Raw genomic sequence first — 56,685 nt, forward strand, 5'->3', positions numbered from 1 at the left:
ATGGAGAGGGGGTACGACGCGACCAGCGTCGACGAGGTCGCGACCCGCATCGGGGCCACCAAGGGCGCGGTCTACTACAGCTACCGCTCCAAGCTCGACCTGTTCCTGGCCGTCTACGAGCGCGGCATGCTGCTGCTGGCCGACCGGGTGCAGGAGGCCCTGGCCGCGACCGACGGCGCCCCGGCCGCCGAGCGGCTGCGCGCCGTCAGCGTCGCCCACGCGCGCAACATCCTGGACGCCTTCACCTACCACGTGGTGATCCAGAACGGGGTGGAGCACCGGCGGCAGATGGCGCTCAAGGACGCCGACCGGCGGCGCCTGGCCGAGCTGGACGAGCTGCGCTCCGCCCACGAGGAGCTGGTGCACACCCTCGTGCTCGCCGGACAGCAGGACCGGTCGCTGCGCCCCCTCCCCACCCGCCTGGCCACCCGCACCCTCATCGGCGGCGTCGTCGGGATCGCCATCTGGTACCGGCCGCGCCCCGACCAGGACGACGCCGCGCGCGCGGAGCTGGCCGAGCAGGTGGTCGCGGTGCTCCTGGGCGGCCTGCTGGCCTGACCGCCCGCCCGGGTGCTTGACGGCGCTCGACCCCGGGAGCCATGCTTTGACCCGACGGTCAAAAAATCGACCGCATGACTTGCATGGAGCCCGTCGATGTCGCCGAAGCCCATCCCCTACTACTGGTCCAGCGTCGACTGGCCCCGGTTCGTCGCCGACTACCCCCCGCCGCCGCTGTTCGACCAGCAGATGGCGCGGACCTCCGACGACGAGCTGCACGAGCTGCAGGAGGCCCGCTTCCTGCAGCGGATGACCGAGGCCTGGGCCGTGCCCTTCTACCGGGACCGGTGGACGGCGGCGGGGATGGAGCCCGGCGACGTCCGCGGGCTGGACGACCTGGCCGCCATCCCGACCTTCACCAGCGAGGACCTCAAGCGCAGCGCCGAGGCCCTGCCGCCCTTCGGCACCCACCAGACCTTCGCCCTGGACGCCATGGCCACCCCGCTGAAGATCCAGTCCAGCGGCGGCACCTCCGGCCTGCCCCGGCCCACCCTCTTCGACCCGGTCGCCTGGGAGGTGCAGGCCGTCCAGTTCGCCCGTGCCTTCGTGGCCCAGGGCGGGGAGGTCGGCGACGTCCTGCAGATCACGCTGACCAACAGCCTGGCCAACACGGCCTGGTGCGCCTCGACCGCCGCGATGCACTGGAGCGGCATGGTGCCCCTGACCACGGGCTCGGGCGCGGTCACCAGCTCGGTGCGCCAGCTCGAGCTGGCCCGGGAGTGGGGCACCGCGGGCTGGGTGGCGTTCGGCGAGTACCTCAAGATCCTGGCCGAGACCGCGGAGAGCAACGGCATCGACCTGCGCCGCGACCTGCGCACCCGGTTCATCCACACCTACCTGGGCGTGGACACCGACGGCCACCTGCGCCGGCTGCTGGAGGAGGCCTGGGGCGTCCCGGTCTACGACAACTACGGGACCCACGAGGTGGGCCTGATCGGCTACGAGTGCCGCGCCCAGGACGGCCTGCACGTCAACGACGACACCGCCGTCCTGCAGATCGTGGACCGCGAGGGCGGCCGACCGCTGGCCGACGGCCAGGCGGGCAACATCGTGGTGACCAGCCTGCACCGGTCGGTGCCCCCGATCATCCGGTACGACCTCAAGGACCTCATGCACCGCTCGTCGCGGGCGGAGTGCGGCTGCGGGGCCCGCACCACCAAGCTGTCGGGGTTCCTCGGCCGCAGCGACGAGATGGTCAAGCTGCGCGCGACCAGCGTCTACCCGCGCGCCGCACAGGACACCGTGCAGGGCGACCCCCGATCGACCGGCGAGTTCCTCTGCGTCGTCGACCAGGTCGGCGAGGGCATCAGCGCCCGCGAGCGGATGACCGTGCGGGTGGAGGCCAAGCCCGGCGCCGACGGCACGGCCCTGCACGCGGACATGGTCACCCGGCTGAAGGTGCTGTTCGGGGTGGCCGTCGACGTCGAGGTCGTGCCCTCGGGCGCGCTCGCCCCGCTCACCGGCCTCGGCGGCGAGGGCAAGGTCAAGCGCCTGCTGGACCGGCGGTGAGCCCCGACCTCGCCGACTGGTTCTCCCTCGAGGGCCGGGTCACCGTGGTCACCGGCGCCTCGGCCGGCCTCGGGGTCGCCTTCGCCGAGACCTTCGCCCGCGCCGGCTCCGACGTGGTCGTCGCCGCGCGCCGGGCCGACCGGCTCGAGGGCACCGCCGAGGCGGTGCGGTCCCGTGGCCGCCGGGCCCTCGCCGTCCCCACGGACGTGGCCCGTCCCGAGGACTGCCAGCGCCTGGTGGACGCCGCGATGGCCGAGTTCGGGCGGGTCGACGTCCTGGTCAACAACGCCGGCACCGCCTCCGCCGTGCCGGCCACCCGGGAGACCCCCGAGCAGTTCCGCTCGGTCGTGGACGTCAACCTGCACGGCTCCTACTGGACGGCGCAGGCCTGCGCGCGGGTGATGGCCCCCGGCAGCGCGGTCATCAACATCTCCAGCGTCCTGGCGTTCACCACCGCCGGGCTCCCGCAGGCCGCCTACGCGGCCAGCAAGGCAGCCCTCGTCGGGCTCACCCGCGACCTCGCCCAGCAGTGGGGACGCCGCAAGGGCATCCGGGTGAACGCCCTGGCCCCGGGCTTCTTCGCCAGCGAGATGACCGGGTCCTACACCCCGGAGTACGTCGACGAGGTCCTCCGCCCCCGCATCCTGCTCGACCGCCCCGGTGCCGCCGAGGAGCTGGCGGCCACCGCCGTCTGGCTCGCCTCCCCGGCCGCCGGCTACGTGACCGGCCAGACCCTGCTCGTCGACGGCGGCCTGTCCGCCACCTGACCGCTGCCCGACGACACCGCCCCTCCCACCGAGATGAGACCCGCCATGCCCCTCGACCACGTCAACGGCATCAACATCGCCGTCCGCGACCTCCCCCGCTGGACCCGCCGCTACGAGCAGGTGCTCGGCGTCGACAGCACCCCCGTGGACGCCGACGGGTTCGCCTTCCCCGGGATGGAGGGCTCGTCCTTCGACCTGGGCGGGTTCTTCCTCAACCTGATCACCAGCGCCGACCCGACGACCTCGGTGGGCCGGTTCCTCGAGCGCAACGGGGACGGGTTCTTCCTGCTCTCCCTGGGGGTGGACGACGTGGACGCCGCCGGGCAGCGCCTCACCGACCAGGGCCTCAAGCCGCTGCTGGAGCACGCCAAGGAGGGCCCCGGCCACCCGCCGGTGAACTTCCTGCACCCCAAGGAGATGGCCGGCATCCAGATCGAGCTGATCCAGGTCGAGCGCGAGACCGCGCGGTAGGGTCCGATCCCGATGGCCAGGGGCGCGATGGTGCGGGACGAGGTCGTCCGCTCCGCCACCAGGCTGTTCAAGGAGCGCGGCATCCGCGGGGTGTCCCTGCAGGACATCGCCGACGAGGTCGGGCTCACCAAGGGCGCGCTGTACCACTACTTCAGCAACCGCGACGACCTGCTCCGGCAGGTCTTCGGCGACTGGATCACCCAGGAGTTCGAGAGCCTGCGCGAGCACACCTCCGGCTCGGGGGGCCCGACGGCCCAGCTGCGCGACTACGTGCGCTACCACGTCTCGTCGGTCACCCAGAACATCGACCTCTACAGCCTGTCCTTCTCCTCCGAGGCCGAGCTGCCCCCCGACGTCCGGGCCGAGTTCCGCCAGCTCAAGCGGCGCAGCGACTCGGTGCTCAAAGCCATCCTGCGCGAGGGCGTGGCCGCCGGGGACTTCGAGCCGCGCGACGAGAAGGTGATGGCCTTCGCCATCGACGGCATGTGCAACTGGCTGAGCCAGTGGTACGCCCCGGACGGCCCGAAGACGGCGGCGCAGATCGCCGACGACTTCGTCGAGCTCCTGCTGCGCGGCCTGGTGCGCCACGACGACGGCCCGACCGACTCCGGTCCCGCGCACGGCGCCGTGGCCACCGCCGAGTACCACGCCCGGGCGATCCGCTTCCACAGCGAGCGGCTCGAGCAGCTGCTGCCCACCCTGGCCGACCGGGGCGGCGCGGGGGCCTGACCGGCCCGCGTCAGAGCAGGGCGGGGTCCAGGTCCCGGCAGAGCAGCTCGCCCGCCGCGACCGGCGCCAGCCAGGCCGCCACCCGGGGCAACTCGTAGGCGAAGAAGTAGGCCGCCGCGGCTGTCCGCCCCCCGGCCTCGGGGTGGTCGGAGCCGGCCGCGGCCACCGCGAGGTCCAGGTGCACCCAGGCCAGCACGACGTGCCCGAACGCCTGCAGGTAGGGCGTGGCGTTGGCCAGCGCGGCCGAGGCGTCGTCGTCCCGCCAGACCGCGTCCGTCGCCGACAGCACGTCGCCCCACGACCGCTCCAGGTCCGCCGCCCACTCGCCCAGGCCCGCGCTCCGCGCCCGGGTCGCCGTGGCCGACAGCACCGCACCCAGTTCCCGCAGGCAGGCGCCGTCCCGCAGCCGCACCTTGCGGCCGAGCAGGTCCATCGCCTGGATGCCGTGCGTGCCCTCGTGGATCATGTTCAGCCGCTGGTCCCGCCAGAACTGCTCGACCGGGAAGTCGCGGGTGTAGCCGGCGCCCCCGAGCACCTGGATGGCCAGGCTGTTGCCCTCCAGGCACCACTCGCTCGGCCAGCTCTTCAGCACCGGGGTGAGCACCTCGAGCAGGGTGGCCGCCCGGGCGCGGGCCCCGTCGTCCCCGGTGCGCTGGTCGTCGAGCAGCCGGCCGACGTACAGGGCGAGCGCCAGCGCGCCCTCGGCGTAGGACTTCTGCGCCAGCAGCATCCGCACGACGTCGGTGTGCGCCACCAGCGGCACCTGCTCGCCGTCCCGCACGCCGCGCGGGCGGCCCTGGCGGCGGGTGCGGGCGTAGTCCAGGGAGACCGCGAACCCGGCGTAGCCCAGCGCCGCGGCCAGCAGCCCGATCTCGGCGCGCGCGGCGTTCATCATGTGGAACATCTGGGCCAGGCCCTGCCCGGGCGCCCCGACCAGGTGGCCCACGGCGGCGTCGAAGGACAGCGCGGTGTTCGGGATGCCGCGCATGCCCAGCTTGTGGTTGAGGCCGACGAGGTGGACGCCGTTGCGCTCCCCCAGCTCGCCGTCCGGCCCGACCCGCACCTTCGGGACGACGAACAGCGACAGCGCCCCGGTGCCGGTGGGCACCGTGCCGTCGTCGTCCGGGACCTTGGCGAGCACCAGGTGGACGATGTTGTCCGTCAGCGGGTGCTCGGCGCCGCTGATCCACATCTTGTCGCCGGTGATCCGGTACCGCGGCCCGAGCGGGTCGTCCGCGGAGCCGGTTCCGTCGGGCACGGCGCGGGTGGCGACGTCGGCCAGCGACGACCCGGCCTGGGACTCCGACAGCGCCATGGTCCCGGTCCAGCGGCCCTCGACCTGGGGGACGGCGAAGGCCCGGCGCTGGGCCGGGGAGCCGTGCTCGGCCAGCAGCGCGGCGTTGCCCTCGGTCAGCAGCATCGGCACCAGGTTCGGCCCGGCCGCCGAGAGCACGGCGCGCACCGCCATGTCCACCGTGCGGGGCAGCTGCAGGCCGCCGTCCGCGTGGTCGTGGCCGGCCCCGGCGATCCCCGCGGACCGGAAGGCCTCCCAGGCCCGGTGGGTGGCCGCGGGGAGCACGACCCCGCCGTCCGGGCCGATCCGCGGTTCCTCGGTGTCGCTGACCCGGTTGGCCGGCTCGAAGACCTCCTCGGCGAGCTGCGAGGCCATGGCGAGCAGCTCCCCGCAGGTCTCCACCGAGTGGTCGGCGAAGCGGGGCCGCTGCAGCAGCGACCCCAGCTCCAGCCACTCCACCAGCAGGAAGTCCAGCGTCCGGAGCAACCCGCGCTGCACCGCGGAGCCGCTCACGCCGGCGCGAAGCGGTAGCCCCCGCCGTCGCGGACGACCCGACCGGCGCTGCTGCCCGCGAAGTGCGTGCCCAGCACCAGCAGGTCGGTGTCGGCGGCGGACTCGACGAACTCGACCCGGCGGGCTGCGCTCTGGGCCCGGTCGAAGTCGCCGTGGCTGCTCCAGGTCGGCTCGGCGATCTGCACCGGGTGGTGGATGAAGTCGCCGGTGATGAACGCCCGCTCCCCCAGGGACTCCACCACGACGCTGTGGTGGGACTTCGTGTGCCCCGGGGTCGACACGTACCGGACCCCCTCGGTCACCACGGAGTCGGCCGGGACCAGGTCCAGCAGACCGGCGTCGACGACGGGCTGGATGGACTCGGCGAACACCAGCCGCGTCTGGTTGTGGATGTCGGGGTTCGCCCCCTCGTAGACGACCGCGCCGGCCAGGTCCTCGGAGATGTCGGCCTCCTCGGCGATGCCCCGGTGGTAGGCGAACTCGTCGGCGACGTAGACGTAGCGGGCGTTCGGGAACGTGGGCACCCAGCGCCCGCCCTCGTCGACGGTGTTCCACCCCACGTGGTCCAGGTGCATGTGCGTGCACAGGACGACGTCGACCTGCTCGCGGGTGTACCCGGCCTCCGCCAGCCGCTCGAGGAAGGGGTTGTCGAGCTTCCCCCAGGCCGGGATGAGCGGTGCGGACTTGCCGTTGCCGCAGCCGGTGTCGACCACGACGACGGCCGAGCCGGTGTCCACGACGTAGGAGTGCAGGCTCCAGATGGTCTGGCCGCCGGCGGTGGCGTAGTCCGGGTGCAGCCAGCCGATGCCCTGGACGACCTCCGGGGTGGCCTCGGCGATCAGCCCGTCGAGCACCCCGACCTCGACCGGCATCTCCAGCACCTGGGTGATCCGGATGTCGCCGACCGCCCAGCTGCGCATCGTGGTCTCCTCGGTGGTGGCGGCGTCAGACGGCACGGCCGGCCATCTCGCCCTCGTAGATCGCCTGGTCCACCTGGCGGGGGGCCGAGCAGTCACCGATCTGGCTGACCTCGAAGTGCTCGCGCAGGCCGGCGGCCAGGGAGGTCTCGGGGTCGCGCAGCATCACGGTGACGATCGAGTCGACGGGCAGCACCCGGTTCTGGAAGTCCCACACCCGGGTCAGCACGGCGCCGTCCTCGGTGACCGCGCCGACGATGTGCTGCGGGGTGAGGGTGACGCCCAGGGCGTGCAGCCGGGGGTAGAGGTGGCCGACGTCCAGGGTGAGCAGGATCTTCTCCCCCAGGTACATGCCGGCGGTGATGACCTCCACCTTCTTGCCCGCCTCCGCCAGGGTCTCGGCCAGGCCCAGCGCGGTGTACTCCCCGGTGTCGTCGACGACGAGCACCCGCTCGCCGCACAGCTCGGGGTTCGCCAGGGCCTGGATCGGGTCGAGCACCCGCACGTGCTCCAGGCCGGGGATGCCCGGGCGGAAGGCGGTCTTCGCGCTGAACCCGTCGGTCCGCCAGGTCGACCCGGTGGCGAGCACCACGTGGTCGGGCTCGAGTGCGCGGACGTCGTCCACGGTGGCGTCGGTGCCGAGCCGGACGTCGACGCCGTGCAGGGCGAGCTGGCGCTCCATGTCCTTGACCATGACGTTCCAGCGGCCCCGGGTGGCGATCTGCGCGGCGTAGCGGATCTGACCGCCGAGCCGGTCGTCGCGCTCGAGCAGGACCACCTCGTGCCCGCGGGAGGCGGCGACCTCCGCGGCCCGCATGCCGGCGGGGCCACCACCGACGACGACGACCTTCTTGGGCGCCGACGTCCGGCTGAAGGTGTCGATGCCGAGCAGCGCCTCCCGGCCGGCCGCCGGGTTCTGGGTGCACGTCAGGGACCAGCCCTGGGCCATCCGGTTGATGCAGCCCTGGTTGGCGCTGACGCAGTGCCGGATCTCCTGCTCCCGGCCGGACCGGGCCTTGCTGACCAGGTGCGGGTCGGCGATGTGCGCCCGGGTCATGGCGACCATGTCGGCGTGACCCTGCTCGATGATGTCGGCGGCGATCGAGAGGTCGGTGATGCCGTTGGCCGTGAGCACCGGCAGACCGTTGACCACCTTCTTGGCGCGGGCGGCGAGGTCGACCAGCCGGGCGCCGGGCATGCTCATCGGGGAGACGACCTGGTCGAAGGTCGAGGCGTTGCCGGCGCTGATGGAGAAGTAGTCGAACAAGCCGGAGTCGGCCAGGTACCGGGCGATCCGCTCGCCCTCCTCGGCGTCGATGCCGCCGGGCACGCCCTCGACCAGGGAGAGCCGGACGCCGATGGGGAAGTCGGGGCCGCACTCGTCGCGGACGGCCTGCGCGCACTCCAGCACGATGCGGCAGCGGTTCTCCGTGTTCCCGCCGTACTCGTCGGTGCGCAGGTTGGTCAGCGGGGACAGGAAGCTGCACAGCAGGTAGCCGTGGGCCGCGTGCACCTCGGCGCCGTCCAGGCCGGCGGTCTTGGCGTTGCGGGCGCTGCGGGCGAACCCGGACGCGAGCTCGGCGATGTCCTCCCGGGTCATCGGCTTGCCGATCTCGTTGTAGGTGAACGAGGGGATGCCGGAGGCGCTCCAGAGGGCGCGCCAGTTGTCCAGGAACATCGAGCTGTGGTCCTCGACGCCGAAGTGGGACAGGTCGATGAACACCTTGGCGCCGTGCCGGTGGACCGCCTCGGCGAGCCGCTCGTAGACCGGGATGACCGCCGGGTCCCACCCCTGGTGGGTGCGGGGCGCCAGGCCACGGCTGTTGGGCAGGACGGCCTGCGCCTCGGTGAGGATGAGGCCTGCGCCGCCCTTGGCGCGCTCCTCGTAGTAGTCGACGCTCTGCTGGGTCATCAGGTTGTCGACCGCGTACTGCAGGGCGTGGGCGGTGACCACGACGCGGTTCTTCAGCGTCACGGAGCCCACCTGCAGCGGCTCCCACAACGGCGCGTACTTCTCCATGTCCGACCTCCGCGGGCCGTCGGCCAGCCTCGTCGCTGATCCGACCTGTAGTTCAAGAAACCGACCACGCGGTCGGATGCCGTCACTGTTGTGGGCCCGCACACACTTGTCAAGGACGGCCGCAACCCCGGTCGGGCCCGACCGCGAGGTCGGCCACGTCCGCGGGCCCGCCCGCACCCCGTCGGATCCGGCTGTCCGTCGGCCGTCGGCCGTCGGCCGTCGGCTCAGTCTGCTTCGCCGACGTGCCCCCGCAGGAGGGCAGACACCCGTTGACGGGTGACGCCGTAGAGGGCTGCGATCTTGTTGATGCTCACGCCCTCCGCGGACAGGGCAGTCGCCTGCTCCCGACGCCACTGGCTCCCCGCGGTCGACAGCGACGCGATCGCGCTGCTGATCTGCTCGACGATCAGCGGCCGCTCCTCCGAGGAGACGATGTCGTACCAGTCGCGGCCGCTGCCGCGCTGCGACTGCAGGACGCGGGCCCGCTCCCGGGCCAGCGTGAGCTCCTCGACCACGTCGTCCAGCGCGTCGACCAGGGAGGCGAGGGCGTCGTCCGCCCCGCCTCCCAGCGGCGTTGACTGCACGCGCCCTCCGCTCGGCGACGACCTGGGAACGACGTCGACGCAACGCTACAGCGGACGACATGCCCGTTGCATGCAACGGCTATTGCGGCACGGAACCGGTTGTGCACACACTGGTGGCACACCGCATGACCCACCCGGTAGCCCCCCGGTCGTCAGCGGAACCCCAGCTGAGCGAGTCACCGATGTCCAGCTACACCGCAACCGCCGACCTGCGGCCGACGGCACGCAGTGTCGTGGCAGCGCGCCGCGCGGTCACCGAAATGTTGACCGCCTGGGGGGCACCCCACGACCTGGGCGACGTCGAGCTCCTCGTCAGCGAACTCGTCGCCAACGTCGTCGACCACGCGGGAGACGAGTCGGTGCTCACGGTCGAGGTCAGCCTCGCGGACACCTGGCTGCGCATCGCCGTCGTCGACGGGTCGGCGATCCGGCCCGTCGTGCATGAGCTCGACCACACCGCCGCCCGCGGCCGTGGGATGCAGATCGTCGAGGCCGTGGCCGACCGGTGGGGAGCCGACGAGCACCACGGCGGCAAGCGGGTGTGGGTCGAGCTGGACGCACCGCAGGTGTAGCCGGGACGCCGCCGGGGAGGTCGAGCCCGTCGCGCGGAGCGGAGGGCGAGGGATTCGAACCCTCGAGGAGCGTGAACCCCTAGCAGTTTTCAAGACTGCCGCCATCGGCCACTAGGCGAGCCCTCCTGGCCGACCGAGCCTAGCCCGCCGCCTGACCTGCACCCGACCGTCGTCGCGGTGTCGATCTCCCGTCACCCGCGGGCGCTGTCCTGGGCACCATGCGCGTGGCCCTGGTCTCGGAGACCTTCACCCCCGCGGTCAACGGCGTCGTCACCTCGGTGCTGCGGGCCGCCGACCACCTGGCCCTGCGCGGCCACGAACCCGTGGTGGTTGCGCCGTCCGGCGCCGACTACGAGAGCCGCTGCGGCGCGGTGGTGCCGGTGCACGCGGTGCGGTCGGTCCGGCTGCCGCGCTACCGGGAGCTGCCGCTGGCCGCACCCACCGGCGAGGTGGGCGACCTGCTCGACGAGCTGCGCCCGGACGTCGTCCACCTGGCCTCCCCCGCCGTCCTCGGCTCCACCGCGGCGCGGGCGGCCCAGCAGCGCGGCATCCCGGCCGTCGCGGTGTTCCAGACCGACCTCGCCGCCTACGCCGGCCGCTACCGGCTGCCCGGCGGCTCGGCGACGACGTGGCGGTGGCTGCGCACGCTGCACGAGCGGACGGCGCTGACCCTGGTGCCCTCCACCACCACCATGGCCCAGCTGCGCCGGCACGGGATCGGCCCGCTGGCGCTGTGGGCGCGGGGCGTGGACCTGCAGCAGTTCTCCCCCACCCGGCGCTCGGACGCCGTCCGGACCGCGCTGGCACCGGACGGCGAGCTGCTGGTCGGCACGGTCGCCCGGCTGGCCGTGGAGAAGCGGCTGCACCTGCTGGCCCCGCTCTCCGAGCTGCCGGGGGTCCGCCTGGTCGTGGTGGGCGACGGCCCACAGCGGCGCGCCCTGCAGCGGGTGCTGCCGCGCGCGGTGTTCACCGGCCGGGTGGTCGGCGAGGAGCTGGGCGACCTGGTGTCCTCGCTGGACCTGCTGGTGCACCCCGGCGCCGACGAGACGTTCTGCCAGGCCGTGCAGGAGGCCCTGGCCGCGGGCGTGCCGGCGCTGGTCGCGGCGTCCGGTGGGCCGCTGGACCTGGTCCGGCACGGCGAGAACGGCTGGCTGTGGGCCGGCGACGACCCGTGGGTGCTCGCCGCGCAGGTCGCGGGGCTGCGCGACGACCGGCTGGCCCTGCGCGCGGCGGCCGGGCGGGCGCGGGCCTCGGTGGCGCACCGCACCTGGGGACGACTGGGCGACGAGCTGATCGGCCACTACGAAGGGGTCCTCGGCGGGGCGTCGGTCCACCGCCTCGCTTCCTGAACCCGCCGACGACGACGGCCCCGCCCCCCGGGATGGGGGACGGGGCCGTCGGTCAGGCCGTACGGGTCAGGCGTTGCTGCGGCGACGAGCCCCGACCAGCAGGCCGGCACCGGTCAGCAGGACCAGCCCGCCACCGACCGCGACCGGGACGGCGTCGAAGCCGGTGTTCGCCAGGGTCGGCACGACGGTGGCCTGGCCGCCCGAGACGGTCACCGTGATGACCAGGTTGCGCACGCTGCCGTCGGCGGCGATGCCGGTGGCGACCAGGTGGTGGGTGCCGTTGGCCAGGGTGGCCGGGATGGTCACGCCGGCGGTGAAGGTGCCGTCGTCGGCGACGACGACCGAGCCGAGGTCGACCGCGGCCGAGAAGACGGTCAGGCGCACCGTGGTGCCGGGGAAGAAGCCGTCACCCTTGAGCACGAGCTGCTGGCCGGCGGTCACCGCGGTGATGGGGCCGGACGGGCCGGTGATGTCGCCGTCGTCCTTGGTCGGGACGGCGGTCGGGGCCGCGACGGCCGGGACCTTCGCCGAGGTGACGAAGGCGTCGCCGCCGGTGTAGCCGGCCTCGTCGTAGGCCAGGACGTAGACGTCGTAGGCGTAGCCGTCCGGGACCGGGAAGGTGCACGCCGTGGTCGGGGCCTCGGTGGAGCAGCCGATGCCGCCGCCCTCGCCGTCGACCTGCGAGATGTAGACCTCGTAGCCGGACACGGCGTAGGTGCCGCCGGGGGCCGGGGCGTCCCAGTCCACGGTGAGCGAAGAGCCGCCGGGCACGGCGGTCAGGTTGGTCGGGGCGCCGACCGGCACGACCAGGTCGAGGGCGGTGCCGGCGCTGCGGTCGGCGCCGTCGACGTTGCGGACCTGGACGCCCTGCGGGGCGCTGTCGGCCTCCACGTCGCCGTAGGCGACGGTCTCGTCGTCGGTGTCGAGGGTCGCGTCGACGTAGGTCCAGGTGGAGCCGTTGTCGAGGCTGTACTCGAGGTCGGACGAGGAGGCACCCTCGACGGTCAGCAGGATGTAGCCGTCGCCGACGAAGTACTCGCCGCCGGTCGGCGCGAGGACGACGGCCGGGAGGACCTCGTCCTCGGCCGCGGCGGTCGGGTCGGCGGTCGGCTCGGCGACCGGCGAGGTCGTCACGGCCGGGGGCGTGGTGTCGCCCTCCTCGGCCAGGGCGACGCCGGGCAGCGCGGCGGTGGACAGACCGACGAGAGCAGCGGCAGCCAAGCCGAGCACGCGGCGGGACACGATGGACGATCGCATGAGGGTCGACTCCCCGTTGGGCACCCGGTGCGCCGGGCTCGTGCGCGGGTGCCCCGCGCACCTCCCTCATCGGCAGCCTGTCAGCTACCTGTGACCGAACCTGGCAAGAACCTGGGGAACCGGTCCCGGGGACGGCGACGGCCCCGCCCCCCGGGTGGGGGACGGGGCCGTCGTCGGGCCGTACGGGTCAGGCGTTGCTGCGGCGACGAGCCCCGACCAGCAGGCCGGCACCGGCCAGCAGGACCAGCCCGCCACCGACCGCGACCGGGACGGCGTCGAAGCCGGTGGTGGCCAGGACGGCCTGGCCGCCGGAGACGGTGACCGCGATGACCAGGTTGCGGACGTTGCCGCTCGGGTCGACACCGGTGGCCACCAGGTGGTGGGTGCCGTTGGCCAGGTTCGCCGGGACGGTGACCTCGACCGAGAACGAGCCGTTCTCGTCGGTGACGACGGTGCCCAGGCTGACCGGCGAGGAGTAGACGAGCAGCTCGACGGTGGAGTTCGGGGCGTAGCCGGTGCCCTCGAGGGTGATCTTCTGACCCGCGGTGATCTTCGAGATCGGGCCGGCCGGGCCGACGATGTCGCCGTCGTCCTTGGTCGGGACCGAGGCCGGGGTGGCCGGGCCGGGGACGGTGATGCCGGTCTGCGAGGCGTACAGGCCGGGGCGGTCCTGCATGTCGATCGCGCGGACGCCGACCTCGAAGTCCGAGCCGGCCCGGGTGAAGAAGGTGCAGGTGGTCACCGACGGGTCGGTGATGGCGCAGCCCTGGTCACCGGACTGGCCGTAGCTGATGCCGACGTCGTAGCCCTTGACCTGACCCGCCGGGGCGGTCCAGGAGATGGTGACCCGCGAGGTCGTGGTGGTGACGACGACGTTGGTCGGGGCCGCGAGCGGGCGGTACGGGGTGACCGTCTGGCTCTGGCTGGCGTCGCCCTTGACCGCGCCGCCGGTGCCGCCGACCGCGCGCACGGCCACCGTGTAGGTGGTCTCGTTCGTCAGGCCGGTGATCGTGCCGGACAGGCGGCCGTCCTCGCCGGTGGTGGTCAGCGCCGACCAGGAGTCACCGTCGTCGGTGGTCACCTCGTAGCCGGTGACGTCGACGCCGTTGTCGTCGTACGGGGCGACGAAGTTCACCGTGGCCTCGCCGTCGCCGGGGTCGACGTAGTTGAGGTAGGGGGCGCCCGGGGTGCAGGAGACGCCCTGGGCGGTGATGGAGCCGACGTACTGGTCCCCGACCCGCGACGAGTCGACGTCGGTGGTGGCCGAGTAGGTGTAGCCGCCGCCGTAGCCCCAGTCGGTGGCCTCCACCGCGCCGCCGTCGCCGCCGGCCGCGCCGATGAAGACGCCCTGCGCGTCGACGACCACGGAGCCACCGCCACCGCCGCCGCTGTAGACGGTCGGCTCGTCGGGGTCGTCCTCGAGCCCGTCCTCACCCTGGAAGACGACGGCGCCCTCTTCGTTGACGTAGCCGCTGCCACCCGCGCCGCCCGCGCTCTCCGTGGCGTTGCCGCCACGCTCGCCCGCGTAGAGGTCGTAGACGTCGCCGGCGGTGGCGTCCGTCGTCGTGATGACCACGCCGCCCGGCTGACCGACCGTCTCGTCGCTGGCCGTGCCGCCACCGGCGCCGTAGACCTGCCAGTTGATGCCGCAGACACCGTCGCCCACGGTGAAGCTGGTGGCCTCGTCGGAGGTCAGCGTCTGGCCGGCCAGCAGCACGGGGCCGGCGGCCGACGCGACACCGGTGACGCCCAGGAGGGCGGTGGACATCCCGATCGCGCTGGCGGCCGCGAGGCCCAGCGCGCGACGGGACGGGGACGTGAAGCGCATGTGCGGGGCTCCCCCGGGACAGCCCGGAGCGCCGGGCACGTGCGCGGATGTCCCGCGCACCGCTTCCATCGGCGGCCTGTCAGGGGACTGCGAACCAACGAGGAGAGAAGTATCGGAATATCTTGGATCTTATTCACAGCCGTGTCCTCCTGCACCGAGGTCCGTCCTACTGCAGCAGCTCTGGTGCAGGAGGACGGACCTCGATCAACTCCCCTGGTCGACGCTGACCGGGCGGAGGGTCTAGAGGGGGCGGACCGTGGCCAGGACGTGGTCGGTGCCGGCCTTGGCGTTGCGGACGGCGAGGTCCCAGCCGCCGTCGCGCTGGCCCGTGGACAGGGCGACCGTCGAGGGCAGGAACAGCGGCTTGCGGAACCCGACGTCGACCCGGAAGGACTCCGGGAGGCGCCCCGACAGCGCGGCCAGCGCCCGCGCCTTGACCCACATGCCGTGCGCGATGGCCCGCTTGAACCCGAACGCCTTGGCGCTCAGGCCCGAGAGGTGGATGGGGTTCACGTCGCCCGAGACCTTCGCGTAGCGCCGCCCGGCGTCGTCGGGCACCCGCCAGACCGCGGCCTGCGCGACGTCCCCGATCTCGACCTCCAGGTCGGTCGGCTCCCCCACGGGCGCCGAGGCGCCGCGGGCCAGGTAGGTCGACCGCCCCCGCCACACCTCGTCCCCGCGCGAGCGGACCGAGGCGACCAGGTCGACGGTCGCGCCGCTGCGGTGCGGGGCGAAGCGGTCGGCCCAGACCTCCAGGTCCAGCTTCTCGGTGACCGACACCGGCCGGACGACGTCCACCCGGTTGCGCACGTGCACCAGCCCGGGCAGGGCCAGCGGGAACGACCGGTCGGCCATCAGCGCGACCTGCAGCGGGAAGGTCAGCACGTGCGGGAACGTGGCGGGGAGGGTGTCGCCGAACCGGAACCGGCAGACCTCCGCGTAGTCGGCCACCTGCGCGGGGTCGACGGCGACGGCCACCCGGCTCAGGTGGGTGCCCGGCAGCTCCCCGCCCCGGCCGCGCGCGGTGAGCGCGGCCTTGGCGAACAGCTGCCCCATCGAGGGGGGCGAGGACAGGACGACGGGCGTGCCCATCAGGCCCCCAGCAGGTTCTGGCCGCAGACCCGCAGCACCTGGCCGTTGACCCCGGCACTGGCCGGCTGGGCCAGCCAGGCGATCGCCTCGGCGACGTCCACCGGCAGGCCGCCCTGCTGCAGCGAGTTCAGCCGGGCACCCACCTCGCGGGTGCCGAAGGGCATCTTGGCGGTCATCTCGGTGACGATGAACCCGGGCGCGACGGCGTTGATGGTGGCCCCGCGGGAGGCGAACTCCGCAGCCCACGACCGCACCATGCCGATGACGCCGGCCTTGGACGCCGAGTAGTTGGTCTGCCCGCGGTTGCCGGCGATGCCCGACTGCGAGCTCACCGCGACGACCCGCGCGCCGGGCCTGAGCGCACCGTCGGCGTCCAGCAGCGCCTGGGTCATGTCCAGCTGGGCCTGCAGGTTCACCGCGAGCACCGAGTTCCAGCGCGCGGCGTCCATGTTGACCAGCAGCTTGTCGCGGGTGATGCCGGCGTTGTGCACCACCACGTCGACCCCGCCGTGCCGCTCCACCACGTGCTCCACCAGCCGCGCCGCGGCGTCGGGGGCGGTGATGTCCAGCTGCAGCGCCGTCCCGCCGATGCGGTTGGCGACCTCCGCCAGCGCCTGGCCGGCGGCGGGCACGTCGACGGCGACCACGTGGGCGCCGTCCCGCCCGAGCACCTCGGCGATCGAGGCGCCGATGCCCCGGGCCGCGCCGGTGACCACGGCGACCTTCCCGGCCAGCGGGGTGGTCCCGCCGTCGCCGGTGGGCACGTCGGCTGCGGACAGGGTGACCGTCTGGCCGTCGACGTAGGCCGACCGGCCGGACAGGAAGAACCGCAGCGGCCCGGGCACCGACGCCTCGGCGCCCGCGGGCACGTACACGAGGTTGGCCGTCGCGCCGGCGCGCAGCTCCTTGGCCAGCGACCGGACCAGGCCGTCCAGGGCCTGCCGGGCCGCGGCCAGCGCGGGCGAGGGCGCCTCGCCCGGCACCTCGCCGAGGACGACGACCCGGCCGTTGGTGCCCAGCCGCTTGACCGCGGGCGCGAGGAAGTCGTGCGCCGCGGCCAGGTCGGCCGGGGTGGTGACCCCGGTGGCGTCCAGGACGACGGCGGCCACCTTCGCGCCGCGCTCCCCGTCGGCGGTCACCGGGGACAGCACGGTGACGCCGTCCTCCTTGAGCACCGACTCGACCTCGGCGCGCAGCCGGCCGTCGCCGGCGGAGCCCACCAGGGCCGGGCCGTCGAGCAGCGGCTGCCCGGGGGTGTAGCGGCGCAGCCGGACCGGCCGGGGCAGGCCGAGCTGCTTGGTGATGGTGGACCCGATGCCGGAGTTGGCGAAGTCGCGGTACCAGTCGCTCATGGCGGTGTCCCTTCTCAGCTCTCGAGGATCGCGACGACGCCCTGGCCGCCGGCCGCGCAGATGGAGATCAGCCCGCGCTTCCCGGGCCCGGCCTCGTGCAGCATCTTGGCCAGCGAGGCGACGATCCGGCCGCCGGTCGCGGCGAACGGGTGCCCGGCGGCCAGCGAGGAGCCGTTGACGTTGAGCTTGGACCGGTCGATTGACCCCAGGGGGGCGTCCAGGCCCAGCTTCTCCTTGCAGAAGCCCGGGTCCTCCCAGGCCTTCATGGTCGAGAGCACCGTCGAGGCGAAGGCCTCGTGGATCTCGTAGAGGTCGAAGTCCTGCAGGGTGAGCCCGTTGCGGGCCAGCATCACCGGCATGGCGTAGGCCGGGGCCATCAGCAGGCCCTCGCCGCCGTGCACGTAGTCCACCGCCGCGGTCTGCGCGTCGACCAGGTGCGCCCAGACCGGCAGCTTGTGCTCGGCGGCCCACTCGTCGCTGGCCAGCAGCACGGCGGAGGCGCCGTCGGTGAGCGGGGTGGAGTTCGCCGCGGTCATGGTGGCGCCCTCGCCCCTGCCGAACACCGGCTTCAGGGTGGACAGCTTCTCGACGGTGGAGTCCGGGCGCAGGTTGTCGTCGCGGGTCAGGCCCAGGAACGGGGTGACCAGGTCGTCGAAGAACCCGCGGTCGTAGGCGGCGGCCAGGTTGTGGTGGCTGGCCACGGCCAGCTCGTCCTGCGCCTCGCGGCTGATCTCCCACTCCTTGGCGGTGATCGCGGCGTGCTCACCCATCGACAGCCCGGTGCGCGGCTCGACGTTGCGCGGCTGGTCGGGCACCAGCTGGCCCGGTCGGATGCGGGCGAGCAGCTTGAGGCGGTCGGGCAGGGTCTTGGCGGCGTTGGCGGCGATGAGCACCTTGCGCAGGTCGTCGTTGACCGCGAGCGGTGCGTCGGAGGTGGTGTCGGTGCCGCCGGCGATGCCGGACTCGATCTGCCCCAGGGCGATCTTGTTGGCCACCAGGACGGCGGCCTCCAGGCCGGTGCCGCAGGCCTGCTGCACGTCGTAGGCCGGCGTGGCCGGCGACAGCTGCGAGCCCAGCACGGCCTCGCGGGTGAGGTTGAAGTCGCGGGCGTGCTTGAGGACGGCGCCGGCGACGACCTCGCCGACCTGCTCGCCGGCCAGGCCGTGGCGGGCCACCAGGCCGTCGATGGTCGCGGTGAGCATGTCCTGGTTGCTCGCGCGGGCGTACTTCTTGTTGGACCGGGCGAACGGGATGCGGTTCCCGCCGACGATCGCAGCCTTGCGGGTCATGGGGCCCTCCGGGTGTGACGAGGTCGCGTTGTCGGTACCGACGGTATCAGGTACCGTCGTTCACATGAAATCGACGGCGGTGACACCGCCCACGGCGGCCGGCACCGTCCCGCGGCGACGCGACCGCCGCGACTCGAGGTGGGACGAGCACCGGCGCGCCCGGCGCGAGCAGCTCGTCGCCGCCACGGTCGCCGCCGTGGGCCAGCACGGCCCGGGCGTGGGCATGGAGGACATCGCCGCCGCGGCCGGCACCAGCAAGACCGTGGTCTACCGGCACTTCGCCGACCGCGGCGAGCTGCACCTGGCGGTCTGCGCGCAGGTCGCCGAGCAGCTGCTCGGGGCGCTGCGCCAGGCGATGACCAGCACCGACCGGCCACGCCAGATGGTGGCCGCGGCGATCGACACCTACCTGGCCTTCATCGAGGCCGACCCCGAGCTCTACCGGTTCGTCGTGCACCCGCCGGTCGACCGAGACCCGTCGGCCGACCCCATCGCCGGGCTGTCCGAGCTCGTCGGGGCCCAGGCCACCGAGCTGGTGGCCCTGGCCCTGGAGCAGGCCGGCCGGCCCACCGCGGCCGCCGAGCCCTGGGGCCACGGCCTGGTCGGCCTGGTGCGCTCGGCCGCCGACCGGTGGCTGGGCTCACCGGACCCCATGCCCCGCGCGGAGCTCACCGCGCACCTGACCGACCTGGCCTGGGCCGGCCTGTCCGGCGTCGTCCAGCCCCGCACCCCGCACGCCACCACGGAGGGATCCCGATGACCAGCACGCAGCAGCACCTGACCCCGGTCGACCCGGCCCGCCTCACCGAGGTGCTCGACGGCCGCTGGGCGCACGTGCGCCGCGACGCCCGCGAGCAGCTCGGCGAGCAGAAGTACGCCCCGGTGTACGGCGAGACGAACGCCGAGGCCCGCGAGCGGATCACCGGCCTGCTCAAGGACCTCGCGGCCACCGGCCGCACCCGGCTGGGCTTCCCGAAGGCCTACGGCGGCGAGGACGACGCCGGCGCCTCCGTCACCTCGATCGAGATGCTCGCCTTCGGCGACCTGTCCCTGATGGTCAAGGCCGGCGTGCAGTGGGGCCTGTTCGGCGGCGCGGTGCAGCTGCTGGGTACCGAGCGGCACCACGAGGCCTACCTGCAGCGCATCATCGACGCCGACCTGCTCGGCTGCTTCGCGATGACCGAGACCGGCCACGGCTCGGACGTGCAGCAGCTGCGCACCACCTGCACCTACGACCCGGCCACGCAGACCTTCGACCTGCACACCCCGCACGAGTCGGCCCGCAAGGACTACATCGGCAACGCGGCCCAGGACGGCCGGATGGCCGTGGTGTTCGCCCAGCTGGTCACCCAGGGCAAGCGGCACGGCGTGCACGCCTGGCTGGTGCCCATCCGCGACGAGGCCGGCAACCCGCTGCCCGGCGTCACCGTCGGCGACGACGGCCCCAAGGCCGGTCTCAACGGGGTGGACAACGGCCGGCTGTCCTTCGACCATGTGTCCGTCCCCCGCGACATGCTGCTGGACCGCTACGGCCAGGTCGCCGAGGACGGCACCTACACGTCCTCCATCGAGAACGAGACCCGGCGCTTCTTCACCATGCTCGGCACCCTGGTGCGCGGGCGGGTCAGCGTCGGCGGCTCGGCGGGCTCGGCCACCAAGCTGGCCCTGCAGATCGCCACCCGCTACGGCGACGCCCGCCGCCAGTTCGCCGCCCCCGGCGAGGACCGCGAGATCGTGGTCAACGACTACCTGGTGCACCAGCGCAAGCTGCTGCCCGCGCTGGCCAAGAGCTACGCGCTGCACTTCGCGCAGGAGGAGCTCACCTCCACCATGCACGACGTCCAGGGCGCGACCGACGTCGACGAGGCCGCGCAGCGCGAGCTGGAGTCCCGCGCCGCCGGGCTCAAGGCCGCCAACACCTGGCACGCCACGCAGACCATCCAGATGGCCCGCGAGGCGTGCGGCGGCGCCGGCTACCTCGCCGAGAACCGGCTGCCGGCGCTCAAGGCCGACACCGACGTGTTCACCACCTTCGAGGGCGACAACACCGTCCTGCTGCAGCTGGTCGCCAAGGGCCTGCTCACCGGCTACCAGGACTCCTTCGGGTCGCTGGACAGCTGGGGCAAGGCGCAGTTCGTCGCCGACCTGGTCAAGGAGACGGTGCTGGAGCGCACCGCCGCCCGCGGTCTGATCGCCCGGCTGGTGGACGCCGTCCCCGGCCGCGACGAGGATATCTCGCTGCTGGACCGCGGCTGGCAGCTGCGGATGTTCGAGGACCGCGAGAAGCACACCCTCGAGGGCGCGGCCAACCGGCTGCGCAAGGGCGCCTCGAACAAGGAGAACCGCCTGTTCGACGTGTTCAACGACGTGCAGGACCACGTGCTGCGGACGGCGACCACGCACATCGACCGCGTGGTGCTCGAGGCGTTCGTGGCCGCGGTGGACCGCACCGCCGACCCCGCCGCCAAGGCGCTGCTGTCCAAGCTCTGCGACCTGTACGCGCTGACCACGATCGAGGCCGACCGCGGCTGGTTCCTCGAGCACGGCCGGCTGACCCCGGCCCGCTCCAAGGCGGTCACCAGCACGGTGAACGCGCTGCTGAAGGAGCTGCGGCCGCACATGCGCACGCTGGTCGACGGCTTCGCCATCCCCGACGCGTGGGTGCAGTCGCGCATCATCTCCGAGGAGGGCCCCCGCCAGGAGGTCATGGCGGCCGAGGACGCCCGGGTGCGGGCCGCCTCCACGGCCGGCGACTCCGCCGTCGACACCCCCGACGCCACGGCCGTCGACCTGGAGATGGCACCGGCGCAGTGATCGCCGGCGCGGCGACAATGGCGGGGTGAGCGCCACCGCCGACGTCCTGCGCATCCCGGTGGCGGTGGACCTCGCCGCCGTCGTGGTCGGAGCCCTCACGGGTGGCCTGCTGGCCGCCCGTGAGGGCTTCGCGCTGTCCGGGGTGCTGCTGCTGGCGGTCACCGGCGGCCTGGGTGGCGGGCTCATCCGCGATGCGCTCATGGGCGTCCCGGCGGTGGCCATCACCAACCCGGCGTACCTGCCGACGGTGGGCATCGCCGCGATGGTCACCTTCTTCTTCGCCGGCTGGCTCAACCGCACGACCGGCCTGCTCACCGGCCTGGACGCGCTCACCCTGGGCTTCTTCACCGTCATCGGCGCGCAGAAGGCGCAGACCGCCGGGCTGCCGGTGGCCAGCGTGGTCTTCCTGGGCGTGGCGACGGCGGTCGGCGGCGCGGTGATCCGCGACGTGCTGCTGGCCCAGCGCGCCGACATCGTGCAGCCCGGCCCCTACAACGCGGTCGCCGCGCTCATCGGCGCCTCGCTGCTGGCCGTGCTGTCGGGCCCGCTGGACCTGCCGCTGCTCCCGGTCGCCGCCGCCACCATCGCGCTGGTGGCCGGGCTGCGGCTGCTGTCGGTGCGGCGGGGCTGGTCCGCGCCGGTGGCGATCGACCTGCCGCTGCGCGCCCGCTCCCGCTGGTCGGCCCGGCGACGTCGCCCGGAGGGGTGAGCCGGGGTCAACTCCGGCCGCGCGCTGCCGAACCATCCAGCACCAGTCGAGCCGGGAGGAGCGCCGTGCCGTACCCACCTGTCCCCGCGCGCCGCCGGGTCGGACCCCCCCGCCCGGCCGTCGTCGCCGTCCTCGCGGTGCTCGTCGGGTTCCAGCTGGCCTCCTCGCTGGGCGACGCCGCGTTCGTCGACGTCTACGTCTCCAACCTGCTGCAGTTCGCCTCGGGCGCGACCGCGGCGGTCGCCTGCGCCGCCCGCGCCCGCACCGTCACCGGCCGGCGCCGGTGGTCCTGGGCCTGCCTGTCCGCCGGCACCGCCGCGTGGGCCGCCGGGCAGGCCTGGTGGTGCTGGGTGCAGGTCGTGCAGGGCGGCGAGGCGCCCTTCCCCTCGGTGGCCGACGTCGGCTTCATCGCCTTCCCGCTGCTCGCCGGCGCCGCCCTGCTGCTCACCCCGACCGGCGACGGCACCACCGCCCGCTGGCGCCGGGCCCTCGACGCCGCCATGACCTCCGCCGCGGTCGGCCTCGTCAGCTGGGAGACCACGCTCGGCACGGTCGTGGCGATGAACGCCGGCAACGACCCGCTGGTCGCCGGGCTGCTGGTCGGGTACCCCGTGCTCGACGTGCTGCTCATCGTGCTCGGCACGCTCACCGTCGCCCGGGCCACCGTCGCCCGGCTGCCGCAGGTGCTGGTCACCCTCGGCCTGGTCTCCTTCGCCGTCTCCGACAGCGCGTTCGCCTACGTGGCCGCCGAGGGCGACTACGACGGCAACCTCCTCGACCTGGGCTGGATCGCCGGGTTCCTGCTCGTCGCGCTGGCCGCGCTGTGCCCGCCCGGCACCGCCGCGCCCGCCCGCGCCCGCCGCCGCGACGACGGCGGCCGGGCGGACCTGCTGCTCTACGTCCCGGTCGCCATCGCCTTCGCCGTCACCACCGTGCTGGCCTTCCACGGCCGGCGGCTGGACGGCTGGGAGCTGCTCACCGCCGGCGTCGTCGTCGCCCTGCTGCTGGCCCGGCAGTGGCTGGCCCTGCGCGACAACGGCCGGCTGGCCGCCGAGCTCGCCGCCCGCGAGGCGGAACTGCGCCACCAGGCCTTCCACGACGCGCTCACCGGCCTGGCCAACCGGGCCCTGTTCCTCGACCGGCTCGACCACGCGCTCAAGCTGCACGCCCGCGACCTGCGCCCCGTGGCGCTGGTCTTCCTCGACCTGGACGACTTCAAGGTCGTCAACGACACCCTGGGCCACGCGGTCGGCGACGAACTGCTGGTCCGGGTGGCCGAACGGCTGCGCGGGGCGGTGCGCTCCGGCGACACGGTGGCCCGCCTCGGCGGCGACGAGTTCGCCGTCCTGCTCGAGGACGGCGGCGACCCGGTGCTCACCGCGGCCAAGGTGGCCGGGGCACTGGGCACGCCGTTCACGCTGCGCGGGGACGTCGTCGACGTACGGGCCAGCGTCGGGCTCTGCGAGCTGTCCGCCGACGACGCCCCGCTGGCCGCCGACGAACTGCTGGCGCGCTCGGACACCGCCATGTACGCGGCGAAGCGGTCGGGCAAGGACACCATCGTCTCCTGGAGCGCGGGCATGAGCCTGGCCGAGCTCGAGGACGAGGAGCTGCGGTCGGCGCTGCGCACCGCCGTCGAGGACCGCCGGGTCCGGCTGGCCTTCCAGCCCATCGTGGAGCTGACGACCGGGCGGCTGTCCGGCCTGGAGGCGCTGGCCCGCTGGCGGCACGAGGGCCGCGACGTCCCGCCGGACGTCTTCATCCCCCTCGCCGAGCGCGCCGGGCTGATGGGCGCGCTGACCGCCGACCTGCTCGAGGCCGCCTGCACCCGGCTCGCCGGCTGGAGCGCCGGCCGGGACGAGCTGCTCACCGTGCACGTCAACGTCGCCCCCAGCCAGCTGGTGGCCCCCGGTTTCGTCACCACGGTGGCCGACCTGGTGCGCAGGCACGGGCTGCGGCGGGGCGCGCTGGTCCTGGAGATCACCGAGTCGGGCATCTTCGCCGACCTGGACGCCGCGCAGACGGCCGTGGTCGAGCTGCGCCGCCTCGGCGTGGGCGTGTCCCTGGACGACTTCGGGGTGGGCTACTCCTCGCTCGCCCAGCTCAACGCCATGCCGCTGGACTCGGTGAAGATCGACCGCTCGTTCCTCGCCCGCGTCGACAGCGACCCGCGGCAGGCCCGGTTCCTGCACGCCGTGCTGCGGCTGGCCGAGGAGATCGGCCTGCCGGTCGTCGCCGAGGGCGTGGAGCGGCCGGCCCAGCTGCACCTGCTGCGCGCCCTGGGCTGCCAGCACGCGCAGGGCTACCTGCTCGGGCGCCCGGTCGAGGCCGACGCGGTGCCGCCGCTGCTGGACGGGATCGCCGTCCCCGCCTGACCTCCCCCCGTGGGGGGACGACGGTCCAGGACCGGCCGGAACCGGTCGATCACCCCTGCGTGACCGACCTGTACGAGCCGACCGCCCGCACCGACTGCCGTCCGCTGCTGGCCGACCCCGACGACCTCACCGTCGTGCACTCCCCCGTGGTCGACCTCGCCGACGGCTCGGTGACCGGCTGGGCGGCGGCCCCCCGCTTCCCCGGCACCGCCACCCCCGAGGTGTGGTTCGCCGCCGCGCACGACGCCGGCCTGGCCGCGCCCCTGCAGGCGCTGCTGCTGCAGACCGCGCTCGCCCGCCGGCCCGCCGCCGGCCGGTTGCACGTCGCGGTCGACCCGTGGCTGCTGGGCGCGCCGGTGGTGCACACCGCCCTGCGCGTCCCGCTGCGCGGCGTGGTCCTCGAGCTGACCGACACCAACGTCGACGACGACGCCGCCCTGCTGCGCCGCTGCTCCGTGCTGCGCGAGCGCGGTGCCGCCCTCGCGGTGCCCGCGGCGCTGCTGCACCGGCTGCCGCAGCTGCCCGCCGACGTCGTCCTGCTGCCCCCGGCCCTGGTCGCGGGCCTGGCCGGGGACGCCCGGCGGACGGCGGTGGCCGCCGGCGTGCTGGCCTACGCCGCCGCGGCCGGCGCCACCGTGCTCGCCGACGGCGTGGAGACCGACGCCGAGCTGCAGGGCCTGCTCGCCGCCGGCGTCCACGCCGCGCGGGGCTGGCTGCTCGGCCCGACCGCCGCCGGATACGGCCCGGCCACGCCGCGGGTGGTGCGCGCGCTGCGCACCCGCGCGCAGCGGGCCGGCACCGAGGCCACCGTCACCGGCCTGCTGCGGCCGGTGCGCACCTGGTCCCCCGGCCGGGACGACCGCCAGCTCACCCCGCCGGTGGTCGTGCTCGACGACGACGGCCGCCCCGCCACGCTGTCGCTGGTCGACCCCCGCACCGGTGCCTGGTTCGAGTCACCGGCCGCGCTGGTGCTCCCCGTGGACACCCCGGTCGGCGAGGCGCTGCACCGGGCGCTGGCCCGCCGTCCCGCCGTCCGGTTCGACCCGGTGCCCTGCACCGACGCGACCGGCGTGGTCGTCGGCCTGGTCCGGGTCGAGGACCTGGCCGGCGCCGCGGCCGCCGGCTGAGCGCTACGCCGAGGCCTGGTCCAGCGCGGCGCGCTCGTCGTCGGTGAGCCGCAGGTCCAGCATCGGCAGCAGGTCGGCCAGCTGCTCGACCGACCGGCCGCTGGCGATCGGCGCGACCACGGTGGGCCGGTCGGCCAGCCAGCGCAGCGCCACCGCCGAGCCGGTCGTGCCGTGCGCGTCGGCCACCTGCGCCAGCGCGGCGAGCACCCGGTCGCCCTTGTCCCCCACGTAGGCCGAGGCCCCCTTGGCCCGGGGCGAGTCGATGGTCTCCCCGGCCCGGTACTTGCCGGTCAGGAAGCCCTTGGCCAGCGAGAAGTAGGGCAGCGTCCCCAGCCCGCGGTCGGCGACGACGGCGCGCAGCTCGTCCTCGTAGACCGCCCGCTCCATCAGGTTGTAGTGCGGCTGCAGCGCGACGTAGGGCGCCAGGCCCTGCTCCCGCTGGACGTCGAGGGCCTCGGTGAGCCGCTGCGCGGAGTAGTTCGACGCCGCCACGTACCGCACCTTGCCGGCCTGGACCAGCTCGTCGAAGGCGGTGAGCGTCTCCTCCAGCGGCGTGGTCTGGTCGTCGTAGTGGGCGTAGTAGAGGTCGATGTGGTCGGTCTGCAGGTTGCGCAGCGACCGCTCGGCCGCGGCCCGGATCTCCGGCGCGGACAGCGGGTGCTCCTTGTCCCCCGGCGAGGCCTTGGTGGCCACGGTGACCCGGTCGCGCATGCCGCGCTCGGCCATCCACCGGCCGAGGATCTGCTCGGAGAGCCCGTTGCCGTACATCTCGGCGCTGTCCACGAACGGCGACTGGGTGCTCGGCACGGCGTCGACGAAGCGGTCCAGCAGCGCCCAGGAGGTGGACTCGTCGGCCGTCCAGCCGAACACGTTGCCGCCGAAGCAGAGGTCGCTGACGGTCAGGTCGGTCCCGGGAAGTCGTGGCATGGGCCAACCATAAGGAGCCCTCGCGGGTGCCGCAGCGGGTCGCCTGGGTCGGCTGGGACGGAAAAGCCCGTGAATCCGGGCATCTGACTGGCCAGAGGCCGCCGTGGCATGGCAACGTGCCTGCCGTCCCTGGCCGACGACCCCGTCGGCCGGCCCGCCCGCACCGGGGTGGACCCCCCGACCGGGCCGCACAGACCACCGAGAGGACCCACCGTGAACAAGGCCGAACTCGTCACCGCCATCTCCAAGCGCGCCGACGTGCCCGCCGCCACCGTCGACTCCGTGATCGCCGCCCTCGGCGAGGAGTTCGTGGACGCCCTCACCCGCGGCGACAAGATCGCCATCTCCGGCCTGCTGACCCTGGAGCGCTCCTCGCGCTCGGCGCGCACCGGCCGCAACCCGCAGACCGGCGAGACCATCGAGATCGCCGCCTCGAACACCGCCAAGCTGACCGCCGGCTCGAACCTGAAGAAGGCCGCCGCCGCCGTCCCGGTCAAGTGACGTCCCACGCCTGACGACGGCGCCCTCCCCGACCTGGGGCGGGCGCCGTCGTGCGTCCGGGGCAGGATGCGGGTGTGCTCACCGTCGAGACCGACCCCGCCTCCGTAGGACTGGACGCCGCCCGGCTGGCGCGGCTGGACGCCCGGCTGGCCCGCTGGGTCGACGAGGGCCAGCTGCCCGGCTTCCTGGTCACCGTGGCCCGGCACGGGGCGCTGGCCCACGTCGGCACCTACGGGCACCGCGACGTCGAGGCCGGGCTCCCGGTCACCCCCGACACGATCTGGCGCATCTACTCGATGACCAAGCCGGTCACCTCCGTCGCGGCGATGAGCCTGTACGAGGAGGGCGCCTTCGAGCTCACCGACCCGATCAGCCGCTGGCTGCCGGAGTTCGCCGAGCCGCGCGTCTACGTCGCCGGCCCCGCCGCCAAGCCGGTCACCGTGCCGGCCACCGAGCCCATCCGCGTCTGGCACCTGCTCACCCACACCTCGGGCCTGACCTACGGCTTCCACCACGTGCACCCCGTCGACGCCGCCTACCGGGCCGCCGGCCACGAGTGGGGCACCCCGCCGGGGGCGGACTCCGCCGAGGTCAGCCGGCAGTGGGCCGCGTTGCCGCTGGTCTTCCAGCCCGGCAGCGAGTGGAACTACGGCGTGTCCACCGACGTCCTGGGCCGGCTGGTCGAGGTCATCGCGGGCAAGCCGCTGGACGAGGTCTTCGCCGAGCGGGTGTTCGGCCCCCTCGGCATGACCGAGACCTCCTTCGGCCTGCGCCCGGACGACGACCCGGCCCGGCTGGCCCGCCTCTACGCCCCGGGCCTGACCCCGCTGGCCGCCTTCGAGCCCGCCGCGAAGCAGAAGCCGGCGTTCCTGTCCGGCGGCGGCGGGCTCGTGTCCACCGCCGGGGACTACCTGAGGTTCGTCGAGATGCTGCGCGCCGGCGGCACCGCGCCCGACGGCACCCGGGTGCTCGGCTCCCGGACGGTCGCGCACATGGTCCGCAACCACATCCCGGGCGGGGCGGACCTGGAGACCTACGGCCGGCCGCTGTTCGCCGAGACGCCGCTGCGCGGGGTCGGCTTCGGGCTGGGCTTCTCGATGGTCCTGGACCCGGCCCGCTACGGCACCGTCGCCTCGGTCGGTGACTACTCGTGGGGCGGGGCGGCGTCCACGGCGTTCTACGTGGACCCGGTCGAGGACCTGACCGTCACCTTCTACACGCAGCTGCTGCCCTCGAGCACCCTGCCGATCCGCGGCTACCTGCGCTCGCTGGTGCACCAGGCGATCGAGTGAGGCTCGACGCCGGACCGGGCACCCTGCACGGCTGGTTCGACCCCGGTCTGCCGCCGGCGGTCACCGTCGACCCGGGCGCCACGCTGACCGTGGGGTGCCTGGACTCGGGCTGGTCCACCGGCCCGTTCGACGGCGGCGACCTCGCCGACCGGCCGCGGCACCCGTCCTGGGAGCCGGGCACCGGGCACGCGCTGACCGGCCCGGTCGCCGTCCGCGGTGCCCGCCCGGGGCAGGTCCTCGCCGTCCGGGTGGACGACGTCGTCCCCGGGGACTTCGGGACGACGTACTGCGGGCTGCGGGACACCCCGCTCAACCGCCGGCTGGGCGTGCTGGCCGACCCGGTGGTGCTGCGCTGGACGATCGCCGACGGCGTGGCCACCACCCAGCACGGCCACCAGGTCGCGACCACGCCGTTCCTCGGGGTGATGGGCGTGCCGCCGGCCGAGCCGGGCCGGCACTCCACCGTCCCGCCGCGGTGGCACGGCGGGAACCTGGATTGCCGAGAGCTGGTCGCGGGCTCGGTGCTGTACCTGCCGGTCACCGTGCCCGGCGCGCTGCTGTCGGTCGGCGACGGGCACGCCGCCCAGGGCGACGGCGAGGTCAGCGGGACGGCGATCGAGTGCCCGGTCGAGGCCACCCTGACCGTCGACCTGCTCGACGACCTGCACGGCCTGCAGCTGCGCACGCCGGTGGCCCGCACCCCGGCCGGCTGGGTGGCGATGGGCGTGGCCGACGACCTGGACACCGCCACCGGTCACGCCCTGGACGCCGTGCTGGACCTCATGGGCGCGCTGCACGGGGTGGGCCGGTCGGAGGCCCTCGCGCTGGCGTCGGTGCTGGTCGACCTGCGGGTCACCCAGGTGGTCAACCAGGTCGTCGGCGTGCACGCCCTGCTGCCCGTGGCACGGTTGCTGGCGTGACCCTGCGGATCGGCTCCCTCGACGTCCCCGACGGCGGGCTGGTGGTGATGGCCATCGTCAACCGGACGCCGGACTCGTTCTTCGACCGCGGCGCCACCTACGAGATGCAGGCCGCCGTCGAGCGGGTGGACGCGGTCGTCGCCGAGGGCGCGGACATGGTCGACGTCGGCGGCGTCAAGGCCGCACCCGGCGACCCGGTCAGCCCCGCCGAGGAGATCCGGCGCACCGTGGACCTCGTCGCCGCCATCCGGGCCGCGCACCCCACGCTGCCCATCTCCATCGACACCTGGCGCGCCGAGGTCGCCCGCGAGGTGCTCGCCGCCGGCGCCGACGTGGTCAACGACGCCTGGGGCGGGGTGGAGCCCGAGCTGGCCGAGGTGGCCGCCGAGGCCGGCGCGGGGATCGTCTGCACGCACGCCGGCGGGCTGCCGCCGCGCACCCGGCCGCACCGGATCGGCTACGCCGACGTGGTCGCCGACATCGTGGCCCGCACGACCGACCTCGCCGAGAAGGCGGTGGCCGCCGGCGTGGACCGGGAGCGGGTGCTCGTCGACCCCGGGCACGACTTCGGCAAGAACACCCGGCACTCGCTGGAGGCCACCCGGCGGATCGGCGAGCTGGTGGCCACCGGCTGGCCGGTCCTGGTGGCGCTGAGCAACAAGGACTTCGTCGGCGAGACCCTCGGCGTCCTCCTGGAGGAGCGGCTGACCGGCACGCTCGCCGCGACCGCCGTCAGCGCCTGGCTCGGCGCCCGGGTGTTCCGCGCGCACGACGTCGCGGCCACCCGGCAGACGCTGGACATGGTGGCCGCCATCCGCGGCGACCGGCCCCCGCTGCGCACCGTCCGCGGGCTGGCCTGAGGGACGAGCACGTCCGTAATGCGGGGCCCCTAGCCTGCCCGCCGTGACCCGCGACCTGGTGCTGGGCGTCTTCGAGATGCTCTACCCGAACAACGCCCACCCGACGTGGCGGCACCCGCACGCCCGCGCCGACCGCTACACCGACCTCGACCACTGGCTGGGCCTGGCCACGCTGCTGGACGACGCGGGCCTGGAGTTCCTCTTCTTCGCCGACAGCTACGGCTACGCCACCGACGGCGCCGGCGACCTGCTCGACGTGGGCGCCCGGCACGGCGTCCAGTTCGGCCAGCTCGACCCCATGATGATCGTGACCGCGCTGACCGCGGCCACCCGCGACCTGGGCATCGTGGTCACCTCGCAGACCACCGTCGAGGCGCCCTACGCCTCGGCCCGCCGGTTCGCCACGCTGGACCACCTGACCCGGGGCCGGATCGGTTGGAACATGGTCACCGGCGCCAGCCCGAACTCCATCGCGCGCACCTTCGGCCAGCAGGTCCTGCCCGACCACGCGGCCCGCTACGACATCGCCGACGAGTTCGCCGACATCTGCTACCAGCTGTGGGAGGGCTCCTGGGCCGACGACGCCCTGCGGGGCGACGTGGCCGGCGACGTGTGGGCCGACCCGGCGCGCATCCGCCCGGTCGACCACCGGGGCGAGCACCGCACCTCGACCGGCGTCTTCGGGGTGCCGCCGTCCCCCCAGCGCACCCCCACGCTGTTCCAGGCGGGCACGTCGGCCCGGGGCCGCGACTTCGCCGCGCTGCACGCCGAGGTGGTCTTCCTGCAGGGCACCTCGACCGCCTCCTGCGCCGAGCACGTGGCGGACCTGCGCCGCCGCGCCGAGGGGCACGGCCGCACCGACGGCCTGCGGGTGGTCACCGGGGTGAGCGTCGTCGTCGACCCGGACGCCGGCCGGGCCGCCGACCTGCGCGCCGAGCTCGACGCCCAGTTCCGGCCCGAGGACGCCGCGGCGCTCTACCTGGCCAACACCGGCATCGACCTGCTGGCCCTGGACCCCGACCTGCCGATCTCCACCCAGTCGACCGAGCAGGGCCGCACCGCCCTCGAACGGTTCACCGCGACCGGCGAACCCACCGTGGCGGAGGTGCTGGAGAAGTTCCGCGCGCACGGGCTGCGCGGCTTCCAGGTGACCGGTGACCCCGCCTCGGTCGGCGACCAGCTGGCGGAGATCGTCGCCGCGACTGACGTCGACGGGTTCATGTTCGAGCCGACGTTCGGCGACCACGGCGCGTTCGTCGACGTCGTCGAGCACGTGCTGCCCGAGCTGGAGCGCCGCGGCCTGCGCACCCCCGGACGCCGGACGACGGGCACCCTGCGCGAGCGCATGGGCGGCACCGGCCCCCGGTTGCCCGCCTCGCACCCGGCCGCCGCCCACCGCTGGCCCGCCTAGGGTGCCGGGCATGGCCGCCACCGGGTTCCACACCGCCGACGAGCTCAACGACCTGCTGCCGGGCACCCTCCCGGGGCTGCTGGGCATCGTGGTCGACACGCACGAGACCGGCCGGCTGACCAGCCACCTCGACGTCCGGCCCGAGGTGCTGGCCCCCAACGGCTACCTGCACGCCGCCACCGTGGTCGCGCTGGCCGACACCTCGTGCGGGCTGGCCACCCGGGCGCTGCTGCCCGAGGGGTCGACCGGCTTCACCACCGTCGAGCTGAAGACCAACTTCCTCGGCACCGCCCGCGAGGGCCGCATCGACTGCGTGGCGACCAACGTGCACGCCGGGCGCACCACCCAGGTCTGGGACGCCGTGGTCACCGACGCGACGACCGGCCGGACGACGGCGCTGTTCCGCTGCACGCAGCAGGTGCTCCGGCCCCGGTGACGCGGCCCACAGCCCGGGTGTGAGACTGGCGCCACGCCGACCCCGAGGAGGAGCCCACCGTGGTGCTCGCCAGCCGCTTCCCCGACGTCGAGATCCCCGACGTCCCCGTGCCGTCCTACGTGCTCGCCGCCTCGCGCGGGCTCGGGGACGCCCCGGCGCTGGTCGACGGCCTGTCCGGGGAGACCATCACGCACGCACAGCTGGTCGGGTACGTCGACCGGTTCGCCGCCGCGCTGCACGCCCGGGGCCTGGGCAAGGGCGACGTCGTCGCGGTCTTCTCCCCCAACACCATCTGGTTCCCGGTGGTCTTCCACGGCATCGCTGCGGCCGGCTGCGTGATGAGCCCGGTCAACTCGCTCTACACGCCCGACGAGATCGCCTTCCAGCTCCGGGACGCCGGGGCCAAGCTGCTGGTCACCGTCTCGCCGTTCCTGGACCGGGCCCGCCCGGCGATGGAGAAGGCGGGTGTCACCGACCTGGTGGTGCTAGACGGCGCGGAGGGGGCCGACAGCCTGCGCGACCTGCTCACCACCCAGGCGCCCTCGGTGTCCCCGGACATCGACCCGGCCACCGACCTGGTCACCCTGCCCTACTCCAGCGGCACCACTGGCCTGCCCAAGGGCGTCATGCTCACCCACCGCAACCTGGTGGCCAACGTGGCGCAGACCCGGCCGCTGATCGACCTGGCGCCCGGCGGCGAGCGGATCATCGCCGTCCTGCCGTTCTTCCACATCTACGGCCTGACCGTGCTGATGAACCAGGGCCTGCAGTGGGGCGGCGCCGTCATCACCCTGCCCCGCTTCGACCTCGAGCAGTTCCTGCGGGCCATCCAGGACCACCGGGTGACCCGGGCGTTCGTCGCCCCGCCGATCCTGCTGGCGCTGGCCAAGCACCCGCTGGTGGAGCAGTTCGACCTGTCCAGCCTGCGGTCGATCACCTCGGGCGCCGCGCCGCTGGACGAGTCGCTGGCCCTGGCGGTCGAGCAGCGCCTGCGCGGGCTGGCCGGCGCCGGCGAGGACGGCGTCACCGTGGCGCAGGGCTACGGCATGACCGAGCTGTCCCCGGTCAGCCACACCACGCCCGACCGCGGCACCGGCCCGGCCGGCGACCCCGACGTCCCCAAGGGCACGGTCGGCTACGCCATCCCGGGCACCGAGTGCCGCCTGGTCGACCCGGCCACCGGCGAGGACGCCGCCGCCGGCCAGAGCGGTGAGCTGTGGGTGCGCGGGCCGCAGGTGATGGCCGGCTACCTCAACAACGAGCAGGCCACCCGCGACACCCTGGACGGCGAGGGCTGGCTGCACACCGGCGACGTCGCGGTGGTCGACGACCTGGGCCGCTACACCGTGGTCGACCGGGTCAAGGAGCTGATCAAGTACAAGGGCTACCAGGTCGCGCCGGCCGAGCTCGAGGCCGTGCTCATCGCGCACCCGGGCATCGCCGACGCCGCCGTGATCGGGGTCAAGGACGAGGAGTCCGGCGAGGAGCTGCCCAAGGCCTTCCTCGTGCGGGCCCCCGGGTCGGCCATCACCGAGGACGAGGTGAAGGCCTACATGGCCGAGAAGGTCGCCCCGCACAAGAAGATCCGGATCGTGGAGTTCATCGAGCAGGTGCCCAAGTCGGCGGCCGGCAAGATCCTCCGCAAGGAGCTGCGCACCCGGTGATCAGCGGCGCGGGACGGACTTCCGCCACGCGCTGAAGCTGCTCACCGGGCCGCCGCCGGGCCGCCGCAGCCAGGGCCACGGGTGCACCTCGACCGGGGCCAGGGCCGCGGCCCGGCGGCGGAAGCCGGGCACGGGGGCGTGGGTGACGGCCAGCGCCCGGCCGGCGAGCTCGTCGACCGGGTCCCCGAGGTGCAGGTGCACCTCGCGGTCCTCGGCCAGCTCGGCGAGGGTCTCCACCAGGAAGACCAGCCGCTTGGACGCCAGCCGCAGCCGGGTCAGCAGCGGCTCGTCCAGCACGAAGACCACCGGCAGGTCGGGGTGTGCGGCCAGCGCGGGGTCCGAGGTGCCCAGGGACTCCGCGGTCAGCCAGACCGCCTCCGGCTCGCCGGTGGACTCGACGTCGGCGGGCCCGGCGCTGACGTCGGGCGACGGGTCGGCGGCCAGCAGCGGCTCGCGGTCCAGCCAGCGGGGAGGCTGGTCGTCGGGCCAGTCCTCGATCGGGCAGTCCGCGGCCAGCGGGCAGCGCTCGCACAGCCCCGGCGCCCGCTTGCGCACCTGCCAGCGGGAGAACCCGTAGGCCTTGCCGTTGCCGGCGCCGACCGTCCACTGCCAGCCCACCCGGTTGGCCGCCCGCGAGCCGTCGAGCAGCCGGGCGAACAGCTCGTCCTCGCCCTCGGCCCAGTCGTGCCCGGCGCGGACCGTCCACTGGGAGGACACCCACATCCGGGTCTGGTTGACCAGCCAGCCGTCGTCGTCGAGCTCGCCGAGCACCGTGTCCAGGCAGAGCATGTCCCGCGGCCAGGGCTCCTGCCAGCGCGCGTGCGCGCGGGCGGGCTCGGCCCGCAGCGCCGACCGGGTGCGGGTGCCCAGCCGGGCGTAGAGGTGCCGGCTGTACTCCTGCCACAGCAGCTCGTCGCGGTACTTCGTGCGGTCGCGGGTGGGGGCGTCGGCGACGGCGTCCCACACCTCGGGCAGCTGCAGCAGCCCGTGCCGGATGTAGGGGCTCATCGCGCTGGCCCCCCGGCGCGACGCGGGCAGCACCTGGTTGCGCCGGCCGGCGTACCCGGTGACGTCCAGGGTGGCCAGCGCGGCGTCGGCGGCGGCCTGCCCGCCGCGGAAGCGCCCGGAGGGCGCCACGGCGTCGTCGCGGTGCAGGTGGCCCAGGTGCTCCCCCACCCAGGCGGGGACGGCGTCGACGGCGGGGACGGGCAGCTGGGGCACGCCCCACCCTGCGGGTTCCCGGCCGGGCGCGCGCGGCGGGCGGCCCCTACGGTCGGGGCGTGCACGCGATCACCCAGCAGTCCCCCGGCGGCCCCGAGACCCTGGTCTGGGCGGAGGTCCCCGACCCGGTCGCCGGCGACGGCGAGGTCGTCCTGGACGTGGTGGCCAGCGCGGTGAACCGCGCCGACCTGCTGCAGCGCGAGGGCAACTACCCGGTGCCGCCGGGCGCCAGCCAAGTGCTGGGCCTGGAGTGCAGCGGCGTCGTCCGCGAGGTCGGCCCCGGCGTCGAGGGGTGGACGGTCGGCGACGAGGTGTGCGCCCTGCTGGCCGGCGGCGGGTACGCCGAGCGGGTCGCCGTCCCCGCGGCGCAGCTGCTGCCCCGGCCGACCGGCGTGGAGCTGGCCGCGGCCGCCGCGCTGCCCGAGGTGGTCTGCACGGTGTGGTCCAACGTGTTCATGCAGGCCGGGCTGCAGCGCGGCGAGCTGCTGCTGGTGCACGGCGGCGGCAGCGGCATCGGCACCATGGCGATCCAGCTGGCCGTGCGGGCCGGGGCCCGGGTCGCCACCACCGCCGGCAGCCCGGAGAAGCTGGCGTTCTGCCGCGAGCTGGGCGCGGAGATCACCATCAACTACGGAGACGAGGACTTCGTCGAGGTGGTGCAGGCCGCCGGCGGCGCCGACGTGGTGCTGGACAACATGGGCGCGGCCTACCTGGCCCGCAACGTCGCGGCGCTGGCCCCCGACGGCCGGATCACGGTCATCGGCATGCAGGGCGGGGTGAAGGGCGAGCTCAACATCGGGGCACTGCTGGCCAAGCGCGGCAGCGTCTACGCCGCCGGGCTGCGCGGGCGACCGGTGGAGGGCCCGCACGGCAAGGCAGCGGTCATCGCGGCCGTGCGCGAGCACGTGTGGCCCGACGTCGAGGCCGGGCGGGTGCGGCCGGTCGTGCACACCCGGCTGCCGATGGCCCGGGCCGCCGACGGCCACCGGATCCTGGAGGAGAGCTCGCACACCGGCAAGGTGCTGCTCGTCGCCGACTGAGCGGGCCTCAGGCCAGCGCGGCCACGCTGTCGATGATGTGGTCGACCTCCTCGACCGTGTTGTAGTGCATGATGCCCAGTCGCACGGCACCGCCCTGCTCGTTCACGCCGAGGGCGTCGAACAGCTCCCGGGCGTAGTGGTCGCCGTCCCAGGCGCAGATGGTGCGCCGGGACAGCTCGCGGGCGACCGCCCGCGGGGTCATCCGGGAGACGGTGAAGGACACCGTCGGCGTGCGGTACTGCGGGGACCCCAGCACCTGCACGTGGCGCATCGAGCGCAGTGCCCGGTCCAGCCGGTCGAACAGGGCGCCCTCGTAGCGCACCACCGCGGCCATCGAGGTCTGCAGCCGCTCGCGGCGGGTGCCGGTGGCGTCGGGGCTGAGCGCGGCGAGGTGGTCGACCGCGGCCGCCACCCCCGCGTAGAGCTCGAAGGGCGGCGTGCCGGTCTCGAACCGGTCGGGCACCCGGTCGGGGGCCGGGGCCAGCTTGTCCGGGGCCAGGGTCTCCAGCAGCGCGGGGTCGGCGACGACGGCGCCCACGTGCGGGCCGCACCACTTGTAGGCCGACAGGGCCAGCAGGTCGGCGCCGGTGGCGGTGAGGTCGATCAGGCCGTGCGGGGCGGCGTGCGCGCCGTCGACGTAGACCAGCGCCCCGACCGCGTGCGCCCGGTCGGCGATGGCCCGGATGTCGGGGCGGGTGCCGATGGCGTTGCTGGCCATGGTGACCGCCACCAGGCGGGTGCGGTCGGTGAGCAGCTCGTCGTACTGCCACTCGGGGAGCTCGCCGGACTCGATGTCCACCTCGGCCCACTTGACCAGCAGGCCGAGCTCCTGGGCCAGCTGGATCCAGGGCCGGATGTTCGCGTCGTGGTCCAGCCGGCTGACCACCACCTCGTCCCCGGGCCGCCACGTCTTGGCCAGCGTGCGGGCCATCGCGTAGGTCAGCGACGTCATGTTCGGGCCCAGGACGACCCCGCGCGGGGTGCCGCCGACCAGGTCGGCGACCGCCGAGCGGGCACCGCCGACCAGCTGCTCGGCCCGGGCGGACGACGGGAACACCCCGCCCCGGTTGGCGATCGGCACCCGCATCGCCTGCGACACCGCGCGCAGCACGCTCTCGGGGACCAGGGCGCCGCCGGGGCCGTCGACGTGCACCATGCCGTCGGAGAGCCCGGGGAACAGGCCGCGGACGCGGGCGACGTCCAGCGCAGCTCCCCCGGGTCCCATGCCTGCGAACCCTAGACCGGGCCACGGTGACGGTGAGGGGCCGCTCCGTCACGCGCCGACCCGGCGGGCTGGACGCCGCGCCCGCAGGCAGGATGGGGGGCATGAGTGCACCGGGGAACGACGACGAGTCCGCCCGCGGCCGCCAGGTCGTGGTGGTCGGGCCCGACGGCCAGCCGATCGGCGCGCTGCCCACGCCCGAGGGCGGCGAGGACGTCGGCGACCTCGTCGAGCAGCCGGCCAAGGTCATGCGGATCGGCACCATGATCAAGCAGCTGCTCGAGGAGGTCCGCGCCGCTCCGCTCGACGAGGCCAGCCGCAACCGGCTGCGCGACATCCACGCCGCCTCCATCCGCGAGCTCGAGGGTGGCCTGTCGGAGGAGCTGCGGGCCGAGCTGGAGCGCATCACGCTGCCGTTCACCGCCGAGGAGACCCCGAGCGACGCCGAGCTGCGCATCGCCCAGGCCCAGCTGGTGGGCTGGCTGGAGGGCGTGTTCCACGGCATCCAGACCGCGCTGTTCGCCCAGCAGATGGCCGCGCGGGCGCAGCTGGAGGAGATGCGCCGCAAGGCACTGCCCGGCGGGCAGCCGGGCATGCCGGTGCAGCCGCAGCCCGGCGGCGGCCAGTACCTCTGACCGGGTGGGGCGCCTCGTGCCGGACGCGCCCCACCCGGGGCTCAGGTGGCGGGGTCGCGCACGTCGAAGAGGGGCTCCAGCCCGGTCATCCGCAGCGGGCGCAGCACGGCCCGCTGCGCGGTCCACAGGGGCACGCCCCGGCCGTGCGCGCGGGCGACCTCGGCGAGCAGCGCGAGCCCCGAGCTGCCCAGGAAGGTGACCTCCCGGGCGTCGACCACCTGCACGCCGGACAGGTCGGTGCCCGACCCCCGCCAGGTCCCGCACAGGTGCGCGTCGATCTCCCCGGACAGCCGCAGCGCACCGTCGACGAGGGTGATCGACCCCATCTCGGTGTGCACGGCCCGCTCCACGACCGGCGAGGTCAGCCCGGCCGGGTCGGTGGGGTCGGTGCTCACGGGTGCTCCTCGGGTGCCGTCGCGCGACCGGAACCGTCCCGGGCGGAACAGTCGGGCAATGCCCGGTCGCGCACCACCCTTCCTACACCGTAAGCCGCCGCGAGGCGCGCCCGGGTGGGCGACGCCTCAGCGCAGGCCGGCGAGGAACCGGGCGACGCCGTCCTCGTCATTGGTGGCGGTGACGTCGGTGGCCACGGCGAGCACGTCGGGGTGGGCGTTGCCCATCGCCACCGCCCGGCCACCGCCCGCGCGCACCCACTCGAAGGCCGCGACGTCGTTGGGCATGTCGCCGAAGAAGACGACGTCGGCCGGGCCCAGGCCCAGGTCGGCGCACACGTCGGCCAGGCCGGTCGCCTTGCTGACGCCCTGGGCCGAGATCTCCGCCAGCGCGTCGGAGGAGGAGTTGGTGACGGTGGCGCGGTCGCCGACGGCGCGGGCCACCAGGTCGAGGAACTCCTCGCGGGGCAGGTCCTCGTGCCGGGCCAGCAGCTTGGCCGCGGGCGCGGACACCATCTCCTCCAGCGTCGCGACGGCCACGCCGGGGGCGTCGACGTCCCAGCGCGGCTGGTACACCGGCTCGTGCCGGAACTCCAGGCCGTACTCGACGGCGAACCAGGTGCCCGGCTGCTCGCGGCGCAGCTCGGCGGTCACGTGCCGCAGCACGTCGACGTCGATGGCGTGCTCGTGCAGCACCTCGAACCGGCCGAGGTCGAGCTGGACGGCGCCGTTGCAGCAGACCGCCACGCCCTCGCGGACGACCTCGCGGATGGACAGCATCCAGCGCGGCGGCCGGCCGGTGGCCAGCACGAAGGGCACGCCGTCGTCCCCCCAGGCCGCGATCTGCTCCAGGGTGGCCGGCGCGACGGTCTCGTCGCTGCGCAGCAGCGTGCCGTCCATGTCGCTGGCGATGAGCTTCGGGGTCCAGCTCACGGGTGCAGTGCCTCCAGGTAGCGGGCGACGCCGTCGGCGTCGTGCCCGCCGGTGCGGGCGGTGGCCGCGGCGAGCACGGCCGGGTGGGCGTTGGCGACCGCGACCGAGCGGCCGCCCGCCTCGTTCACCGCGGTGATCATGGGCAGGTCGTTGGGCATGTCGCCGAACACCAGGACGTCGGACATCGCGACGCCGAACCGCTCCAGCGCCACCGCCAGCCCGCTGGCCTTGGTGATGCCCGGCGGCAGCACCTCGATGAAACCGAGCCCGGCGTGGGTGACCTCGGCGACGGACGGGTCGGTGACCGAGCGCGCCAGGGCCAGCAGCTCGTCCTGGCCGAGGGTCTCCGAGCGCAGGAACACCTTGAGCACCGGCCCGGGCGGGAGCACCTCGTGGCGCGGCAGCAGGTCGGCGGGCTCGGGGTAGGGCCAGTCGAAGCCGTGCTGCACCCGCAGCGGCGAGAGCGCCGCGCCCTGGGTGTCGGCGTCCTCGACGGCCAGCACCAGCTCGCCGGTCACCGCCTCGATCGCGTCGACCACCGCCTGGGCCTCGTCGCGCGGCAACCCGACGGTGCGCAGCACCTCGTCGCGGTCGAGGTCGACCACGAAGCCCCCCTGCGCCAGGACGGCGACACCGCGGCCGCCCAGCGTCGTCCGCACGCTGTCCAGCAGCCGCGGGCCGCGGCCGGTGACGCCGACGACCGGCACGCCGGCCGCCCAGCTGGCGTCCATCGCGGCGCGGGTGCGGTCGCTGACCGTGCCCTGGCTGGTCAGCAGCGTGCCGTCGAGGTCGGTGGCGACCAGCCGCGGCCGCCAGGGGCCGAGGTCCCCGAGCTCGAGGACGACGTCGCTGCCCGCGCCCCCGCTGTGCGCGGGCAGCTGGTTCGCCGCCCGGGCCGGGATGTGCGCCGTCACGGGGTGGGCGCCAGGGACATCCCGGGGGTGAGGACGGCGTGCCCGCCCAGCCACGGGCGCAGCGCGGCCGGGACGTGCACCGAGCCGTCGGCACGCTGGTGCACCTCGAGCAGGCAGGCGATGGTGCGGGCGATCGCGCACAGCGTGCCGTTGAGGGTGGCCACGGTCTGCGGCCGGCCGTCGGCGTCGCGGTGGCGGATGCCGAGCCGGCGGGCCTGGAAGGTGGTGCAGTCCGAGGTCGAGGTCAGCTCGCGGTAGGTGCCCTGGGTGGGGAACCAGGCCTCGATGTCGTACTTGCGCGACGCGCTGGTGCCCAGGTCGCCGGCGGCGATGTCGACCACCCGGTAGGGCAGCTCCAGGGCCTGGAGGAACTCCTCCTCCCACTGCAGCAGCCGCAGGTGCTCGGCCTGGGCGTCCTCGGGGGCGCAGAAGCTGAACATCTCGACCTTGTCGAACCAGTGCACCCGGATGATGCCCTTGGTGTCCTTGCCGTAGGAGCCGGCCTCGCGGCGGAAGCAGGAGCTCCACCCGGCGTAGCGACGCGGCCCGGCCGACAGGTCGAGCACCTCGTCGGCGTGCATGCCGGCCAGCGCGACCTCCGAGGTGCCCACGAGGTAGAGGTCGTCGCGCTCGACGCGGTACACCTCCTCGAGGTGCTCGCCGAGGAAGCCGGTGCCCTCCATGGCCTGCGCGCCGACCAGCGCGGGCGCGACGACGGGCGTGAACCCGGCGGCGACGGCGCGGGTGATGGCCAGCTGGGCGAGCGCGAACTCCAGCAGCGCGCCCGGGCCGGTGAGGAAGTAGAACCGCGAGCCGGACACCTTGGCGCCGCGCTCCATGTCGATGGCGCCGAGCGCGGTGCCGATGTCGAGGTGGTCGCGGGGCTCGAAGTCGTAGGTCGGCACCTCGCCGACGGTGCGCAGGGTGACCGCGTCGTCCTCGCCGCCCGGGGGCACCTCGGGGGCCACCACGTTGGCGATGGCCAGGTGCGCGGCGCGCAGCGCCTCGTCGGCGGCGCGGGTGGCCTCCTCGGCGGCCTTGACCTCGGCGGACAGGGCCCGTGCGCGCTCCAGCACCGCGGGCCGCTCCTCGGGGGTGGCCTTCTTCACCGACTGCGACACGGCCTTCTGCTCGGCGCGCAGGTCGTCGGCGCGGTGCACCGCGGCGCGGCGCTCGGCGTCGGCGGCGAGCAGGGTGTCGACCCGGGACTCGTCGTCCCCGCGGGCACGCTGGCTGGCGCGGACGGCGTCGGGGTCATCACGGAGCATGCGCAGGTCGATCACGCGCCGATGGTAGGTGGCGCCCCCTCGCCGTCCGGGCTGGACCGCTGCGTTTCCGGCCCCGGTGCCGGGGGCAGACTGGGGAGCGGACACGGAGCGCCGCTGACCAGGAGGTCCCCCGCATGCCGTCCGACGGGCCGCCCCGTGGCTGAGCCGACCGCCGTGTGGCAGGAGCGTCGACCGCCGGCCGCGCAGCCGATCTGGCACTGGACCCCGGCCGCGCTGACCGACCTGCCGCGGATCCGCCGCGAGCTGCGCGGCCGGATCGCCGAGCACGAGGCGAGCGACGGCCCCGCCGTCGCCGACCCGGACATGTTCGTGCTTGCGCTGGACGAGCTGATGAGCAACGCGCTGCGGCACGGCCGCACCCCGGTGCTCGTCGACGTCGGCCGCACCGACGACGCGTGGCTGCTGACCGTGTGCGACCGGGCAGCCGACGCCCCGCCCCGCCCGGCCGTCGACCGCGACCCGGTCCACGGCGGCATGGGTCTGGGCCTGGTGGCCCACGACGCGGTGCAGGAGGGCTGGTACGCCTCCGAGCAGGGCAAGCACGTCTGGGTCGTGCTCCGCTAGCTCCCCCCGCACGCAGCAGCGCCCCCCACCTCCGCGGAGGTGGGGGGCGCTGGCGCTACCGGGTCAGGAACCGGTGGGGATGGTGAGGGTGGCGACGCCGACCAGGAAGTTGGCCGGGACGGCGTTCGGGGCGCCGAGGGTGGTGTTGAGGAAGTCGGCGGCGGCCGCGCTGACCTCGACCTTGGTGCCGGTCAGGATCGCGTTGCCCGAGCTGTCGACGGTGATGGGCTCCAGCGTGGTGCCGTTCAGGTTGAACAGCGGGAAGGACGGCGCGGCGAGCTGGCCGTTGACCGACACGTCGGCGAACAGGATGGCCGGCTTGCTCGGGACGACGACGAAGTTCTCGAGCTGGATCACGTTCGCGCCGGCGGTCAGCGAGATGCCCGAGCCGGTGTGGAAGATCGCGCCCTGGACGAAGGGCCGGTAGCCGGAGTCCTTGTCGTAGACGGTCGCGGTGCCGCCGGTGATCGGGAAGTCCAGCGTGGTGCCGTCCAGCGTCGCGGTGCCGATGGTGCCCGGGGTGATGCCCAGGGTGGTCAGCGCGTCGAGGAAGCCGGAGTCCAGGGCCACCGCGGTGTCGCCGCCGGAGATGGCGGGGATGGTGGCGATGGGCTCGGGGTTGGTCACGGTCGACGAGGTCGCCGCGGCGGCGGAGGTGCTCGAGCTGGTGCTGCTGCCCGAGTCGGAGCTGCAGGCGGCCAGGCCGAGGCTGGCGGTGAGGGCCAGGGCGGCGATGGCGGTGCGCTTGCCGGTCTTCAGGTTCACGGTGACTCCTTCGGTGTCTCGGTCCCCTGTCGGGGTGTCACGAGGAGTTCGGACCGGCCCCGGTATCCGGATGTCACGAGTTCGTAACGGCCAACCCGGTCACGGACGACGCAGCAGGTACGTGTCCATCACCCAGCCCTTGCGCTCGCGCGCGGCCGCCCGCACCGCGGCGATCTCGTCCACCACGTCGGCGAGCTTCCCGGCCACCAGCAGCTCGTCGGCGGTGCCGAGGTAGGCGCCCCAGAAGATCGTCAGGTCCAGGTCGGTGTACCGCCGGCAGACCAGGTCGCTGTCCAGCATCACCACGACGTCGTCGGCGTTGGGCGGGAACTCCTGGGCCAGCCGGCGGCCGGTGGTCAGGTGCACCGCCCCGCCGACCCGGTTGAGCAGCACCCCGTGCCGCGCGGTGAGGGCCTGCACGGCGGTGATGCCGGGGACGACGTCCCACTCGATGTCCAGCTCCCCGGCGGCGGCGATCTCCTCCAGCACCCGGATGGTGCCGTCGTAGAGCGACGGGTCGCCCCACACCAGGAACCCGCCGGTGCCGCCGTCGGGCACCTCGGTCTCGATCGCCCGCTGCAGCAGGACGGCGCGGTCGGTGCGCCAGTCGTCGACGGCCCGGGTGTAGCGATCGGCCGCGGCGACCGACGCCGGGTCGCGGTCGCGCTCGGGGTCGGCGAGCTCGACGAAGCGGTACTCCCCCTCGACGAAGCGCTCGCACACCGCGCGGCGGGCCGCGGTCAGGTCCGCCGTGGCCGGGCCCTTGTCCAGCACCAGGAAGACGTCGACCTCGTTGAGCGCGCGCACCGCGCCGACGGTGACGTAGTCCGGGTCGCCCGCCCCGATGCCGATGACCCGCAGACGTCGCATGCGCCCGAGCCAACCAGACCCGGCGTGCGGGACCATGGGCCCATGCGGTTCCTCAGCGACCAGCGACCGACCACCGACCTGACGTACGCCGACGTCTTCATGGTGCCCAACCCCTCGACCATCGGGTCGCGGCTGGAGGTCGACCTGACCACCCCGGACCGGGTCGGGACGACGATCCCCGTCGTCGTGGCGAACATGACCGCGATCTCCGGACGGCGGATGGCCGAGACCATCGCCCGGCGCGGCGGGCTGGCGGTCATCCCGCAGGACATCCCGGTCGACGTGGTCGGCGAGGTGGTGGGCTGGCTGAAGACCCGGCACACCGTCTACGACACCCCGATCACCCTGGCCCCCACCGCCACCGTCGCCGAGGCCCTGCAGCTGCTGCCCAAGCGCGCGCACGGCGTCGTCGTCGTGGTCGAGGGCGGCCGGCCGGTCGGCGTGGTCACCGACGGCGCGTGCCAGGGGGTGGACCGGTTCACCCAGCTGTCGGAGGTCATGGCCCCCGACCCGCTCACCGTCCCCGCCGGCACCGACCTGCCCAAGGTCTTCGACGTCCTGTCCGAGGCCCGGGTGAACGCCGCGCCCGTCGTCGACGGCGACCAGCTGGTCGGCGTCGTCACCCGCACCGGCGCGCTGCGCTCGGCGCTCTACACCCCGGCGGTCAACGCGGCCGGGCAGCTGCTGACCTCGGCCGCCGTGGGCATCAACGGCGACGTGGCCGGCAAGACCGGGGCGCTGCTGGCGCACGGCGTCGACGTGCTGGTGGTCGACACCGCCCACGGCCACCAGGCCAAGGCCGTCGAGGCGGTGCGCGCGGCCCGGTCGGTGTCCGGCGACGTCCCGATCGTGGCCGGCAACGTGGTCACCGCGGCCGGCACCCGCGACCTGCTGGAGGCCGGCGCCGACGTCGTCAAGGTCGGCGTGGGCCCCGGCGCCATGTGCACCACGCGCATGATGACCGGCGTCGGCCGGCCCCAGTTCTCCGCCGTCGAGGAGTGCGCGGCGGCCGCGCGCGAGGGCGGCAAGCACGTCTGGGCCGACGGCGGGGTGCGGCACCCCCGCGACATCGCCCTCGCCCTGGCCGCCGGCGCGGCCAGCGTGATGGTCGGGTCCTGGTTCGCCGGCACCTACGAGAGCGCCGGCGACGCGCAGACCGACGGCAACGGCCGGATGTACAAGGAGAGCTTCGGGATGGCCTCGGCCCGCGCGGTCAAGGCGCGCACCGCCGGCCAGTCCGGGTTCGAGCGGGCCCGCGCAGGGCTGTTCGAGGAGGGCATCAGCTCCTCCCGGATGTACCTGGACCCGGCCCGTCCGGGCGTGGAGGACCTGGTCGACCAGATCGTGGCCGGCGTCCGGTCGGCGTGCACCTACGCCGGTGCGCGCACCGTCGACGAGCTGCACGAGCGCGCCGTGGTGGGGGTGCAGTCGGCGGCCGGCTACGAGGAGGGCCGGCCGCTGCCGACCAGCTGGTGAGGCCGCTCCCGCTCGAGGAGTTCGAGGACCTGGTCGCCGACGCCCTGGACCAGGTGCCGGCCGACCTGATGGCGCTGGTCGACAACGTCGTCGTCCTGGTCGAGGACCGCAACCCCGACGAGCCCGAGCTGCTCGGGCTCTACGAGGGGTACGCGCTCACCGAGCGCTCGTGGGACCTGTCGGGCCAGCTGCCGGACCGGATCATGGTCTACCGCGAGGCCATCTGCGACGTCTGCGACACCGCCGCCGAGGTCGCGCACGAGGTGACGGTGACCGTGGTGCACGAGATCGCGCACCACTTCGGCATCGACGAGGACACGCTGCACGAACTGGGCTGGGGATGATGGCGGCCATGCCCGACGACGCACGCCTGCCGATCAAGATGCTGCACGACCGGTTGCTGGTGTCGCTGCGCGCCGACGAGGGCGACCGGCGCAGCTCCGGCGGCATCCTCATCCCGGCCACCGCGCAGATCGCCAAGCGGCTGGTCTGGGGGGAGGCCCGGGCCGTGGGCGGCAACGTGCGGCAGGTGAAGGTGGGCGACCAGGTGCTGTTCTCCCCCGACGACCAGCACGAGGTCGAGGTGCACGGCGAGGACCTGCTGATCCTGCGCGAGCGCGACGTGCACGCGGTCGCCGCCCAGCGGATCGAGGAGGCCGGCGGCCTCTACCTGTGACCGCCCGACCACACGATGTGGTCGACAGGGGTTGCGCGACCCCCCAGCGGTAGCAGGATGAGGAGCCGTGACGACGCGGCTGCGGGCTCGGGGGTCAGCCGGCCGCGCCCTGCCGCAGCCGCGCCAGCCAGCCCTCCGCCGTCCCGAAGGCGGTGTCGGCGAAGCGCTCGGGCACCGCGGCGGCGGCCCGTCCGTCGGCCCGCGGGTAGGAGCCGTGGAAGCGCACCTCGTCGCACAGCCGGTGCAGCGCGACCAGCGCGTCGCCCACCCGCCGGTCGGCCACGTGGCCCTCGCAGTCCACGGAGAACGAGTAGACGCCCAGCCGCTCCCGGGTGGGCCGGGACTCCAGCCGGGTCAGGCTGATCCCGCGCGAGGCGAACTCGGTCAGCAGGTCCAGCAGCGCGCCGGTGCGGTCGGCGACGAAGCAGGTCAGCGTGGTCTTGTCCGCGCCGGTCGGCGCGGGCAGCCGGCCGGGGCGCTCCACCTGGACGAAGCGGGTCACCGCGCCCGGGGTGTCGGCCAGCCGCGCGGCGGCGACCTCCAGGCCGTAGCGCTGCGCGGCGAACTCCGGGCAGACCGCGCCGTCCAGGGCGCCCTCGGCCACCAGCCGGGCGGCGTCGGCGGTGGAGGCCGCGGGCAGCACCTCGGCATCGGGCAGGTGCTGCGCCACCCAGCCCCGGGTCTGCGCCAGCGCGTGCGGGTGGCTGCCCAGCCGGGCCACGTCGGCGAGCCCGGCGCCCGGGCGGACGCCCAGCACGAAGTCCACCTCGAGGAACGCCTCGCGGGTGATGACCAGCGGCTCGCCCCCGGCCAGGCCGTCGATCGTCGGGGACACCGAGCCCTCGACCGAGTTCTCCAGCGGCACGAAGGCCGCGTCGACCTCGCCGGACCGGGCCATGGCCAGGGCGGCGGGCACGCTCGCGGCGGGGACCGAGCCCCCCTCGGACGGGGGTCCGAGACTGCGCAGGGCAGCTTCGGTGAAGGTACCTTCGGGCCCCAGGAAGGCGAACCTCGTCGGAGTCGGTCCCGTGGGCTGAGCAGGCATCCGGCGAGGGTAGTGCGGCCGGGGCGTCCAGCGCGGACGACCCGGGGGGAGCTGCCTCGCCACCGTCGTGTCGGCGTCCGCCGTCGCCCAGGTGAGGAGAGGTCCGCGTGAGCACCGGCGCCGCCGACACCTCCGTCGTGGACGACGCCCTGTCCCGGCTGCGCTGGGACCTGCTGGCGGTCAGCGACGGCGACGACCCGCGGGTCTTCACCGACCTGCTCGCCGACCACGAGGCCGACCTCACCGCCGCCACGTCGTCCCCGCGCTGGCAGGCCTGGTCGCACGCCTTCGCCGCCCGCCGGCTGCTGGCCGAGCACGACGCCGGGGCGGCTGCGGACCAGGTGGCCGCCGCCCGCGCCGCCGCCGAGGACGGCCCGGCCGACGCCGAGCGCGCCCTCCTGCTGGCCTACCTGGCCCACCTCGAGGTGGCCGGCGACCGGTTCGAGGCCGCGCTGCACCTGGCCGTGGACGCCAGCCTGCTCACCGACCAGGTGCCCGCCGACCAGCCCAGCCGCGCGCTGCACCAGGCCCACCTGTGGCTGTCGCTGGCGCTGACCCGGCTGGACCTGGAGGAGCTGGCGGTCGCGCAGGCCCTGCGGGGCCACCGGGTGGCCGCCGAGCTCGACGACGACGCGGCCCGCTGGCAGCTGCTCGCGCTGTGCGCCCAGCAGCACGCCGAGCTGGCCCAGACCGTGCACCGGCGCGGCGACGAGGTGCGGGCCGCCCGGCTGGCCGCGGTGGCGCTGCGCTGCTCGTTCACCGCCACCGAGCTGCCGCACGAGCCCGCCGACGCCGAGTCCGACCTGCTCTCGGTCGTGCACGGCTGGTCGCTGATGCTGGCCGGCGACCTGGAGGACACCCTGCCGGCGCTGCGCCGGGTGCGGGACCGGGTCGCCGCCGAGGGCGGGCCGTGGCTGCGCGGCTACGCCGACCTGGCGCTGGCCCGCCTGCTCTGCCGGCTGGCCGGCCCCCCGGACGCGCTGGGCCCGCCCGCCGAGGAGGCCGCCGACCTGCTGGCCGACGCGGCGACCGCCTTCGCCGCGGTCGGCGACCGGCGCCGCTACCGGCAGGCGCTGCTGGAGCTCGGCCGCACCACCGCGGCGCTCGGCCGGGCCGCCGAGGCCCTGCACTGGCTGGAGGCCTACCGCGGCGAGACCGTGCGGATGCACCAGCGCAGCCGCGAGCTGTGGGCCGACCTCTTCGTCCGCCGCTCCCGGCTGCGCGAGGCCGAGCGGCAGACCGCGCTGATGCGCCGGCACGCCCTGGAGGACCCGCTCACCGGGCTGGGGAACCGGCGCAGCGCCGAGCGCCGGCTCTCCGAGCTCGACCCGGCCGCGGCACCCGTGGCCCTCGCGGTGGTCGACGTCGACAGGTTCAAGTCGGTCAACGACAGCCACTCGCACCTGCACGGCGACGCCGTGCTGCGGCGGCTGGCCGACCTGCTCCGCGTGCACTGCCGCACCGGCGACGAGGTGTACCGCTGGGCCGGCGACGAGTTCCTGGTCGTGCTGCCCGGGGCCGGCGAGGCGCAGGCGGTGGTGGCGATGGAGCGGCTGCGCCGCGCCGTCGTGCAGTGCGCCTGGGACGAGCTGGGCGTGCGCGACGAGGTGACGGTCAGCATCGGCATCGCCACCTCCCACCCGGAGGCGCCGCGCACCTGGCGGCAGCTGTTCGAGGACGCCGACCTGCACCTGTTCGCCGCCAAGCGCGCCGGCCGCGACCGGGTGCGCACCTCCCCGCGCGACGGCGACGACGCCCCGGCGCCCGCCGGACCGCACACCTCGGTCGACGCCCTGGTCGACGAGCTGCTGGGGGCCCGCACCCCGCGCTCCCCCGGCTGGGCCTTCGAGCCCGACCCCGACGCGGCCGACCCGGACCCGGCGCCGTGATGCCCCCCGTCGTGGCGCCCGCCGCGGTGGTGCCGCTGGTGCCGGTGGGACGGCCGGGGTCCCTGGGGCGGCCGTGACCCGGCGAACCCGGCGGCCGCGGCGTGGCCCCGACGGAATGCGTGACAGAACGCAGTCCGCCGGGCACAGTGCGTTCGTGCCACCGGGGATCCTGCACGAGCAGGTCAGCGCTGCGCTGGCGAACTGGCAGCTCGACGTGGCCGAGGCCCTGCTGTCCGACGCCGACGGCGACCCCGCACCCGCGGCCGGGGCGCCGCTGACCTCGCTCTCCCGCGCCTGGGCCGACACGCTGCGCGCCGAGCTGCTCGTCCGCCGGCTGCGGATGGCCGGGTTCACCCTGCTCGGCGACCCCATCGACGAGACCGGCAGCGCGGTCGAGCGCCCGCTCGACCCGCACGACCCGCACGAGGGCCCGCCGGCCGAGGACGCCGGCGCCGGCCGCGTGGGGGCCCGCACCGGGTCCGCCGGCCACGCCGCGGCGGCCATCGCCCTGGTCCGCTCGGCCCGCGCCGCCTTCGACGCCAGCGACGACGACCTGCAGCGGGCCGCCGGCCTGGCCCGGCACGCCCGCATCGAGCTGCTGTCCCGCCGCGTGGACGCCGCCATGGACGAGGCGGTCGAGGCCGCCAGCCTGCTGGACCCCGCGCTGCCCCCGACCCCGCTGCTGGTGCACACCCTCGGCGCGCTGTCGTCGGTGCTGGCCGACCTCGAGCTGATGCCGCTGGCCCTGGACTACCAGCGCCGGGCGCACCACACCGCCCTGCGGCTGGCCGAGGACGAGCCCGGGCCCGACGCCGGCGGCCTGGTCGGCGACAGCGCCGCCCGGCTGGCCGCGCTCTGCGCCGAGGTGGGCGAGGGCCTGCTCGACGACGACAGCCCCGACGCCGCCGACCCGCACTTCGCCGAGGCCCGCGCGCTGGCCGAGGAGAGCCTGGCCGGGCTGGCCGAGGACGACCCGCACCGGCCCACCGCCGAGGTGGTGCTCGGCTCCGCGCTGGTGGGCCTCGGCGAGCACGACGCCGCCGTCGCCGTCCTGCAGCGGGTGGCCGGCACCGTCCCGGCCAGCGAGGACCGCGCCCTGCTGGCCGCGGCCGAGCTGGCCCTGGGCCGGGCGCTGCGCCGGCAGGGCCGGGGCGCCGACGCCGACGACCACCTCGCGCTCGCCCTGGCGCTGGCCACCGAGCAGGGCCTGCCCCGGCTGCGGCGGGCGGCGCTGCGCGAGCTGTGCACGCTGCACGCCGACCTGGACGACGCCGCGCGGGCGCTGCCCTACCTGCAGGCCTACCTGGCCGACGAGCTGGACCGGGTGGACGAGCGGCGCACCCGCTGGGTGGAGCTGTTCGGCCGCCGCAAGAGCCTGCTGGAGACCGAGCGCGCCGCCGGGCAGCTGCGCCGGCAGGCCTACGAGGACCCGCTGACCCACCTGCCCAACCGGCGCTACGCCGAGGGCCGGCTCGACGGCCTGCTGGCCGCCGGCGCCGCCCCCGCCCTGGCCGTGGTGGACATCGACCACTTCAAGGCGATCAACGACCAGGCCGGGCACCCCGGCGGCGACGCCGTGCTGCGCGCGGTCGCCCAGCTGCTGGTCGACGGCGTCCGCGACACCGACGAGGTGTGCCGCTGGGCGGGCGACGAGTTCGTCATCCTGCTGCCCGACACCACCGCGGAGCAGGGCGAGCGGGCCATGGAGCGGATCCGGCAGTCCATCGCCACCAACGACTGGTCCGCCCTCGGCGTCGACGTGCCGGTGACGATCAGCGCGGGCATCGCGTCGGCGGCCCGCGGCGACGACCGCCGCACGCTGTTCGCCGCGGCAGACGGCGTGCTCTACGACGCCAAGCGCAGCGGCCGCGACCGCGTGGTGCGGCTGTCCGGGGTGACCCAGACCCGCGCCGCCGACGGCGCCCCCGCCGACCCGCCGCGGCCGGCGGCGCCGGTGTTCGAGGGCGAGCTGCTCGACCTCGACACGGCCACCTCCGGTGATGCCGCGCCGGCCGGTCCGGCGGATAGTGTCGCCGGCGTGCAGCCCCAGCCGACCGACATCCTCTTCGGCGGCCCGCGCGACGTGCCCTCCCCGCGCGCCGAGGAGGACGACGCGGGCGGCTTCGGCCGGCTGCTGGTGGAGCCCGCCGTGCCCGCTGAGCCCGTCCCCACCCGCCCGGGCCCGCGCCCGCGGGTCGTGGGCCGGGTGGTCGGCCCTGCCGACGGCCCCGCCGACGTCCCCGCCGCCGACCAGCCGGCCCCCGGTGCCGGTCGCACCCCGGCCACCCGCGCGCCCCGCACCGGCCCCGAGGTCGTCCGCGCCGCCGGCCGCAGCACCGAGCACGTGCTCGCGCTCGTCCGCGCCGCCCGGCAGGAGCACCCCGAGCGGCCCGCCGTCGTCGTCGGCGCCCCGGCCGACACCCTGGTCGCGCTGGCCGCCGAGCACGACGCCTACACGACGATGGACCACGCGGCGATGGCCGCCGCAGTCGGGCCGCTGCCCGAGCCGCGGGGGCGGGTGGTGGTGCTCGGCGCCGGGTCGGTGGACACCGCCGTCGCCGCCGAGGCCGCGTTCCTGGCCCGGGTCGGCGGCACCGAGGTGGTCCGCGTCGAGGACGTCGGCGTCGCCGCCGTGCCGGCGCTGCTGGCCGACGGGTCGCTGCTGGCGGACGCCGGGTGCGTGGTCGTCGTGGCCGGCACCGACGCGGCCCTGGCCACCGCGGTCGCCGGTGCCACCGAGGTGCCCGTCGTCGCCGTCCCCACGTCGGGCGGGCAGTCGGGGGCCCTCGCCGGCATCGGCGCGCTCCTGACGATGCTCAACTCCGGCACCGCCGGGGTGGTGGTCTCCGCGGTCGACGACGGCTGCGCCGCCGGGGTCGTGGCCGCCCGCATCGCCCGGCGCTGAGCCGTGACCGGACCCACGCCGCGGCGGGGCCTCCGGCGCCGCAGCCGCTGGTAGGGTCCTCTCCCAGCGAAGGGGAGTAGCCCCCCAATCTCGTGGTCGACATGCTGGCGCTCCGGCGCCCGGTCACGAGGGCCTCGGGAGACCGGGGCGGGCGAGACCTTCGACCCAGGTACATCCGTGTGCCGGGTCGAGGTCTCGCGAGGACCCGGCCCGGCCGGTCGCAGAGAGGCCCACCACGCGTGGACGCAGTCTTCTACAGCACCGTGCTCAGCTTCGGTGTCATCTTCGTCGCCGAGCTCGGTGACAAGTCCCAGCTCATGGCGCTCACGTTCGCCACCCGCTACAAGATCGTGCCGACCCTCATCGGCATCACGGTCGCCACCGCGGTCGTGCACCTGGCCTCGGTGGGCATCGGCTACGGCCTGGGCGTCTCGCTGCCCACCGCCTGGATCAGCCTGGTGGCCGCGCTGGCCTTCATCGCGTTCGGCTTCTGGACGCTGCGCGGCGACGAGCTCAGCGACGACGAGAGGGACAAGGTCAACCGGACCACGAAGTCGGCGATCATCGCCGTCGGCACGGCCTTCTTCCTCGCCGAGCTGGGCGACAAGACCATGCTCGCGACCATCACGCTGGCCACCGACCACGGCTGGTTCGGCACCTGGCTGGGCTCGACGCTGGGCATGGTCGCCGCGGACGCGCTGGCCATCGTGGTCGGCCGCTGGCTGGGCAAGAGCCTGCCGGAGAAGACCATCAAGTACGGCGCCGCGGCGCTGTTCTTCCTCTTCGGCGCCTGGCTGCTGATCGAGGCCATCACCGAGCTGACCTGATGCCCGGCGGCGCGCCGGGCATCAGGGCTCGGTGCGCCGCTCGGCCATGGCGGCCAGCCGCTCCAGCGCCTCGACGTTGCGCCGGCGCAGCACCGCCTCCGAGACCGGGTTGTGCACCCACTTGCCGGGGCCGCTGACCGGTTCCTCGGTCATGGTGACCCGGGTGCCGCCGTCCTCGCTGCGCAGGTCCAGCTGCACCCGGGCCTCGCCCAGCGGCCAGCCCTTGGCCAGCAGCACCAGCTTGCTGGCGGGCTGGGAGACCTCGACGCGGGCCTCGTCGTCCAGCGTCAGCGGCCAGCTGCCCTGGCTGTGGTGCAGCACCGCCCCGGCCGCGGGCCAGACCGCGTCGACCGCGCGCATGTGCGAGGCGCCGACCACCCAGTTGCTGTAGGACCAGCCGTCGGCGAGCACGTCCCAGACGGCGGTGGGCGGGGCGTCGACGTGCCGCGAGACGGTGGCCATCGGCCCATCGTGTCGCGGCCGGATCGGTTCCGCACCGGCAGCGGCGCTTGCGCTGGTGAGCCGTTCCCGCATCCCGACGGCCAGGCCCGCGACGGTCAACCGGTCGGCCGCGCCACCCAGCACGCGGGCCAGGCGCTCGTGCCGGACCCCGGCCAGCCGCAGCCGCAGCTGCACCCGGGTGCCGCTGCCCCGCTCGTGCAGCACGATGGCCCAGCTCAGCCGGACGTGGTCGCGGACCGACCGGTGCACGAGCACGTGCGGCGGGGTCATCTCGTGCGCGGTGAAGGTGGCGTGCCGGCCGCCCCAGTCGGGGATGGTGTCGCCCACCCGCAGGCCGGCGAGCGCGGGGTCCAGGTGCCGCAGGCCGCGGCGGGCGCGCGGGGTGAGGGCATCGACCCACCTCGGGAGGTAGTAGCCAGCTGCACGAACCACGGCCAGACGTCGGCCGGCGGCGCGGGCAGGTCGAAGGCGGTGTCCATCGCGATGGTGGCGTCGGGGACGACGTCGTCCCCGGGCAGCACGGCGGCGCGCTCGGCGGCCGACGGGCGGGTGCTCACCCCGGCACGTTCGCGCGCAGCTCGGCCAGCCACAGCGCGGCCGAGCCGTCCGAGGGCGCCCGCCAGTCACCGCGCGGGGACAGCGACCCGCCGGCGCTCACCTTGGGCCCGTTGGGCATCGCCGAGCGCTTGAACTGGCTGAACCCGAAGAAGCGCTGGCAGAACACCTCGAGCCAGTGCCGGATCTCGGGCAGGTCGTAGGCGGTGCGCTTGGCCTCGGGGTAGGCGTGCGGCCAGTCCCCGGCGCCGGCGTCCCGCCAGGCGTGCCAGGCGAGGAAGGCGATCTTGGAGGGCCGGAAGCCGTAGCGCAGCACGTGGAAGAGGGTGAAGTCCTGCAGCGCGTAGGGGCCGACGCTGGCCTCGGTCGACTGCGCGGTCTCCCCCGGCACCAGCTCGGGGCTGATCTCGGTGTCCACGATCGACTGCAGCGTCGCGCCGACCTCCTCGTCGAACTGGCCGGTGGCGATGACCCAGCGGATGAGGTGCTGGATGAAGGTCTTCGGGATGCCGCCGTTGACGTTGTAGTGGCTCATCTGGTCACCGACCCCGTAGGTCGACCAGCCCAGGGCCAGCTCGCTGAGGTCGCCGGTGCCCAGCACGATGCCGCCGCGCTGGTTGGCGATCCGGAACAGGTAGTCGGTGCGCAGGCCGGCCTGCACGTTCTCGAAGGTGACGTCGTAGACCGGCTCGCCGGCACCCGCGGGGTGGCCCATCTCCTGCAGCATGAGCCGCGCGGTGGGCTGGATGTCCAGCTCGGCGGCGGTGACCCCCAGGGCGCGCATGAGCGCCCAGGCGTTGCCCTTGGTGTGGTCGCTGGTGGCGAACCCCGGCATGGTGAAGGCCAGGATGTCGCTGCGGGGGCGACCGGCCCGGTCCATGACCTGGGCGGCGACGATGAGCGCGTGGGTGGAGTCCAGCCCGCCGCTGACCCCGATGACGACCTTCGGGTCGCCGATCGCGGCCAGCCGCTGGGCCAGGCCCGCGACCTGGATGTTGTAGGCCTCGTAGCAGTCCTGCTCGAGGCGGGCGTCGTCGCTGGGCACGAACGGGAAGCGCTCGAGCTCCCGGCGCAGGCCGAGGTCGCCCTCCGGCGGGTCGAGGGTGAACTCGACGGTGCGGACCGACGGCGCGACGTGCCGGCGGTTGTCGTCGAAGGTGCCCATCCGGGCGCGCTCCTGGCGGAGCAGGTCCAGGTCGACGTCGGCGACGGCGCGGCGGTCGCCGTCGGGGAAGCGGTCGGTCTCGGCGAGCAGGACGCCGTTCTCGTAGACCAGGGTCTGGCCGTCCCAGGACAGGTCGGTGGTCGACTCGCCCTCGCCGGCGGCGGCGTAGACGTAGGCGGCCAGGCACCGGCTGGACGCCGACCGCACCAGCAGCCGGCGGTCCTCGGCCCGGCCCACGGTGATCGGCGAGCCGGAGAGGTTGACCAGCACCGTCGCCCCGGCGAGGGCGGCCTCGGCGCTGGGCGGGACGGGCACCCACATGTCCTCGCAGACCTCGGCGTGCAGCACCAGGCCCGGGACGTCGGTGGCGGTGAAGAGCAGGTCGGGGCCGAAGGGGACGTCGTCCCCGCCGATGCGGATCGCGCTGCCGGCCTGGTCGTCGCCGGGGGCCAGCTGGCGGCGCTCGTAGAACTCGCGGTAGGTCGGCAGGTAGGACTTGGGGGCGACGCCGAGCACCCGGCCGCGGTGCACCACGACGGCGCAGTTGTAGACGCGGTTGCGGTGCCGGAGGGGGGCGCCGACCACCAGCACCGGCAGCAGGTCGCGGCTGCCCTCGACCACCTGGGCCAGCGCGGTCTCGACGGCGTCCAGGAGCGGGTCCTGCAGCAGCAGGTCCTCGACGGAGTAGCCGGACAGGGTCAGCTCGGGGAAGACCGCGACCGCCACGCCGTCCTCGGCGCAGGCCCGGGCCTGGCGGAGGACGGCGTCGGCGTTGGCCGGCGGGTCGGCGAGCGCGGTGCGCTGGGTGCAGGCCGCCACCCGCGCGAACCCGTGCCGGTAGACCGAGGTGAACCCCATGGTGATCAGTGTCGCGCGCCCGGGCCCCCGCCGTCGGCCGCCCTCCCCCGGCCGGGTGTCAGAACGGTGCGGTGCCCGCGCGGTCGGTGAACGTGCCGGTCGGGCCGTCGGCACCCTGCAGGGCCAGCGCGACGACGGCGTCGGTGCCCTCGGTGACCGTCTGGGTGCCGCTGTTGCCGTTCAGGTCGGTGGCCGTGTAGCCCGGGTCCGCGGCGTTCACCCGGATGCCGGGGAGGGCCCTGGCGTACTGCACGGTCAGCATGGTCAGTGCGGACTTCGACGCGCAGTACAGCGGCGCGACCACGGTGGACTCGATGCGGTCGCCGTCGTGCACGGCACCGAAGGAGCCCAGCCCGCTGGTCACGTTGATGATCGCGGGGGCGGCCGAGGCGCGCAGCAGCGGCAGGAAGGCGGTCGTCGTCCGGACCGCGCCGGCGACGTTGGTGTCCAGGACGGCGAGCGCGTCGGCGCCGGTGAGGTCGGCCGGGTCCGCGTGGCTGCCCGTGATGCCGGCGTTGTTCACCAGGACGTCGAGCCCGCCCAGCGCGCCGACGGTGGCCGCCGCGGCCGCGACGGAGGCGTCGTCGGTGACGTCGAGCTGGACGAAGCGGGCGCCGAGCTCGTCGGCGGCCTGCCGGCCGCGGGGCTCGTCGCGGGCGCCGATCCACACGGTGTGGCCCTCGGCGAGGAGGCGGCGGGCGGTCTCGCGACCCAGGCCCTTGTTGCCGCCGGTGATCAGTGTCGTGGTCATGCCGGCCACTGTGCGCCGGGTGGCGGGGTCGGCGCGTGGCCCGGCACAGCCTGTGGAGTGCCGGTACCAGGCTGTCGGGTGCGGGCGGGACGACACTGGGGGCGTGACGGACCACGGTGAGCTCGGGTCGCTGCTGCGGTCCTGGCGGGACCGGCTGTCCCCCGCCGACGTGGGGACGGCGACCGGGGGCGTGCGGCGGGCCGCCGGGCTGCGGCGGGAGGAGCTGGCGGCGCTGGCCGGGGTGAGCGTGGACTACGTCGTCCGGCTGGAGCAGGGCCGCGCCCGGACGCCGTCCGCGCAGGTGGTGGCGGCGCTGGGCCGCGCGCTGCAGCTGGACCGGGCCGAGCGGGACCACCTGTACTCCCTCGCCGGGCTGCGGCCGCCCGGGGACGCCCTGGTGAGCACGCACGTGCCGGCCGGGGTGCAGCGGATGGTGACGCGGATGGGCGACAACCCCATCGCGGTGTTCACGGCGAGCTGGGACATCCTGCTGTGGAGCCCCACCTGGGCGGCGCTGTTCGGGCAGCCGGCCGGGCGCACCGCGTGGGAGCGGAACCTGGTCGTGCAGACCTTCCACGAGGACCGGTTCGCCGAGGAGCGGATCGGCCGCGCGGTCCACACCGACGGCGGGGCGGGGTTCCGGGAGTCGCTGGTCGCGGGCCTGCGCCGGGCCCAGGGCCGCCACCCCGAGGACCCGGGGCTGCGGGCGCTGATCGGCCGGCTGCAGGACAGCAGCGCCGAGTTCGCCCGGCTGTGGCGCACCGGCGTGGTCGGCGAGCACCTGTCCCAGCGCAAGGTGGTCGAGCACCCGACGGTCGGCCGGCTGGAGGTCGACTGCGACGTGTTCACCGTCAGCGGGTCGGAGCTGCAGATCGTGGCCATGACCGTGCCCGCCGGGTCCCCCGCCGCCGAGAAGCTCGACTTCCTCCGCGTCACCGCAGCCGCCGCCGTCTGACGGCCCGCGCGGGGTTCCGGGGTGCCACGACCGCGAGGCTCACCGACCTCGGCACCAACGCACGGGACCGCCGGTCGCTGGCTGACCGGTGGGTGGTGCGCGGTGGCGGGCCTCGTCCAGCACGGCGAGGTGGTGCAGG

General features: G+C 74.9%; 51 protein-coding genes and 1 tRNA gene (1 of these 52 running past the window's edge). 29 read left to right on the forward strand and 23 right to left on the reverse strand.

Features of this window, described 5'->3' with window-relative positions:
- The 5 genes from BLT39_RS03610 to BLT39_RS03630 all read left to right on the forward strand — a co-directional run.
- A protein-coding gene (locus tag BLT39_RS03610; RefSeq protein ID WP_165640125.1) for a TetR/AcrR family transcriptional regulator crosses the window boundary here: on the forward strand, positions 1-558 show its 3' portion. The gene continues 87 nt to the left of window position 1, outside the view; 558 of the gene's 645 nt are visible here — the last part of the coding sequence; its start codon lies beyond the left edge, outside the window; the stop codon is at positions 556-558.
- Positions 559-654: 96 nt separating this feature from the next.
- Positions 655-2,067, forward strand: coding sequence for a phenylacetate--CoA ligase family protein (locus BLT39_RS22875; RefSeq protein ID WP_091058641.1), 1,413 nt, complete (start codon positions 655-657; stop codon positions 2,065-2,067).
- Positions 2,064-2,834: an SDR family NAD(P)-dependent oxidoreductase gene (locus BLT39_RS22880; protein WP_091058644.1), complete on the forward strand. Its 771-nt coding sequence runs from the start codon at positions 2,064-2,066 to the stop codon at positions 2,832-2,834. Before BLT39_RS22875 ends, BLT39_RS22880 begins: the two co-directional genes overlap by 4 nt.
- A 45-nt stretch (positions 2,835-2,879) precedes the next feature.
- Positions 2,880-3,305 carry a VOC family protein gene (locus BLT39_RS03625; RefSeq protein ID WP_165640126.1) on the forward strand — a complete coding sequence of 142 codons (426 nt, stop codon included), beginning with the start codon at positions 2,880-2,882 and terminating at the stop codon, positions 3,303-3,305.
- Positions 3,306-3,317: 12 nt separating this feature from the next.
- A complete protein-coding gene (locus BLT39_RS03630; RefSeq protein ID WP_091058650.1) occupies positions 3,318-4,034 on the forward strand; it encodes a TetR/AcrR family transcriptional regulator in 717 nt (238 codons plus the stop codon).
- A 10-nt stretch (positions 4,035-4,044) separates the two neighbouring features.
- Here BLT39_RS03630 and BLT39_RS03635 read toward each other — a convergent pair whose 3' ends face one another.
- The 4 genes from BLT39_RS03635 to BLT39_RS03650 all read right to left on the reverse strand — a co-directional run bounded on the left by BLT39_RS03635 (position 4,045) and on the right by BLT39_RS03650 (position 9,362).
- On the reverse strand, positions 4,045-5,841 hold the full coding sequence (locus tag BLT39_RS03635; RefSeq protein ID WP_242658128.1) for an acyl-CoA dehydrogenase: 1,797 nt from the start codon (positions 5,839-5,841) through the stop codon (positions 4,045-4,047).
- Complete coding sequence (locus tag BLT39_RS03640) at positions 5,838-6,797, reverse strand: MBL fold metallo-hydrolase (protein WP_091058653.1); 960 nt, start codon at positions 6,795-6,797, stop codon at positions 5,838-5,840. The genes BLT39_RS03635 and BLT39_RS03640 overlap by 4 nt, the downstream gene beginning before the upstream one ends.
- Entirely contained in the window at positions 6,787-8,778 is a 1,992-nt protein-coding gene (locus tag BLT39_RS03645) for an oxidoreductase (protein WP_091058656.1), read from the reverse strand. Before BLT39_RS03645 ends, BLT39_RS03640 begins: the two co-directional genes overlap by 11 nt.
- Positions 8,779-9,002: 224 nt before the next feature.
- Positions 9,003-9,362 carry a hypothetical protein gene (locus BLT39_RS03650; RefSeq protein ID WP_091058659.1) on the reverse strand — a complete coding sequence of 120 codons (360 nt, stop codon included), beginning with the start codon at positions 9,360-9,362 and terminating at the stop codon, positions 9,003-9,005.
- Between the two features lie 260 nt (positions 9,363-9,622).
- Between BLT39_RS03650 and BLT39_RS03655 the strand changes: the two genes are divergently transcribed.
- Entirely contained in the window at positions 9,623-9,934 is a 312-nt protein-coding gene (locus BLT39_RS03655; protein ID WP_242658129.1) for an ATP-binding protein, read from the forward strand.
- A gap of 39 nt (positions 9,935-9,973) precedes the next feature.
- Here BLT39_RS03655 and BLT39_RS03660 read toward each other — a convergent pair.
- Positions 9,974-10,060 (reverse strand) — tRNA-Ser (locus BLT39_RS03660).
- Between the two features lie 92 nt (positions 10,061-10,152).
- Between BLT39_RS03660 and BLT39_RS03665 the strand changes: the two genes are divergently transcribed.
- Entirely contained in the window at positions 10,153-11,283 is a 1,131-nt protein-coding gene (locus tag BLT39_RS03665) for a glycosyltransferase family 4 protein (protein WP_091058665.1), read from the forward strand.
- Positions 11,284-11,349: 66 nt separating this feature from the next.
- Here BLT39_RS03665 and BLT39_RS21760 read toward each other — a convergent pair whose 3' ends face one another.
- The 5 genes from BLT39_RS21760 to BLT39_RS03690 all read right to left on the reverse strand — a co-directional run bounded on the left by BLT39_RS21760 (position 11,350) and on the right by BLT39_RS03690 (position 18,101).
- The gene (locus BLT39_RS21760; protein ID WP_131801402.1) at positions 11,350-12,540 is read right to left on the reverse strand and encodes a fibronectin type III domain-containing protein; all 1,191 of its coding nucleotides are present in this window, start codon (positions 12,538-12,540) and stop codon (positions 11,350-11,352) included.
- Between the two features lie 187 nt (positions 12,541-12,727).
- On the reverse strand, positions 12,728-14,368 hold the full coding sequence (locus tag BLT39_RS03675; protein ID WP_091058669.1) for a fibronectin type III domain-containing protein: 1,641 nt from the start codon (positions 14,366-14,368) through the stop codon (positions 12,728-12,730).
- Positions 14,369-14,608: 240 nt separating this feature from the next.
- Positions 14,609-15,460: a MaoC family dehydratase gene (locus BLT39_RS03680; RefSeq protein WP_091058674.1), complete on the reverse strand. Its 852-nt coding sequence runs from the start codon at positions 15,458-15,460 to the stop codon at positions 14,609-14,611.
- Entirely contained in the window at positions 15,460-16,812 is a 1,353-nt protein-coding gene (locus BLT39_RS03685; RefSeq protein ID WP_091058677.1) for a 3-oxoacyl-ACP reductase, read from the reverse strand. Before BLT39_RS03685 ends, BLT39_RS03680 begins: the two co-directional genes overlap by 1 nt.
- A gap of 14 nt (positions 16,813-16,826) precedes the next feature.
- Positions 16,827-18,101, reverse strand: a complete 1,275-nt coding sequence (locus BLT39_RS03690) for an acetyl-CoA C-acetyltransferase (protein WP_091058681.1) — start codon at positions 18,099-18,101, stop codon at positions 16,827-16,829.
- Positions 18,102-18,165: 64 nt separating this feature from the next.
- Between BLT39_RS03690 and BLT39_RS03695 the strand changes: the two genes are divergently transcribed.
- The 5 genes from BLT39_RS03695 (at position 18,166) to BLT39_RS22220 (ending at position 25,126) form a co-directional block, all read left to right on the forward strand.
- Complete coding sequence (locus BLT39_RS03695) at positions 18,166-18,861, forward strand: TetR family transcriptional regulator (protein WP_091058685.1); 696 nt, start codon at positions 18,166-18,168, stop codon at positions 18,859-18,861.
- Positions 18,858-20,915: an acyl-CoA dehydrogenase family protein gene (locus BLT39_RS03700; RefSeq protein WP_091058689.1), complete on the forward strand. Its 2,058-nt coding sequence runs from the start codon at positions 18,858-18,860 to the stop codon at positions 20,913-20,915. The genes BLT39_RS03695 and BLT39_RS03700 overlap by 4 nt, the downstream gene beginning before the upstream one ends.
- Before the next feature lie 25 nt (positions 20,916-20,940).
- Positions 20,941-21,624: a trimeric intracellular cation channel family protein gene (locus tag BLT39_RS03705; protein ID WP_091058691.1), complete on the forward strand. Its 684-nt coding sequence runs from the start codon at positions 20,941-20,943 to the stop codon at positions 21,622-21,624.
- Between the two features lie 65 nt (positions 21,625-21,689).
- The gene (locus BLT39_RS03710; RefSeq protein WP_091058694.1) at positions 21,690-23,999 is read left to right on the forward strand and encodes a putative bifunctional diguanylate cyclase/phosphodiesterase; all 2,310 of its coding nucleotides are present in this window, start codon (positions 21,690-21,692) and stop codon (positions 23,997-23,999) included.
- 59 nt (positions 24,000-24,058) lie between these two features.
- Complete coding sequence (locus BLT39_RS22220) at positions 24,059-25,126, forward strand: EAL domain-containing protein (RefSeq protein WP_165640127.1); 1,068 nt, start codon at positions 24,059-24,061, stop codon at positions 25,124-25,126.
- Between the two features lie 3 nt (positions 25,127-25,129).
- Here the strand turns inward: BLT39_RS22220 and BLT39_RS03720 are convergent, their stop codons facing one another.
- A complete protein-coding gene (locus BLT39_RS03720; RefSeq protein WP_091058697.1) occupies positions 25,130-26,053 on the reverse strand; it encodes an aldo/keto reductase in 924 nt (307 codons plus the stop codon).
- A gap of 213 nt (positions 26,054-26,266) precedes the next feature.
- Here BLT39_RS03720 and BLT39_RS03725 point away from each other — a divergent pair, with 213 nt between their 5' ends.
- From BLT39_RS03725 to BLT39_RS03755, 7 genes are all read left to right on the forward strand, one after another.
- Positions 26,267-26,554 (forward strand): HU family DNA-binding protein, encoded by a 288-nt coding sequence (locus BLT39_RS03725; protein ID WP_207507553.1) that lies wholly within the window; start codon positions 26,267-26,269, stop codon positions 26,552-26,554.
- Positions 26,555-26,628: 74 nt separating this feature from the next.
- A complete protein-coding gene (locus tag BLT39_RS03730) occupies positions 26,629-27,846 on the forward strand; it encodes a serine hydrolase domain-containing protein (RefSeq protein WP_091058703.1) in 1,218 nt (405 codons plus the stop codon).
- Positions 27,843-28,766: an acetamidase/formamidase family protein gene (locus BLT39_RS03735; protein ID WP_091058706.1), complete on the forward strand. Its 924-nt coding sequence runs from the start codon at positions 27,843-27,845 to the stop codon at positions 28,764-28,766. Before BLT39_RS03730 ends, BLT39_RS03735 begins: the two co-directional genes overlap by 4 nt.
- Positions 28,763-29,626: a dihydropteroate synthase gene (gene folP / locus BLT39_RS03740; protein ID WP_242658130.1), complete on the forward strand. Its 864-nt coding sequence runs from the start codon at positions 28,763-28,765 to the stop codon at positions 29,624-29,626. The genes BLT39_RS03735 and folP overlap by 4 nt, the downstream gene beginning before the upstream one ends.
- 43 nt (positions 29,627-29,669) lie before the next feature.
- Positions 29,670-31,037 (forward strand): NtaA/DmoA family FMN-dependent monooxygenase, encoded by a 1,368-nt coding sequence (locus BLT39_RS03745; protein ID WP_091058709.1) that lies wholly within the window; start codon positions 29,670-29,672, stop codon positions 31,035-31,037.
- 10 nt (positions 31,038-31,047) lie between these two features.
- Entirely contained in the window at positions 31,048-31,473 is a 426-nt protein-coding gene (locus BLT39_RS03750; protein ID WP_091058712.1) for a PaaI family thioesterase, read from the forward strand.
- Between the two features lie 59 nt (positions 31,474-31,532).
- Positions 31,533-33,137, forward strand: a complete 1,605-nt coding sequence (locus BLT39_RS03755) for a 4-coumarate--CoA ligase family protein (RefSeq protein WP_091058716.1) — start codon at positions 31,533-31,535, stop codon at positions 33,135-33,137.
- Here the strand turns inward: BLT39_RS03755 and BLT39_RS03760 are convergent, their stop codons facing one another.
- Complete coding sequence (locus BLT39_RS03760; RefSeq protein ID WP_091058719.1) at positions 33,138-34,358, reverse strand: FAD-binding domain-containing protein; 1,221 nt, start codon at positions 34,356-34,358, stop codon at positions 33,138-33,140.
- A 59-nt stretch (positions 34,359-34,417) separates the two neighbouring features.
- Here BLT39_RS03760 and BLT39_RS03765 point away from each other — a divergent pair, with 59 nt between their 5' ends.
- Complete coding sequence (locus tag BLT39_RS03765; protein WP_091058722.1) at positions 34,418-35,398, forward strand: NAD(P)H-quinone oxidoreductase; 981 nt, start codon at positions 34,418-34,420, stop codon at positions 35,396-35,398.
- Between the two features lie 7 nt (positions 35,399-35,405).
- On the opposite strand, the gene BLT39_RS03770 is transcribed toward BLT39_RS03765, so the two are convergent.
- Positions 35,406-36,623, reverse strand: a complete 1,218-nt coding sequence (locus BLT39_RS03770; RefSeq protein WP_091058726.1) for a cysteine desulfurase-like protein — start codon at positions 36,621-36,623, stop codon at positions 35,406-35,408.
- Positions 36,624-36,724: 101 nt separating this feature from the next.
- Here BLT39_RS03770 and BLT39_RS03775 point away from each other — a divergent pair, with 101 nt between their 5' ends.
- A complete protein-coding gene (locus tag BLT39_RS03775) occupies positions 36,725-37,255 on the forward strand; it encodes a bacterial proteasome activator family protein (RefSeq protein WP_091058729.1) in 531 nt (176 codons plus the stop codon).
- Positions 37,256-37,296: 41 nt separating this feature from the next.
- Here the strand turns inward: BLT39_RS03775 and BLT39_RS03780 are convergent, their stop codons facing one another.
- From BLT39_RS03780 to serS, 4 genes are all read right to left on the reverse strand, one after another.
- Positions 37,297-37,650, reverse strand: coding sequence for an STAS domain-containing protein (locus BLT39_RS03780; RefSeq protein ID WP_091058732.1), 354 nt, complete (start codon positions 37,648-37,650; stop codon positions 37,297-37,299).
- A 126-nt stretch (positions 37,651-37,776) separates the two neighbouring features.
- Complete coding sequence (locus BLT39_RS03785; RefSeq protein WP_242658131.1) at positions 37,777-38,580, reverse strand: Cof-type HAD-IIB family hydrolase; 804 nt, start codon at positions 38,578-38,580, stop codon at positions 37,777-37,779.
- Complete coding sequence (locus BLT39_RS03790) at positions 38,577-39,494, reverse strand: HAD family hydrolase (RefSeq protein WP_242658132.1); 918 nt, start codon at positions 39,492-39,494, stop codon at positions 38,577-38,579. Before BLT39_RS03790 ends, BLT39_RS03785 begins: the two co-directional genes overlap by 4 nt.
- The gene (gene serS, locus BLT39_RS03795) at positions 39,491-40,777 is read right to left on the reverse strand and encodes a serine--tRNA ligase (RefSeq protein WP_091058735.1); all 1,287 of its coding nucleotides are present in this window, start codon (positions 40,775-40,777) and stop codon (positions 39,491-39,493) included. The genes BLT39_RS03790 and serS overlap by 4 nt, the downstream gene beginning before the upstream one ends.
- Positions 40,778-40,918: 141 nt before the next feature.
- On the opposite strand from serS, the gene BLT39_RS03800 reads away from it, so the two are divergent.
- On the forward strand, positions 40,919-41,347 hold the full coding sequence (locus tag BLT39_RS03800) for an ATP-binding protein (RefSeq protein WP_091058738.1): 429 nt from the start codon (positions 40,919-40,921) through the stop codon (positions 41,345-41,347).
- Between the two features lie 63 nt (positions 41,348-41,410).
- Here the strand turns inward: BLT39_RS03800 and BLT39_RS03805 are convergent, their stop codons facing one another.
- A complete protein-coding gene (locus BLT39_RS03805; protein WP_207507554.1) occupies positions 41,411-42,112 on the reverse strand; it encodes a hypothetical protein in 702 nt (233 codons plus the stop codon).
- A 99-nt stretch (positions 42,113-42,211) separates the two neighbouring features.
- On the reverse strand, positions 42,212-42,982 hold the full coding sequence (gene cobF, locus BLT39_RS03810; RefSeq protein WP_091058742.1) for a precorrin-6A synthase (deacetylating): 771 nt from the start codon (positions 42,980-42,982) through the stop codon (positions 42,212-42,214).
- A gap of 42 nt (positions 42,983-43,024) precedes the next feature.
- On the opposite strand from cobF, the gene BLT39_RS03815 reads away from it, so the two are divergent.
- From BLT39_RS03815 to BLT39_RS03825, 3 genes are read left to right on the forward strand one after another with little or no spacing between them, the layout of a single operon-like run.
- Positions 43,025-44,458 carry a GuaB1 family IMP dehydrogenase-related protein gene (locus tag BLT39_RS03815; RefSeq protein ID WP_091058745.1) on the forward strand — a complete coding sequence of 478 codons (1,434 nt, stop codon included), beginning with the start codon at positions 43,025-43,027 and terminating at the stop codon, positions 44,456-44,458.
- Positions 44,455-44,802: a metallopeptidase family protein gene (locus BLT39_RS03820; protein WP_091058748.1), complete on the forward strand. Its 348-nt coding sequence runs from the start codon at positions 44,455-44,457 to the stop codon at positions 44,800-44,802. The genes BLT39_RS03815 and BLT39_RS03820 overlap by 4 nt, the downstream gene beginning before the upstream one ends.
- Positions 44,803-44,810: 8 nt before the next feature.
- The gene (locus BLT39_RS03825) at positions 44,811-45,134 is read left to right on the forward strand and encodes a GroES family chaperonin (RefSeq protein WP_091059456.1); all 324 of its coding nucleotides are present in this window, start codon (positions 44,811-44,813) and stop codon (positions 45,132-45,134) included.
- A 94-nt stretch (positions 45,135-45,228) separates the two neighbouring features.
- Here the strand turns inward: BLT39_RS03825 and pheA are convergent, their stop codons facing one another.
- Complete coding sequence (gene pheA, locus BLT39_RS03830; protein ID WP_091058751.1) at positions 45,229-46,179, reverse strand: prephenate dehydratase; 951 nt, start codon at positions 46,177-46,179, stop codon at positions 45,229-45,231.
- Positions 46,180-46,286: 107 nt separating this feature from the next.
- Here pheA and BLT39_RS03835 point away from each other — a divergent pair, with 107 nt between their 5' ends.
- From BLT39_RS03835 to BLT39_RS03845, 3 genes are all read left to right on the forward strand, one after another.
- Positions 46,287-48,068 carry a GGDEF domain-containing protein gene (locus BLT39_RS03835; RefSeq protein ID WP_091058756.1) on the forward strand — a complete coding sequence of 594 codons (1,782 nt, stop codon included), beginning with the start codon at positions 46,287-46,289 and terminating at the stop codon, positions 48,066-48,068.
- Positions 48,069-48,222: 154 nt separating this feature from the next.
- On the forward strand, positions 48,223-50,973 hold the full coding sequence (locus tag BLT39_RS03840; protein WP_242658133.1) for a diguanylate cyclase domain-containing protein: 2,751 nt from the start codon (positions 48,223-48,225) through the stop codon (positions 50,971-50,973).
- Positions 50,974-51,212: 239 nt separating this feature from the next.
- Entirely contained in the window at positions 51,213-51,800 is a 588-nt protein-coding gene (locus BLT39_RS03845) for a TMEM165/GDT1 family protein (RefSeq protein ID WP_207507555.1), read from the forward strand.
- 21 nt (positions 51,801-51,821) lie between these two features.
- Here the strand turns inward: BLT39_RS03845 and BLT39_RS22685 are convergent, their stop codons facing one another.
- From BLT39_RS22685 to BLT39_RS03860, 3 genes are all read right to left on the reverse strand, one after another.
- Positions 51,822-52,694: an SRPBCC family protein gene (locus BLT39_RS22685; RefSeq protein WP_207507556.1), complete on the reverse strand. Its 873-nt coding sequence runs from the start codon at positions 52,692-52,694 to the stop codon at positions 51,822-51,824.
- A 121-nt stretch (positions 52,695-52,815) separates the two neighbouring features.
- Positions 52,816-54,840: an NAD(+) synthase gene (locus tag BLT39_RS03855; RefSeq protein WP_091058761.1), complete on the reverse strand. Its 2,025-nt coding sequence runs from the start codon at positions 54,838-54,840 to the stop codon at positions 52,816-52,818.
- Positions 54,841-54,898: 58 nt separating this feature from the next.
- A complete protein-coding gene (locus BLT39_RS03860; protein ID WP_091058764.1) occupies positions 54,899-55,591 on the reverse strand; it encodes an SDR family NAD(P)-dependent oxidoreductase in 693 nt (230 codons plus the stop codon).
- A 103-nt stretch (positions 55,592-55,694) separates the two neighbouring features.
- Here BLT39_RS03860 and BLT39_RS03865 point away from each other — a divergent pair, with 103 nt between their 5' ends.
- A complete protein-coding gene (locus tag BLT39_RS03865; protein ID WP_242658134.1) occupies positions 55,695-56,546 on the forward strand; it encodes a helix-turn-helix transcriptional regulator in 852 nt (283 codons plus the stop codon).
- Positions 56,547-56,685 lie beyond the last annotated feature (139 nt).

Source organism: Klenkia brasiliensis (assembly GCF_900100695.1).
GTDB classification, from domain to species: domain Bacteria; phylum Actinomycetota; class Actinomycetes; order Mycobacteriales; family Geodermatophilaceae; genus Klenkia; species Klenkia brasiliensis.

Excerpts from the sequence above, each read along its gene's own strand:
- BLT39_RS03695 (WP_091058685.1), top strand. The coding sequence starts at position 18,166 with ATGAAATCGACGGCGGTGACACCGCCCACGGCGGCCGGCACCGTCCCG.
- BLT39_RS03655 (WP_242658129.1), top strand. The coding sequence starts at position 9,623 with ATGTTGACCGCCTGGGGGGCACCCCACGACCTGGGCGACGTCGAGCTC.
- pheA (WP_091058751.1), bottom strand. The coding sequence starts at position 46,179 with ATGCCTGCTCAGCCCACGGGACCGACTCCGACGAGGTTCGCCTTCCTG.
- BLT39_RS21760 (WP_131801402.1), bottom strand. The coding sequence starts at position 12,540 with ATGCGATCGTCCATCGTGTCCCGCCGCGTGCTCGGCTTGGCTGCCGCT.
- BLT39_RS03750 (WP_091058712.1), top strand. The coding sequence starts at position 31,048 with ATGGCCGCCACCGGGTTCCACACCGCCGACGAGCTCAACGACCTGCTG.
- BLT39_RS03860 (WP_091058764.1), bottom strand. The coding sequence starts at position 55,591 with ATGACCACGACACTGATCACCGGCGGCAACAAGGGCCTGGGTCGCGAG.
- BLT39_RS03720 (WP_091058697.1), bottom strand. The coding sequence starts at position 26,053 with ATGCCACGACTTCCCGGGACCGACCTGACCGTCAGCGACCTCTGCTTC.
- BLT39_RS03700 (WP_091058689.1), top strand. The coding sequence starts at position 18,858 with ATGACCAGCACGCAGCAGCACCTGACCCCGGTCGACCCGGCCCGCCTC.
- BLT39_RS03690 (WP_091058681.1), bottom strand. The coding sequence starts at position 18,101 with ATGACCCGCAAGGCTGCGATCGTCGGCGGGAACCGCATCCCGTTCGCC.
- BLT39_RS03770 (WP_091058726.1), bottom strand. The coding sequence starts at position 36,623 with ATGGGACCCGGGGGAGCTGCGCTGGACGTCGCCCGCGTCCGCGGCCTG.
- cobF (WP_091058742.1), bottom strand. The coding sequence starts at position 42,982 with ATGCGACGTCTGCGGGTCATCGGCATCGGGGCGGGCGACCCGGACTAC.
- BLT39_RS03625 (WP_165640126.1), top strand. The coding sequence starts at position 2,880 with ATGCCCCTCGACCACGTCAACGGCATCAACATCGCCGTCCGCGACCTC.
- BLT39_RS03675 (WP_091058669.1), bottom strand. The coding sequence starts at position 14,368 with ATGCGCTTCACGTCCCCGTCCCGTCGCGCGCTGGGCCTCGCGGCCGCC.
- BLT39_RS03855 (WP_091058761.1), bottom strand. The coding sequence starts at position 54,840 with ATGGGGTTCACCTCGGTCTACCGGCACGGGTTCGCGCGGGTGGCGGCC.
- BLT39_RS03680 (WP_091058674.1), bottom strand. The coding sequence starts at position 15,460 with ATGGGCACGCCCGTCGTCCTGTCCTCGCCCCCCTCGATGGGGCAGCTG.
- BLT39_RS03825 (WP_091059456.1), top strand. The coding sequence starts at position 44,811 with ATGCCCGACGACGCACGCCTGCCGATCAAGATGCTGCACGACCGGTTG.
- BLT39_RS22875 (WP_091058641.1), top strand. The coding sequence starts at position 655 with ATGTCGCCGAAGCCCATCCCCTACTACTGGTCCAGCGTCGACTGGCCC.
- BLT39_RS03685 (WP_091058677.1), bottom strand. The coding sequence starts at position 16,812 with ATGAGCGACTGGTACCGCGACTTCGCCAACTCCGGCATCGGGTCCACC.
- BLT39_RS03815 (WP_091058745.1), top strand. The coding sequence starts at position 43,025 with ATGCGGTTCCTCAGCGACCAGCGACCGACCACCGACCTGACGTACGCC.
- BLT39_RS03630 (WP_091058650.1), top strand. The coding sequence starts at position 3,318 with ATGGCCAGGGGCGCGATGGTGCGGGACGAGGTCGTCCGCTCCGCCACC.
- BLT39_RS03775 (WP_091058729.1), top strand. The coding sequence starts at position 36,725 with ATGAGTGCACCGGGGAACGACGACGAGTCCGCCCGCGGCCGCCAGGTC.
- BLT39_RS03665 (WP_091058665.1), top strand. The coding sequence starts at position 10,153 with ATGCGCGTGGCCCTGGTCTCGGAGACCTTCACCCCCGCGGTCAACGGC.
- BLT39_RS03645 (WP_091058656.1), bottom strand. The coding sequence starts at position 8,778 with ATGGAGAAGTACGCGCCGTTGTGGGAGCCGCTGCAGGTGGGCTCCGTG.